Origin of the sequence: Phycicoccus endophyticus (assembly GCF_011326735.1) — a bacterium.
GTDB lineage: Bacteria > Actinomycetota > Actinomycetes > Actinomycetales > Dermatophilaceae > Phycicoccus > Phycicoccus endophyticus.
In genome coordinates this window covers 55,096-95,490 of the sequence record NZ_JAANCN010000012.1, presented here as the reverse complement: position 1 = coordinate 95,490, position 40,395 = coordinate 55,096, and the positions used below count along the sequence as shown (strand labels likewise).

Below are 40,395 nucleotides of genomic sequence, written 5' to 3'. Positions count from 1 at the left end.
CCACGCCACCGTCGGCCGCCCCGGCGAGGGCACCTGCCCCCGATACAACCGGACCTGCTGCTGACGCTCCCGAACTCCCATCGACACCTCCACGATCGAGGTGTTGCGACGACCGCTTGAATCCGCCCTGGGCCCCTCGGTCGCTGTGCGCCACAACGGCTCCCAGGTCGGCGCCGGTGCGTTGCCGGGTCCAGATGGCCTGCTCGAGCGCGTCAAGCACCAGGTCGGTACCCATACTGGTCCCGCACCGCCAGCCCAGGATGCGGCGGGCGTAGGCGTCGACGACGAACGCGACGTACACCCACCCCGACCACGTGCTGACGTAGGTGATGTCGGCGACCCACAACCGGTCCGGCGCGGTCGGGGCGAAGTTGCGACCGACCAGGTCCCGGGCCCGCTCGGCCGCCGGGTCGGCGATGGTGGTGCGCTTGACCTTGCCGCGGACCGCGCCGTGCAGCCCGTCGGCGCGCATCAGCCGCTCCACGATGCAACGAGCCACCGGGATGCCCTCCCGGTTCAGGGCCAGCCACACCTTCCGGGCGCCGTACACCGCGTAGTTCGCGGCGTGGACCCGCCGGATCTCACCCAGCAGGTGGGCGTCGCGCCGCTCCCGCGCGGTCGGGGTACGGCCGGCGTGCTCGTAGTACGTCGACGGGGCGACCTGCAGGCCGTGCTCGGACAGCACCCGGCAGATCGGCTCGACACCCCAGCGCAGCCCACCGTCTTCGCGGTGGCCTGCGTGCTCGCGGATGAAGTCCACGATCACCGGGAGGGCCGGTCGAGCTCGGCGATGCTCCTATGTCAAGGGCTGCGGGTCAGGCCGCGGTGGGAAGGTCGGTGACGTTGTGGCGTTGGTCGGCGCGCAGTGCCTGGAAGACGGTGTCGGACAGGCGACGCCGGAGGAGGCGGAAGGCTGCGGTGCGGTCCTTGCCGCGGCGGCTCTGACGTTCCAGATACTCCCGGCCGGGACCGATGCCGCGGGCTTGGGTGACGGCGATCATGTGCAGGGCGTAGTTGGACTGTCGGTTGCCGCCGCGGTTGAGTCGGACCTTCCCGGCGCTGGACCCGGACCACACTGGGACCGGTGCGGTGCCGGTGAACCGGGCGTAGGCAGCGGCGTCGCGGAAGCGATGCACGCCGGCGGTTTCGCCGATGAGCACGGCCGCCGAGAGCACCCCGACGCCGGGGATGGCGAGCAGGCTGGGGGCCTGGGCGGCCACTAGGGCGGCTAGCTCCTTCTCGAGGGCCTTCACCAAGGTGTTGAGCTCGACGATCCGCGCGAGCAAATCCCGCGCCAGGCGCGCGACGATCCCGTCCACGCCCTCGAGCGCGTCCGCGACCCGGCGGGTGGTGTTGTCGTTGCGCAGGCTGCGGGAGCGGACCTCCAGGTCGGGGTCGAGCTCGTGCAGGTGCCAGCGCAGCTGACAGCAGGCACGGGTGCGCTGCATGACCAGGTCACGGCGGTAGTCCGACAGGAGCTTGATCTCCCGGGCTGGGCCGTCCAGCTCGGCCACCGGCAAGTCCGCGTGGCGCAGCGCCGCCAGGGCGACGGCTTCGGCGTCGATCGGGTCGGACTTGCCAGGCGCGCGGGCTCCACGACGGGCATCAGCCATCAACCGCGTGGGTACCCGCATCACTCGTTGGCCGGCCCGCAGCAGGTCACCCTCAAGCCGGCGGGTCAGGTGCCGGCAGTCCTCCAACGCGAAGGTGACCTCGCCGAACCCGGCGGCCCAACGCAGCAGGTTCACGTGGCCGTCGGTGTTGGCGCGCACCGTCAGCTCACCGAGCTTCCGGCCGACCCGGTCGAGCGCGACCACGGTGTGCGTCTTCTTGTGTGAATCGGTTCCGATCATGACCATGACGGCCTCGCTTCTCCTGCTCGACAATGAGGACGTCCTGGTCGCCGGGTGACCCCGGGCACGCCTCAATCCAGCCAGATGCAGGCTCCTATCAAGCCACGAGGAACCCGACGGTCAGGGCGCCCGGCGAGGCCGCACATCGGACGAGAAGCCACCGACGAACCCGGGGCAGCGAAGAAACGAGCGAACCCCGCCGGACCCGATCAGCGTGGCATTGACGCGAAGAAACTCGACGCCGCCTTCAGGATCGCGTTCGCGCGGCGCAGCTCGGCGTTCTCCCGCCGCAGCCGCTTGACCTCCGCGGCCTCCTCGGTGCTGACCCCGGCCCGGTCGCCGGCGTCGACCTGCCCCTGACGCACCCACTTACGGACCGTCTCCGCGGTGGCGACCCCGAGCAGCTCAGCGACCCGGCCCATCGCCTCCCAGTCGCTCTCATGATCGGGGCGGATCTCGGCGTACATCCGCACCGCCCGAGCCTTCAGCTCCGCCGGGTACCGCCGGCTTGTCTCTCCTGGCATGACTCCAACCTTCCCAAGGATCGGAGTCTCCGGACATGCCGGGGCGGTTCACGGAGCAGACAGTTCGAATCCTGTCGGGGCCACCGGCCTCCCGTCGCATGTCCGCAGGCGCCGCTCGGCACCTACCCGTCAGCTGGATCGCCGGACCAGCCGATCGTCTCCGCGGTAGCACGTACATCCGCGCAGTCTGGTCCCGTCGTGGCATGGGTCGCGCACGGTTGGGCACGACCCTCGAGGTCAAGCTGCGTTCGGATCCTGGCCCAGGAGTCGAACCAGACCGATACCTTCGTCCGGGACGCAGACGTAGAGGACGAACGTGCGCCCGTCGGCAACCCGCGCCGCCCAGTCGAGCACCTCGTCGACCTGCGCACCGCGGACCTCGTACTCCGAGGAGGTCCCGCGCTGGTCGTGGAAGTAGACCCGAAAGACGGGGTCCTCGATCTCCCAGGTCTGATCGCGTGGGTCGACGAGCGCGGTCTCCATGCCCCCGATTCTCACAAACCCCGGTGGGTGCGGCATCGCACGGCGATGCGAGGCGCTGCACCTCCGCGGACGTGGTACAGCACCGCAGCATGTGTCACTCCGGCCAGCGGGCGGCATCACGGACGGTCCCGCGGGACGCGAGACCATCGTGCGGCGACAGGGCGGGGAGAGTCCCCCGGTCGTTGCCGCGACGACGGGCGCGAACAGGAGTAGGTTGCGAGCCACGTGCGAGGGGGAACTCGCACCTGACCCTAGGGGGGACCTCACATGACCCATGTCCAGAACGCCCGGCCCGACCGCCGGTCGATCCTCGGGCTCGGCCTCGGTGCGGCGGCGACCGCCGTCACCCTGCCGATGCTCACGGCGGAGCCGGCTCTGGCCGTCAGCGCCGCCGACCCGGTCAACGACTACCCGTACAAGAACAGCGCCGTCGACCAGGTCGACCGCTGGAACTTCTACACCCGGGAGTGCACGTCGTTCGTCGCCTGGCGGCTCAACCGCCGCAACGGCATCTCGTTCAACAACTACTGGCGCGGGGTCCACTGGGGCAATGCCTCGAACTGGATCAACGCCGCCCAGCAGGCCGGCCTGCGCGTCAACCGCACTCCGCGGGTCGGGGCGGTCGGTGTCCCGGACGGCCACGGCCACGTCGCCTGGGTCAACCGGGTGCGCGCCGACGGCCGGATCTCCTTCGAGGAGTACAACTGGAGCCCGGCATACGCCTACAACCACCGGCGCACCGCGCCGTCGGGCTGGCGCTACATCCACTTCCCCGGCTGACCGGCCGGCAGCAGTGCCCACAGGCCGCCGCGGCCGACTCTCGTCAGCCGCGGCGGTCTCGTGTGGGAGCAGGTGGAGCTGCGGTCAGGTGCGCCCCATGGCGGCGTTCCGCTGACGAAGCTCGGCCAGGCGGTGCACCACCGGCCGGGTGCTCTCGTACAGGGCCTGGTAGTCAGCGTGCATTCCCGCATAGAGCTCCGACAACGCCGTCCGTGGTTCGACGACCCTGTCCTCGGTCGCCCAGGACGTCGTCGCGGGCACCAGCCCGGCGCCGACCGCCGCAATGAGCGCGTCTCCGTAGCTCGCGCCGATCGTTTCCGTGGGCACCAGCTGTTCCCGGCCCGACACATCGCTCACGATCTGTGGCCACAACCCGCCCTGTGTGCCACCCCCCACGGCCACGATCCGGCGTACCGGTGTCGCGACGTCGTCGAGGAGGTCGACGATCTGCCGAACCGCATGTCCGGTTGCCTCGTACGTCGCCCGCAAGAGATGTCCCCGGGTGTGACGCAAGGTCAACCCCGCCAGCACGCCGCTGGCCTGGGGGTCGAAGATGGGAGTCCGCTCCCCTGCGAAGTACGGCAACAAGAGCAGGCCATCCGAGCCCGGTGGCACCGCTGCGGCCTCCGCCTGCAAGGTCTCGAAGCCCGCCCCTCCGACGAGGTCCTGCAGCCAGGTCGTGATCGAACCGGACGTGGCCATGCCGGCGGCCCGCGTTCGAGAGCCCGGCATCACCCCCGTCGTGTTCCACAGCAGCGGATGTGCCGCGGGGCGGTCGACGACCTGGACGAAGAACATCGTCGACCCGTACATCACCATCAGGTCGCCGGGATCCGAGACACCGGCGCTCAACGCCTCGGCCCATGCGTCGACAGTGCCCGCGCAGACAGGGGTCCCGGCCGGCAGCCCCGTCTCGGCCGCCGCGGCCTCCGACACCGAACCGACGACCTCGCTCCCCCACGCCAGGCGTGGTGCCGGAACGTCGCCCATGACCTCGCCGTACCAGGAAGAGTGCCAGCTCTCCCGGGCCAGGTCGTACAACGGGACACTCTGGCTGGCGGTGTGATGGTCCATGACGTACTCGCCGGTGAGGCGCCGGACGACGTACGAGGTCGAGGTGTGCCACTCCCGGGTCCTCGACCAGACCTCCGGTTCGTTGTGCCGGAGCCACAGGGCCTTCGGCCCGACCGCCTGGGTCGTGAGCGGGGTACCTGCCACCTGCAGCACGGTGTCGTCTCCGTACCGACGTGTGAGCTCGTCGATCTCGGCGGTGGCCCGCATGTCGATGCCGTACAGGATGGCCGGACGGAGGGGGACGGCCCGCGCGTCGGTGGGCAGCAGACACGGACCGACCCCACTGACGCACAGCGCAGCGACCGTGCACGCCCGGTGCGCGGCCTGGGCCGCCAGCTGACGGCCGATGCTGCACACGTCTGTCCACCAGACCGCCTCGGCGTCGACCTCGGCCCAGCCGGGACGCGGCAGCGACATCGAGCTGGGTCGCGGCACTGTCGCGGTCGCGACGACCTTCCCCTCGAGGGTGGCCAACACCCCTTTGCTGCTGCCGGTCCCGAGGTCGATGCCGAGGACCAGTGGTCCAGCCTCGCTCATGAGGGTCTCTCCGCTCTCAGACCCGGACGTCGCCGCACAGGTGCACCGTGAGCCCGAGCGAGGCGAACATCGCCGCCTTGGCGAGCAGGCCACGGTCCGCGGTCTGGGGATCCGGGGCGTAGACGACGTTGAGGTGGTTGGCCTTGTGGCGGGCCATGAGCTGGTCTCGTCCGACGCCGTGAAGCACGGCATGCATGATCGGCCACTGCGGGGTGGTGGCCTCGAGCCGGCGCCGGGTCTCCTCGGAGGGCAGCGCGACGGCCGAACCCCGGCCGAGGTCCACGTGCAGCGATCCGTCCTCGATGAAGACCCGTGACCAGACGATCTCGCCGGGCCGCGACACGCCACTGAGGGTCCCGCCGCCCAACGGGAAGTACATGGGCGGCTGGCGCATCGACCAGCTGTGCGCATACCCGCCGTTGTGCGAGGCAGGCACCGCTCCGCTGATCTCCATGACCCAGACGAAGTCGCCGTCGTACTCCTCGCCCCACCGGATGTCGTGCAAGGTCGTGGCCGGGTCCATGCCCATGGCTGTCCACACCCGGTTGGTCACCAGGCTGTCGACGGCCACGCCCTCGTCGACCTCGTTGAAGTGGGGCAGGGCCACCCCCGCGTACAGCTCGCGCGAACCGTCCCGCGAGCGGACGGGCGGCCGGGCCACGTTGTTCAGCAGCCCCTCGGCGAGGTCACTCGCGGGCACGGTGTCCTTCAGGCCCTGCTGGTACTGGATTCCCACCGCGTCCAGGCCGAAGTCGTCGGCGATGCGCAGGGCGGCGATGTACATCCGGAACTGGCTGAGCAGCTGGGCGTCCGTGAGCTCGGTCTCCTCGCGCGTCCCCGTGTGGAACGTCATCCCCGCGTCGTCCAGCCACCGCCGGACCGACTGGGCCTCCTCCTCGTCGACGCGCGCCATCTCGGCCACGAGAGCGCTCTGGGACAGGCGCTCCTTGTAGATGCCCAGCGGGTTGAGCAGCTCGTCGTCGATGATGGCGTTGTACATGCCCATGCATCCTTCGTCGAACACCCCGATCACCGCCTTCTCGCGCAGGAGCTGATCGGCGAGGGCTCGGCCCAGTGCAGACTCCTCGCAGTCGGGAAGCGGCGGCAGGTCCCGTACGTGGGAGAGGTCGTGCACGATCCGACCGGTGTCGACCCACTCCTGCAGCTTGTCGAGTGCCCAGTCGTCGGTGAAGTCCTTGCTCCACAAGATCGAGTGCTCGACCCCGGCCTTCGTCAGGCTCGCGGTGAGACCCAGCATGCCGACCAGCCCGGGGAACTCGCCGCTCCAGTTGGCGACCAGCAGGATGGGGCCGCGGTGGGTGCGCAGGCCGGCGAGGACATGGTGGCTGTACTGCCAGACCGCCTCGGCCACGACGAGCGGCGCCTCGGGAGGAACCGTACGGAACACCTCGATGCCCATCCGCTGGCTCGAGATGAAGCCGTGCCCCTCCTCCTCGTCGACCGGATGTGCCCGTCGGAGCCGACGGCCCACAGAGTGCACCGCGCGCTCGAGGTCCCCCTCGAGCACCCGCTGGACGGGCCAGCAGGTCTGGTTTGCCGCCAGACGCAGGTCTCCGCTGGCCACGAGGTACACCTCGTCATCGGCGTGGGTGAGCGGATCTGGGGCAACGGGCACGACGTAGTGGCTCATCGGGCTCCCCCGGCCGTTGCAGGGGCCGGCGAGGCGTTTCGCAGGTCGTCCGCCCGGCCTGCCTGACCGAACAGGCGCATCCGGACAGCGACCAGGTCCTGCATCGCCTGCCGGCCCTGACCGAGGTACTGCGCGGGGTCGACCGAGAGGCCGTCGCGCGCCAGCGCTTCCCGGACGGCACCGGTGAAGGCCAGGTGGGAGTCCATCCCCTGGTTGATCTTGCGTACACCCATCGAGACCGAGCGCTCCTTCTCCTCGTCGGGGACCCCCCATGACTGCGGCAGCGAGGCTCCGAAACGGTTGTTCTGCTCCCGCAGGTCGGCCGGGAGGGAGGACGACCCGTGCATGACGAGGTGCGTCCCGGGTACCCGCTCGGCGATGCGCCGGATGAGATCCATGTGCAGGACCGACCCGTCCGGCGGGGTGTCGAACTTGTAGGCCCCGTGCGAGGTCCCGATGGCCACGGCCAGCGCGTCTACCCCGGTGCGGTCGACGAACTCGCGAGCCTGCTCCGGGTCCGCCAACACGATCTCGGCACGGCTGCCGTCGACCTTGCTGCCGCCGATGGTTCCCAGCTCGCCCTCGACCGACACCCCGGCGGCGTGGGCGTACTCGACCACCTCGGCCGTGACCTCCACGTTCGCCTCGAACGAGCTCGGCCGGCCGTCCGAGCCGAGACTGCCGTCGATCATGACGCTGGAGAAGCCGTGGTCAACGGCCCTCCGGCATGTCGTGGCGTCCGGACCGTGGTCCAGGTGGAGGACGACGGGCAGGTCCGGATAGGTACCGATGAGGTGCAGGAGACCGGACCAGTACCGCGCGTCCTCGCCGTGTGAGGACACGCCCGCAAGCGTCTCCACGATCACGGGTGAGTCGGTGAGCTCCGCGGCGTCGAGCACGGCCTCGGCTTGGATGAGGTCGCTCACGTTGAAGGCCCCGATGGCGTACCCGCCGTCCCGGGCCGCGTCCAAGGCATGGCGCAGGGTGATCAGTGGCACGACGTCCTCCTCAGAGAGCGCTGGTGATGCCCAGCGACGCGTAGTCGAGGACGATGGGCGAGCTGGTGACCGACCGCGCGTGCAGGAGCACCTTGGCGGCGCTCTCGACCGCGACGCTGGTCTTGAACGCCGTTCGCAGGTCGGGGCCGACGGTCAGCAGGCCGTGGTTGGCCCACACGACGGCGTTGAGGGTGCCCATCACGTCGCACATGGCGTCGCCGAACTCGGTGCGGTTGCTCAGCGCGAAGGGCATGATCGGCACGTCACCCTTGGTGTAGATCACCATGTTGACCAGGGCGCCCAGGATGGGCTCGCCGAGGACGCCGAAGACATTGGCGAAGACGGGCTCGGTGTGCACGATGGCGTTGACGTCGGGACGCCTGCGGTAGGCGGCCAGGTGCACCGTGACCTCCGACGACGGCTCGTGGCGGCCGTCGACAACGGCGCCGTCGCCGTCCACGACGACCATGTCGTCGGCGTCCATCCGGTCGTACTCGAGGTCGGTCGGCGTGATGAGGAAGCGGTCCGGCTGCGGAAGACGCACGCTGATGTTGCCCTGGGTGTTGAAGTTCAGGCCGTACTCCATCGAGCGCAGGCAGTAGTCGAGGACGTCCTGCTTGGTCTGCTGGAGGTCGAACTCGGTCATCGGTTCTCCTTCGATGTCATGGTGTCGAGGTTCTTCAGGGCGGGGTACAGGGCGTCGTAGCGCCCTGCCTGGCCGCTGTACCACTCGTCCAGGCGGGGGTCCGGCTCCACCGAGCAGGAGATCTGGGGTTGGGGCAGGGCGTCCAGGGAGGGGTGGAGTCCGGCGCCGACCGCTCCCTGCAGGGCGGCACCGCGTAGGGAGCCCCCGTCCTGACCCGCAGCGAGCCGGTGCCCGGCGGCAGCGGCCCGGATGGCGAGCGAGCCTGCGTGCGCGGCCCCGCCACCGACGGCCCACAGGTCACCGACCTCCACCGCACGCGCTCGCAGCTCCCGGGCGATCCGCCGCAGCTCGAAGCCGGCGGCCTCGAGGAACGCCCGTGCCAGGGCGGGACGCGTGGTCTCGAGGGTCAGCCCGATGACCGCACCCGTCGCGGCCGGGTCGTTGTCCAGGGTTCCCGAGCCCGCGAGGTACGGAAGCACGAGGACCGGGCTCGGGTCCTGTGCCGCGGAGGCGAGCAGCAGGTCCCGCTCGTCCGGCGAGGCACAGCCGGCCATCTCGGCAAACCAGTCCAGGGCCCATCCGCCGGAGGCCGTTCCGGCCAGGGTCAGCCAGCCGCCGGCAACGGGGTAGGTGGCCAGACCGGTGCCCGTGAGGCCCTGAGGACGGCTGCTCGTGCCGACCGTCAGGCAGTCACTGGTACCGAAGGCGATCACGGAGGCCCGACCGGGTCGGCCACCCCCACCCCAGAACGACGAGGCCTGGTCGTGTGACCCGACCACGATGGGCAGCCCCTCGGGCAGTCCTGTGGCCGCCGCGCCCTGCGCGTGCAGCCTGCCGACCACGGTCCCGGGGTCCACCACCTCCGGGAGGAACCCGAGGGGGACGCCAGCTGCCTCCCACAGGTCCTCTGCCCAGGTCCCCCGTGTGACGTCCAGGCCCCCCGTACGGGCGGCCATCGTCGAGTCGATGGCCGCCCTACTGCCGAGTCGCCCGGCGACGAAGTCACCCAGACACCGCAGCCCGGCGACCTCCCGCGAACGCCACGCCTCGCCCTCCGCCGCCGCCTTGTACACCGAGAACATGGGGTGCACCGGCTGGCCCGTGAGCTCCTGGACCCGCCGCTCGTCGCCGCCGGTGACCTGCTGCACCACCGCCCGACCGCGCCGATCCATGCTCACCGGCGCGAGCGCCAGCGCACGTCCGTCGGCGTCTACGGGAAGGATTGCCTCGCCCTGCACGCTGAACGACAGCGACACCGGCCTGTCGTCCTCGAGGACGCCGCGCGCAACGACCCGACCGAGGGTTGCCACGGCGTCGGCGAGGCACTGCTCGGCGTCGGTCTCCACCCTCCCGGGAGAGGGCGTCGACAGGGCAGCCTGCGTCGACTCCTGGGCCATCAGGAGCCCGTCGTCGGTGAACGCCGCGGCGCGGACACCGCTGGTGCCGATGTCGACGGCGAGGAGGCTCACTTCACCGCCCCCGCCAGGCCGTTGACCAGGTACCGCTGCACTGCGAGGAAGACCGCCACGATCGGGACGGAGATCAGGACCAGGATCGCGAACAACGCGCCCGGCTGGCTCAGGAAGGTTCCTCGGTAGGCCAGCGGCACCAGGGTCAGCGGCTTGAGGGCGTTGTCACTGAGCGTCACCAGGGGCAGCAGGAAGTCGTTCCACGTCATCATCAGCTGCCAGATCACGACCACCGAGAGCGCCGGGCGGGCCAACGGCAGGTAGAGCTTCCAGTAGATGGTCCACCGGTTCGCGCCGTCGATGAGGGCGGCCTCGTACGTCTCGTTGGGAATTGCCAGGAAGGCTGTGCGGATGATGATCACCGCGAAGGGCAGCCCCAGCGCCGTGTAGACGAGCACCAGTCCCAGCAGGTTGTTGTACAACCCGAGCGACTGCAGGATCTTGAACGTCGACACGATGATGCTCGACATCGGCAGGATCAGCGCCAGGGTCAGCGCACCGAAGATCACGGCCTTGAGCGGCACCCGCAGGCGCGCCAGCGCGAAGGCGCTCATGGATCCGAACAGGATGGTCAGGGCGATGGAGGGCACGGAGATGATCACGCTGTTGAGCAGGTGGCCCAGGATCGGGTTGCCCTGCCAGATCTCGACGTAGTTGCTCAGGCTGGGCGACTCCGGCAGCAGCCCGAGGGCCGTCGTCTTCGGGTTGCTGCGAGGCAGCAGCGACAGACCGAGCGTCATCACGATGGGCACCAGCCAGAGCGCGGCAAGCGGCACGAGCACCAGGTGGAGGCGGCCGCTCGCGTCGGGGCGGTAGCGACGTCGTGTCATGTCTCGTCTCCCGTCAGGAAGCCGGACCCGAACGCCCTCACCATCGACAAGGAACTCACGACCGCCACCACCAGCAGGACCACGCTGATGGTGGACGCGTAGCCCACGCTCTGCAGCTGGAAGGCCTGCTTGAAGGTGTAGGTCGGCAGCATCTCCGAGGCGTGGTTGGGTCCCCCCTCGGTGAGTACGTACACCAGCTCGAAGGTCTTCAGCGAGCCGATGACCCCCAGGAGCAGGAGAGAGAGGTGCGTGTTGCGCAGGAGCGGCCAGAGGATCCTCGCCATGAGCTGCAGGCCCGTGGCTCCGTCGATCCGGGCGGCCTCGATGACGCTGGTGTCGATCAGCTGCAGCCCGGCGAGGTAGAACAGCATCGAGAAGCCGGTCCACATCCAGACGTTGACGAAGATCGCCGCGAAGATCGCCGTCGAGGGGTCGGAGAGCCACGGCTGGGTCAACACGTCGATGCCGGTGAGGCGCCCTACCGAGGCGACCACGCCGTTGAACGGGTCGAGGATGCGTTGCCAGACGATCCCGACGACGACCGGGGAGAGGATGGCCGGGATGAAGAAGATCGCACGGTAGACGGCCCGCCCCCGCAGCCTGCGGTTGAGCGCGACCGCGAGGAGGAACCCGATGATCGCCTGGGGCGCGATCGTCAGCAGGATCCACCACGCCGAGTTGCGCAGGGTCGTCACGAACACGGGGTCCTCGAGCAGCTCCTTGTAGTTGCCCAGCCCCACGAACTGCCCGACGTTCACCCCGTCCCAGCGAAGGGTGCTCGCCTGGACGTTGTAGACGATCGGGTAGACGACGAAGGCGGCGAACAGCACGAGCGCCGGTGCAAGGAACAGCAGCGCGGTGCCAGCTTCCTGGCGGCGATAGCGCATGGGGGCTCTCTCTCGGTCGTGTGGCACCGGGCGGCGACCGCCCGGTGCCACACGTCGTTCGGACGCGGGGGTCAGCTCGCAGCGTCCTGAGCGGACTGCACCTTCTCGGCGGCCTGCTGCGGGGTGAGGTCTCCCGTCGCCACACCAGCGAGAGCGTCTCCGAGCGCGGTGTCGACCTTCGGGGACTCGAGGTACCGGGACCACTGCACCTTGGGCATCCAGTCCTCCGTGAACATCGCCCACATCTCCTGCTGCTTGTCGCTCGTGAAGGTCTCGGGGTTCATACCGGTCACGGCGGGAAGGTCGTTGAACGTGTTGACGAGCTTCTGGGCACCGGCCCCCGCGATCCAGTCGGTGAGAACCTTGCACGCGAGGTCCGGGTTCGCGGAGTCCTTCGAGATCCCCAGGGCGACGTCGATACCGCCGACGTACTGGGCCTCGGAGGCACCGCCCGGGATCGTCGGGAACAGGAACGGCTCATAGCCGGCCATCCCCTCCGAGAGCGGAGGGAGGTCCTCACGGCTGGGGTCGGACTGCTGAATCCACCAGGCACCGAGCGGGATCATCGCGGCATTGCCGGCCTCGAACTGGTTCGCCCCGCTGGGGTAGGCGTCCAGCCCGATGGCGCCCTTCTGCGCGATCCCGTCGGTGAAGAGCTTGCTCCAGTACTCGAACGCCTCGACGATGCGGGGGTTGGTCCACGAGTCGGTGCCGTCCTCGGCCTGGTAGACCAGGCCGGGCTCGATGTTGTTCGCGATCTGCAGGAAGACGACGTTGCGCAACCAGCTGTCCTTGGCCGGGAGCATGAACGGCGCGTACGACTCACCCGAGAGCTTCTTCACGACGCTCTCGAGCTCTTCCCAGGTCGTCGGCGCGGTGACGCCCTTGTCCTCGAAGATCTCGGAGTTGCCCCAGAGGTTCACCGTCTGCACGAGGAGCGGGAGGGCGTAGAAGTTCTCGTCACCGTCGGGGTTGCCCATCCGGGCCTGCTCGATGCCGATGGGGTAGAACTTGCTCTGCCAGTCGCTCCCCCAGGTGTCACTCGCGCACTGCTGGAGCGGCATGAGCTTGTCGCGGTACTGCTGCGTCAGCGCACCCGGCTGCAGACCGACGATGTCGGGCATGGTGTTCGACGAGGCGCGGGTCTGCAGGTCGACGAGGTACTCGGGGTAGTTGAACACCGTGGCATCGATGCTGGTCCCGGCGTTCTCGTCGGTGAAGGCCTTCACCATCTGGGCGGTGGTCTGCTCGATCGGGCTCCAGGACCGGAACGTGACGGTGGATGCACCGCCGGTGCCACTCGCCGAGCCCTCCGACTCGTCCGTGGAGCCACCGGCACAGGCGGACAGCCCGACCGCGAGCGCCGCACCAGCCGCGATGCCCACGTAACGCTTGGATGACCTCACCATTGGGGTCCCTTCCTCCGTGCAGCGTCGTCGCTGCATGTATTCGATTACATTCCTAGACCACCACGGAGCCGATGGCCCTGTCAAGAGTTTTCGCGGGAAAGTCAGCCCTCGGTCCCATCCGGGGAAGCCCGGTCCGCCGGGCATATCGATGAGAAGGGAGCTGCCCCGGCCCGGCCTACGCCACGTCGACGCCCCCGCTCCGGCACGCGCCATCATCCCCTGCCCGTGTAGCCTCACATGTAATCCGTTACATCAGGGAGGGTCAATGGCAACCATGAAGGACGTGGCAGCGCGTGCGGGGGTGTCCACAGCCACGGTCTCGCGAGCCATCTCCGGGCACCCGTCCGTCCAGGCGGACACGGCCCAGCGCGTCCTCGCGGCCGCCGAGGAGCTCGGGTACGTCCCCAACCCCCTGGCGAGCAGCCTGCGCAAGCAGCGCACCCAGGTGTGGGCACTCATCATCGCCGACATCAACAACCCGTTCCTGACTCAGGTGGCGCGGGGGCTGGAGGACGTCGCGAGTGCCGCGGGCTACTCGGTGCTGCTGTGCAACACCGACGAGGACCCTCGACGCGAGGACGCCTACATCGGCATCGCCGAGCAGTACCGTGCCGCGGGGGTGGTCATCACTCCGACGTCGCCGGGTACCGATGTCGCCGTGCTGCAGGAGCGAGGCATCCCCGTCGTCGCGGTCGACCGGCCGCTGACGGCCGGGCTCGATGTCGACGCCGTCCTCATCGACTCACGCCGTGCCGCCCGGGCCGCCGTCGCCGGACTGGTGGCCGTCGGCCGTCGACGGATCGGCTGTATCACGGGGCCCCGGCGCGTCTACACGGCGGAAGAGCGGGTCCTGGGGTACCGCGAGGCCCTGCGCGAAGCACACCTCCCCCCCGAGGAGTCCCTGGTCCAGTACGGGGACTACAAGGAGGAGGGCGGGCGGGCGGCAATGGCCACGATTCTCGAGAACGACGGAGTGGACGCGGTCCTCGTCGCGAACAGCCTGATGGCCGTCGGGGCACTCGACCTCCTGCGCACGCGGGGGCTCGATCCGGGCTCGGACGTCGAGATCATCGCTTTCGACGACGCGCCGTGGACGGCGTTGCTCGCTCCGGCGGTCCGGGTCATCCACCAGCCTGCGTACGACGTAGGGCAGGCCGCCGGACAGCTGCTGCTCAGGCGCATCGCCGAACCCGGCCGGCAGTCCCGGACTGTCATGCTCGCCGCGAACCTCGGGCCCGAGACTCGCCGGTGAGGTCGAGCCGCAGGTAGCCACCCCCGGCGGCCCGCGCTCGGGCCACGGTCACGATCCGTCATCGGTTCGGTTCCACGCACGAGCGCGCAGGTATGCTCACTTTCGCGCTGGAACGGTCAGGGCGAACCCGGCGCCCCTCGGCCCAGACGAACGGAGCCCACGATGACCCTCCCCACCTCGCGGCTGAGCCGCCGCCACCTGCTGGCCCTCGGGGGCTCCTCGCTCGCGCTCACCGCGTGCGGGTCGAACACCGGCCGCGGCGACTCCTCCCCCTCCGGCGGTGGCGACGGCGACAAGCCGGCGCTGTCGCAGTGGTACCACCAGTACGGCGAGGAGGGCACGCAGGACGCCGTCAAGCGCTACGCGGCGGCCTACCCCGACGCCTCGGTCACCGTGAAGTGGGACCCGGGCGACTACGACCAGACCACGGCCGCCTCCCTGCTCACCGACGCCGGCCCCGACGTCTTCGAGTACGGCAACGGCCCGTCGATCGACATGATCAAGGGCGGCCAGGTCGTCGACATGACCGACCTGTTCGGCGACACGGTCGAGGACTTCAACGCCTCGACGGTGGCGCGGATGACCTACGACGGCAAGATCTGGGCCATCCCGCAGGTCATCGACATGCAGATCCTCGTCTACCGCAAGTCGATGCTCGAGGACGCCGGCATCGAGCCGCCGGAGACGATGGACGACCTCGTCGCCGCCGCCTCGGCCCTGACCACCGACAAGGTCAAGGGCCTCTTCCTCGGCAACGACGGCGGGGCCGGGCTCATGGGCGGCGCCATGCTGTGGTCGGCCGGGTTCGACTTCCTCACCGACGACAACGAGTTCGGCTTCGACGACCCCCGTGCCGGTGAGGCCCTCGCCGTCCTGCGCGAGCTGTGGACCTCCAAGGTGCTCCTCCTCGGCCAGCCCACCGACTGGTACGACGCCGCCGCCCTCACCTCCGGCCAGTGCGCCATGCAGTTCACCGGGCTGTGGACCTTCCCCGACATCGACAAGGCCCTCGGCGACGACTTCGGCGTCGTGCCGTGGCCGGCCATGGACGGCGGCGAGAAGTCGGTGCCCGTCGGCGCGTACGGATCCTGCGTCAGCGCCAAGAGCAGCGACGTCGACGCCGCCAAGGCCTTCGCCAAGTGGCTGTGGATCGACCAGACCGACGACCAGCTGGACTTCGCGACCTCCTACGGCTTCCACATCCCCTCGCGCACCTCGCTCATCCCGAAGGCCGACACCCTCACCTCCGGCCCGGCGGCCGACGCCGCCTCGGCGGCCACAGACTACGGCCACGCCCAGACACCGATCCTGTGGACCCCGAAGTGCCAGACGGCCTTCGGCGACGCGATGGTCAAGATCGTCAAGAACGGCGCAGACCCGATGGAGCAGATCGCGGCGGTCAAGAAGGTCGCCGAGCCCGAGGTGAAGCGGGTGCTCGCCTGAGCACCACGACGGCCGCCCCGACGCGCCCGGCCGCCCGCCGCGGGCTGGGTGCCCGCCTGCGTGGCCGCCAGAACCGCAACGTGTGGTTCTGGGTGTTCGTCGGGCCGTTCGCCCTCGGGCTCGTCGTGTTCATCTACGTCCCGATCCTCTGGAGCGTCTACCTCTCGTTCTTCAGCGCCTACAACACGGTGACGCCCTCGCGCTTCGTGGGCCTCGGCAACTACGCCGACATGCTCGCCGACCCCGCGTTCCGCAGCTCGCTGGGGACCTTCCTCGTCTTCGCCGCGTTCATCGTCCCGACGACCTTCGTCCTCTCCCTCGGGGCCGCCCTGCTCGTGGCGCGCACCCGGGTCATGCAGACCTTCTTCCGGTCCGTCTTCTTCCTCCCGGTGGCCTGCTCCTACGTCGTCGCCTCGCTCGTGTGGAAGATGTCGCTCTTCTCCGGCGTCGCCTCGGGCGTGGCGAACGCGGCGATCGGCCTCGCCGGCCACGAGCCGATCCCCTGGCTCTCGCTCACCGACCCGCCCTGGTACTGGCTGGTCATCGTCTCGGCCCGGCTGTGGCTCCAGCTCGGGTTCTTCATGATCCTCTTCCTCGCCGGCATCCAGCGGATCAACCCGGTGCTCTACGAGGCCGCCGCCATCGACGGCGCGCGCGGGTGGCAGACGCTGCGCTACATCACCCTCCCCCAGCTGACCGCCACCTCGACCGCCGTCCTGCTGCTGCTCATCGTCAACGCCTTCCAGGCCTTCGACGAGTTCTTCAACATCCTCTCGACCTTCGGCACCTACCCGCCCTACGCGCGGCCACCGCTGGTCTACCTCTACTACGTGGCGCTGGGCCGCGGGCAGGACTTCGGGCACGGCAGCGCCGGCGCGGTCATCCTCACCGCCGTCATCGCCGTCGTCGCCCTGGTCCAGGGGCGGGCGATGCGCCTCGGGCGGGAGGACTGACGTGGCCGTCGTCGCCAAGCGCCCCCAGGACCGCGCAGCGGCCGCCGTGCGCTACACCGTGCTCGTCCTCGCCGCGCTGCTCTTCCTCCTGCCGTTCGCCCTGCTCGCCCGCAACGCACTCACCCTCGACCAGGACCTCAACAACCCCGAGTGGCACTGGTTTCCCCCGACGTGGGCGTGGTCGAACCTCACCGACCTGTTCACCAACCCCGAGCTGCCGATGGCCCGCTCGCTGGTCAACTCGCTGCTCATCGCCGTCACCCAGACCGCGGGCGTGCTCGTGCTCTCGGGGATGGCCGGGTACGGGCTGGCGCGCATCCCCTACCGCTGGTCGAACGCGGTCTTCTACACGATCACCGCCACCTTGCTCATCCCGGCCGCGGTCACCTTCGTGCCGAGCTTCGTCCTCGTCTCCACCCTCGGGTGGATCTCCACGCTGCGCGGGCTGATCATCCCCGGGCTCTTCCAGGCCCTCGCGACCTTCCTCTTCCGCCAGTTCTTCCTCTCCTTCCCCAAGGAGGTCGAGGAGGCCGCCTTCCTCGACGGGCTCTCGTACTGGGGCACGTTCTGGCGGGTCGTCGTGCCGAACTCGCTCGGGTTCACCGCCGCGATCGGGACGATCACCTTCATCCAGTCCTGGAACGCCTTCCTCTGGCCGCTCGTCATCGGCCGCAGCCAGGAGGCGTGGACGGTCCAGGTGGCCCTCTCGACCTTCCTCACCGCGCAGTCGGTCGACTTCGGGCAGCTGTTCATGGGTGCCCTCGTGGCCATCGCGCCGCTGCTGCTCATGTTCGTCTTCCTCCAGCGGTGGATCGTCGAGGGCGTCGAGCGCTCCGGCATCGGCGGGGACTGACCGCGGCCGCGACGACCGCTCGTGCGCGCTGGTGAGCGCCCCCGATTGCTACGATCGCTCGGGTGCAGTACACCCGCCACCGGCTCATCGTCGAGCGGCTGCGGGCGTCGCAGACGCTGACCGTCGCGCAGCTGCGGGGGCTGACCGGGGCCAGCGCGGCGACGGTCCGGCGGGACCTCGACGCCCTCGAGGGGCTGGGCCTGCTGCGCCGGGTCCGCGGGGGCGCCGTGGCCACCGACGAGCCCGTCGCCGATGCCGACGCGGCCCGCCCGTTCGACGCCGTGGCCGCCGGCGACCCCGCCCGCAAGCGGCGGATCGCCCGGGCCGCCGCCGCCCGGGTCGAGGACGGCCAGACGGTGATCCTCGACATCGGGACCACGACGATGCACCTCGCCCGCGCCCTGCGTGGCCGCCGGGTCACGGTGGTCACCGCCAACCTCGCCGTCGTCGACGCCCTGCGCGAGGACCGCGACGTCGAGCTCGTCCTGCTCGGTGGCACCCTGCGGCGCTCCTACCACTCCTTCGTCGGCGCGCTCACCGACCACGCGATCCGTCAGGTCCGCGCCGACTGGGTCTTCCTCGGCGCCAGCGGCGTCACCCGCGAGGGCACGGTCCTCGACACCACCCAGGTCGAGGTGCCCGTCAAGCGCGCCCTCGTCACCGCCGGGGAACGGGTCGTCCTCCTCGCCGACGGCGACAAGCTCCCGGGGCGGGGCACGTTCCAGGTGTGCGGGCCGGAGGCGCTCGACCTCGTCGTCACCGACGCCGGTGCCGACCCGAGGATGGTCGAGGCGCTGCGCGCGGCCGGCTGCGCGGTCGAGACCGTCTGAGCGAGCCGACCCCGACGCCGCGCCCGGCCCCGCTCAGCGCTGCGAGGCGTCCGAGACCTCGCCGACGAGCTCCTCGATGACGTCCTCGAGGAAGACCACCCCGGTCACCGTGCCGTCCTCGGCGACGACCCGGGCCACGTGCGACCCGCTGGCCTGCATCGTCTGGAGCACGGCCTCGACCTCGTCGCCGGGCTGGACGGTCGCCAGCCGGCGCACCCGCTTGCCGGGCACCGGCTCGTGGCGCTCCTCGTCGTCGGCGTAGAGCACGTCCTTCAGGTGCAGGTAGCCCGAGAGCTCGCCGCCCCCGTCGCGCACCGGGTAGCGGGAGAAGCCGTGCTTGGCCACGAGCCGCTCGATCTCCAGCGGCGTGGCCGCCGGGGTGACGGTGACGAGCGCGTCGAGGGAGACCGCGACGTCGGCGGCGTCCTTGTCGCTGAACTCCAGCGCCGCTCCGAGCCGCTCGTAGTCCTGGTCGCCGACGAGGCCCTCGTCGCGGGACTCGTCGAGGATGTGTGCGACCTCCTCGGCGGTGAACGCGGCCGAAACCTCGTCCTTCGGCTCGACGCCGAGCAGCCTCACGGCCGCCTTGGAGACCCAGTCCATGCCGTGGATGACCGGGGCGACGACCCTGGAGACGTAGACCAGCGGCGGCACGAGCAGCACCGCGGCCCGCTCGGGCTGGGCGATGGAGATGTTCTTCGGGATCATCTCGCCGTAGACGACGTGGAGGAACACGACGATGGTCAGCGCCGCGGCGAGCGCGACGACGTCGGCGACGACGCTGGAGAGCCCCAGGTGCTCGGCGACGGGCTCGAGGGCGTGGTGGAGGGCGGCCTCGGAGACCGCACCGAGCAGCACCGAGCACACCGTGATGCCGAGCTGGGCCGTCGCGAGCAGGAGCCCGGTGCGGCGCAGCGCGTGCAGCGCGACCTGCGCACCGGAGCTGCCGGCCTCGGCGAGCGGCTCGAGCTGGCTGCGCCGCGCGGACATCGCGGCGAACTCGGCGCCGACGAAGAAGGCGTTGGCCAGCAGCAGCACGACGGTGACGACGACGGTGGTCACGAGCTCTCACCACCGCTGCGACCGTCGGCGGGCGGCGCGAGGACGGGGCGGGTCGGGAGCAGCCGCACCCGGTCGACCCGGTGGCCCTCCATGTCGACGACCCGCGCGGTCCAGCCGTCGACGACGACCTCGTCACCGACCCGGGGCACGCGCCCGAGCGCGGCCATGACGTAGCCGCCCACGGTCTCGTAGGCCGGCCCCTCGGGCACCTCGACGCCGACCCGCGAGCGCACCTCGTCCGGACGCCACAGCCCCGGGACGGTCCACGAGCCGTCCGGCAGCCGGCGCCCGGTCGTCTGCCCCCGGTCGTGCTCGTCGCTCACCTCGCCGACGATCTCCTCGACGAGGTCCTCGAGGGTCACCACGCCGGAGGTGCCGCCGTACTCGTCGACGACGACGGCCAGCTGCATCCCCCCGACGCGCAGCCGCACGAGGAGGGGGTCCAGGCGCAGGGTCTCCGGGACGAAGACCGCCTCGGTCATCAGCGCGGACACCGGCACGTCGGCCCGGCGCTCGAACGGGACCGCGATGGCCTTCTTGACGTGGACGATGCCGTCGACGTCGTCCCAGTCCGAGCCGAGCACCGGGAAGCGGGAGTGCCCCGTCCGGCGGGCCAGGGTGACCAGGTCCGCCGCGGAGGCCGTGCGGTCGATCGAGGTCGCCCGCGAGCGCGGGGTCATGACGTCGGCCGCGGTCTGGTCGGCGAAGCCGAGCGACGCGGTGACCAGCCGCGCCGTGCCGTGGTCGAGGGTGCCGGCCTCGGCCGAGGTCCGCACGAGCGAGGCGAGCTCGGCGGGGCTGCGCGCGGCCGAGAGCTCCTCCTGCGGCTCGATGCCGAGGGCGTGCAGGGTCCGGTTGGCGACCCCGTTGAGCACCGCGATGAGCGGCGTGGCGACGACACCGAACCAGCGCACCGGCCCCGCGGAGATCTTCGCGGTGGCCATCGGCAGGGAGACGGCGAGGGTCTTCGGGACCATCTCGCCGACGATCATCGAGAAGACGGTGGCCACGAGCATCGCCAGGACCGACGCGGCCGAGGAGGCCGCGCCCTCACCGAGGCCCAGCGACCCCAGCGGGCCGACGAGCAGCTCGCCGACCGAGGGGCTGGCGATGAACCCGAGCACGAGCGTCGTCAGCGTGATGCCGACCTGGCAGGCCGACAGCTGGGTCGAGAGCTGCCGGTGGGAGACGAGGACCGAGCGGGCCCCGGCCTCCCCCGCGTCGGCAGCGCGCTGCACCGCCGGACGGTCGAGGGCGACGAGGGAGAACTCGGCCGCGACGAACAGGGCGGTGCCCAGAGTGAGGACGACCCCAAGGAGCAGCAGGAGCCAGGGAGTCATCGCCGTGGAGGTGGAGGAGGGTGCATGTCCGCTCCAGCGTACGGGCGAGCGGCCCGGTTCCGCGCCCTCCACCCGAGGGGGGACGCGCGCGTCCACCCGCCGGGTGACGCGCCCCGGGCCCCGGACTGACAGGATCGAGCCCATGACGCGAGGGACGAGACCATGACCACCGCCACGACCACGCGCGCGGGCCTGATCGAGGTCACCGGGCTGACCAAGCGCTTCGGCACCTTCACCGCCGTCGACGACCTCAGCTTCACCGTCGAGCCCGGCCGGATCACCGGCTTCCTCGGGCCGAACGGCGCCGGGAAGACCACCACGCTGCGCATGCTCCTCGGGCTGATCCGCCCGACGAGCGGCACGGCCACCATCGGCGGGCACCCGTACGTCGACCTGCCCCACCCGCTCTCGAGCGTCGGCGCCGCGCTCGAGGCGACCAACTTCCACCCGGGGCGCAGCGGGCGCGACCACCTGCTGGTGCTCGCCGACACCGCGGACGTCCCGGCCAGCCGGGTCGACGAGCTGCTCGAGCTCACCGGCATCCCCGCGGCCGCCCGCAAGCGCGCCGGCGGCTACAGCATGGGGATGCGCCAGCGGCTCGGCCTGGCGGCGGCCCTGCTCGCCGACCCCGAGGTGCTCGTGCTCGACGAGCCGGCCAACGGGCTGGACCCCGAGGGCATCCGCTGGCTGCGCGGCTTCCTGCGCCACCTCAGCGGCCAGGGCAAGACGATCCTCGTCTCCAGCCACCTGCTGCGCGAGGTAGAACAGACCGTCGACGACGTAGTCATCATCGCCAACGGGCGGCTCGTGCGCTCCGGGCCGATGGCCGGGCTCCGGGGCACCCCCGGGGCGCTCGTGCAGACGTCCGACCCGGCCGCGCTCGCGGGGGCACTGCGCGTCGCCGACGTGACGAGCACCGTCGCCGAGGACGGCTCGCTCGTCGCGGACACCACCGACCTGCGCCTCGTCGGCGACGTCGCACTGCGTGCCGGGCTGCCCGTGTACGGGCTCGCCCCGCGCACGGCCGACCTCGAGGCGCTGTTCTTCGAGCTGACCGAGGGCACCAACCGCAACCTCGGCGCGGGCGCCGCCGGCAGCCCGGCCGTCCCACTCGAGCGAGACGCCATGACCGGCGAGGAAGGAGCGAACGAGTGATGGTCGGCGCGATCCGCTCCGAGCTGCGCAAGTTCTTCACGACCCGGATGTGGTGGGGCATGGCGATCGGCATCTTCGTGGGAGGTGCCCTCTTCGCCGCGTTCTTCGCCTACGCCTTCACCTCCGACCTCGCAGGCCAGAGCGGTGGCCCCGGCGGCATGCCCACGGGCGACGCCGAGCAGATCGCCAACAGCGTCTACACCGCCGGGCTGTCCATCGGGTACCTGCTCCTGCTCACGATCGGCGTGCTCCAGATCGGCTCCGAGTACCGCCACAAGACGATCACCGGGACGTTCCTGGCCACCCCGCGCCGGGTGCGCGCGATGCTCGCCAAGGTCGTGGCTCTGCTCGTCATCGGGGCGGTCTACGGGCTGGTCAGCCTCGCGGGCTCGGTGTCGGTCGGTGCCGTCGTTCTCGGCCTTCGGGACGTCGACGCGTTCCCCTCCACCCAGATCGTGCGCACGCTCGCGCTCAGCCTGCTCGTGCTCGGGCTGTGGGCGCTCATCGGGCTGGGCATCGGCATCCTCATCCCCAACCAGGTCGCGGCCCTGCTCATCGGCATCGGCGTCGCCTGGATCGTCGAGCCCCTCGCCAGCGTCCTGCTGGGCTTCTGGGACTGGGGCGCCCAGCATGTCGTCCAGTTCATGCCCACCCAGGCGACGAACGCCATCGTCAACGCCGTCCAGGACGGCAGCGGCACGGCGCGGCTCGACTGGTGGGGCGGCGCACTCACCCTCACCGCCTACGCCGTCGTCCTCGCCGGCATCGGCATCTGGCGCACCTCGCGGGCCGACATCGCCTGACCCCGCACGGCGAAGTCTCGCGGCGGCCGGTGGGAGCCTTCCCACCGGTCGCCGCGCGTTCGGGACCGCTCGCCGTGCGGCCGTCCCGGCGTCACGCGCGCGTAATAGGCTGGTACGAGGCATCCACGACCGCCCCGAGACCAGCCGACGAAAGAGGCGCATAGCCCGTGGCCGAGCAGTCCCCGTCCAGCGACCCCCTGACCGCCTTCGGACCCAACGAGTGGCTGGTCGACGAGCTGTACGAGCAGTACACGCGGGACAAGAACAGCGTCGACAAGGCGTGGTGGAGCTTCTTCGCCGACTACGAGCCCGGCGACGCGGCCTGGGGCGGGCGGACCTCCGGTCGGGGCACCAACGGCAAGCCTGCGGGGACATCGGCGGCCCCCGAGAAGGGCAAGGCGGCCCCCGCGAAGACGGCGCCGGTCAAGGCCGAGGGCACCAAGGGCACCACGAGCGCCCCCGCGAGCACCGCGAAGGCCGGCGCGGCCCCCGAGCGGAAGGCGGCCCAGGCCCCGCAGGCGCGCAGCGCGCAGCCGGAGGCCAAGAAGGCCGACGCCCCGGCCGAGCAGAAGGCGCCCTCCCCCACCCCGCGCGAGCCGCAGGCCCCCAAGGAGTCCGGCCCGCTCGAGGAGTCCCAGCGCCAGCCGATCCGGGGTGCCAGCGCGCGCGTCGTGACGAACATGGAGGCCTCGCTCGAGGTCCCGACGGCGACCTCGGTGCGCGCCGTGCCGGCCAAGCTGCTCGTCGACAACCGGATCGTCATCAACAACCACCTCGCCCGCAGCCGCGGCGGCAAGGTGAGCTTCACCCACATCATCGGCTACGCCCTCGTCAAGGCCCTCGCCGAGATGCCCGAGATGAACAACGGCTTCACGCACGACGAGAAGGGCAAGCCGGTCCTCATCGCCCCGGCGCACGTCAACCTCGGCCTGGCCATCGACCTCGCCCGCCCCGACGGCAGCCGCCAGCTCGTCGTGCCGTCGATCAAGGCCGCCGAGACGATGGACTTCGCCCACTTCTGGACCGCCTACGAGGAGGTCGTCAAGAAGGCCCGGGCCGGCAAGCTCACCGTCGAGGACTTCCAGGGCACGACGATCTCGCTGACCAACCCCGGCACCATCGGCACCGTGCACTCCGTCCCCCGGCTCATGCAGGGCCAGGGCGCGATCATCGGCGTCGGCGCGATGGACTACCCCGCCGAGTGGCAGGGCGCGAGCGAGGAGACGCTCAACCGCAACGCCGTGAGCAAGATCCTCACCCTGACGAGCACCTACGACCACCGGATCATCCAGGGCGCCCAGTCCGGCGACTTCCTGCGTCTCGTCCACAACCTCCTCCTCGGCGAGCACGGCCTCTACGACGAGATCTTCGAGAGCCTGCGCATCCCCTACGAGCCGATCCGCTGGGTGCGCGACGTCTCGGCCACCCACGACGACGACATCAACAAGGTCGCCCGGGTCCAGGAGCTCATCCACGCCTACCGGGTGCGCGGGCACCTCATGGCCGACACCGACCCGCTGGAGTACAAGCAGCGCCGCCACCCCGACCTCGACATCACCAACCACGGCCTGACCCTGTGGGACCTCGACCGCGACTTCGCCACCGGCGGCTTCGGCGGCCGGCCGTTCCTGCGCCTGCGCAAGATCCTCGGCATCCTGCGCGACTCCTACTGCCGCACCGTCGGCGTCGAGTACATGCACATCCAGGACCCCGAGCAGCGGCGCTGGATCCAGGACAAGGTCGAGGTCGGCTACGCCAAGGCCACCCGTGAGGAGCAGCTGCGCATCGTGCGCCGGCTCAACGCGGCGGAGGCGTTCGAGACCTTCCTGCAGACCAAGTTCGTCGGCCAGAAGCGCTTCTCGCTCGAGGGCGGCGAGTCGGTCATCGCCCTCCTGGACCGGGTGCTCTCCCGGGCCGCCGAGGACCGGCTCGACGAGGTCTGCATCGGGATGCCGCACCGCGGCCGGCTCAACGTGCTCGCGAACATCGCCGGCAAGTCCTACGGCCAGATCTTCCGCGAGTTCGAGGGCCGCCAGGACCCCAAGTCCGTCCAGGGCTCCGGCGACGTCAAGTACCACCTCGGCACCGAGGGCGAGTTCACCGCCGAGTCCGGAGAGACCACGAAGGTCTACCTGGCCGCCAACCCCAGCCACCTCGAGGCGGTCAACCCGGTCCTCGAGGGCATCGTGCGGGCCAAGCAGGACCGGCTCAACCTCGCCGGCGAGGACTTCACCGTCCTGCCGGTCCTCCTCCACGGGGACGCGGCGTTCGCCGGCCAGGGCGTCGTCGCCGAGACCCTCAACCTCAGCCAGCTGCGCGGCTACCGCACCGGCGGCACGGTGCACGTCGTCATCAACAACCAGGTCGGCTTCACGACCTCGCCGAGCAGCTCGCGCTCCTCGACGTACTCCACCGACGTCGCCCGGATGATCCAGGCGCCGATCTTCCACGTCAACGGCGACGACCCCGAGGCCTGCGTGCGGGTCGCCGAGCTCGCCTACGAGTTCCGCAAGGAGTTCCACAAGGACGTCGTCATCGACCTCGTGTGCTACCGCCGCCGGGGCCACAACGAGGGCGACGACCCGTCCATGACCCAGCCGCTGATGTACAACCTCATCGAGGCCAAGCGCAGCGTCCGCAAGCTCTACACCGAGGCCCTCATCGGCCGCGGCGACATCACCGTCGAGGACGCCGAGGCCGCGCTGCGCGACTACCAGCAGCAGCTGGAGCGGGTCTTCGTCGAGACCAAGGAGGCCCTGAAGTCGGCCGAGCGCGACGCCGAGTCCGGCCGTCCGGCCGACGCCGGCTCCGGGCTCGAGCCGCCGGCTGCCCAGGCGCCCTACGCCGACCGGACGAGCCACTCGGCCACCGACACGGCGATCAGCCTCGAGACGATGCACCACATCGGCGACGCCTTCAGCTCGCCGCCTCCCGGCTTCACCGTCCACCCCAAGCTGCGCCAGATGCTCGACAAGCGCACCAAGAGCACCCGCGAGGGCGGCATCGACTGGGGCACCGGGGAGCTGCTCGCGTTCGGCTCGCTGCTCATGGAGAACACGCCCGTGCGCCTGTGTGGCCAGGACACCCGACGCGGCACGTTCGTCTCGCGGCACGCGGTGCTCATCGACAAGGAGAACGCCTCGGAGTGGACCCCGCTGCTCTACCTGGGCAACCAGGCGCGGTTCTGGGTCTACGACTCGCTGCTGTCGGAGTTCGCGGCGATGGGCTTCGAGTACGGGTACTCCGTCGAGCGCCCCGACGCCCTCGTGCTCTGGGAGGCGCAGTTCGGCGACTTCTTCAACGGCGCCCAGACCGTCATCGACGAGTTCATCTCCAGCGGCGAGCAGAAGTGGGGCCAGCGCTCCTCGGTCGTCCTCCTCCTCCCCCACGGCTACGAGGGGCAGGGGCCGGACCACTCCAGCGGCCGGATCGAGCGCTTCCTCACGATGTGCGCCGAGGGCAACATGACCGTCTCCTACCCCTCGACCCCCGCGTCGTACTTCCACCTGCTGCGCCGGCAGGCCTACGCCCGCCCGCGCAAGCCGCTCATCGTCTTCACCCCGAAGTCGATGCTGCGGATGAAGGCGGCCGCGAGCAGCGTCGAGGACTTCACGAGCGGCACCTTCCGCCCGGTCCTGCCCGACCGGGAGGGCGCCACCGAGGGCCGGGTGACGCGCGTGCTGCTCGCCGCCGGCAAGGCGGTCTACGACCTCGAGGCCGAGCGCGAGCGCCGCGGTGACACCGCGACGGCCGTGCTGCGGCTCGAGCAGTACTACCCGGTGCCCGGCGCCGAGCTCGCCGCGGCGCTCGCGGACTACCCCGAGGCCGAGGTCGTCGTCGTCCAGGACGAGCCGGAGAACATGGGTGCCTGGCCCTTCCTCGCGCTCAACCTGCCCGAGGCCCTCGCGGCCCACGGCGAGGAGCGTCCGATCCGGGTGGTCTCCCGCCCGCGCTCGGCCTCCCCCGCGGCCGGCTCGACCAAGCAGCACCAGGCCGAGCAGGCCGACCTCGTCGCCCGCGCCTTCGACAGGTGAGGTTCACCCGCCGGTAGGCTTCCCGCCGTGTACTTCACCGACCGCGGCATCGAGGAGCTCCAGGCGCGGCGGGGCGAGGAGGAGGTCAGCCTCGACTGGCTCGCCGAGCAGCTGAGGACGTTCGTCGACCTCCACCCGGAGTTCGAGGTGCCCGTGGAGCGGCTGGCCACCTGGCTGGCCCGACTGGACGACGAGGACGAGTGAGCGAGGTCATGTCCGACGCGCACGACGGGGCCGAGGGGTCGGCCCCCATCGAGTTCCGCCCGAGCGCGCAGGCCGCCGTCGTGCCCGAGGGGCCGCGCGACCTCGCCCTGGTCTTCCTCGGGGCCTCGCTCGTCGCCGGGGTCGGTGACCCCAAGGGCCAGGGCTGGGTCACCCGGGTCGTCGGGCGCACCCAGCACCCCGACGTCACCCTCAACCCCTACAACCTCGGGGTCCGCGGCGACACCTCCGCCGACCTGCTCGAACGCTGGGTCACCGAGGTGCCGCGCCGCTGGGTCGGGCGCACCGAGCGGCGGCTCGTGGTCTCCGTCGGCACGAGCGACATCCTGCGCGGCATCACTCTCGCGCGCCACCGGCTCAACCTGGCCAACCTGCTCGACGACGCCGCGAGCACCGGCGTCGGGACGTTCGTCGTCAGCCCTCCCCCCTCGGACGACGCGGAGCTCAACGAGCGCCTCGAGGTGCTCGTCGAGGCCCAGGCCGACGTCTGCTCGCGGCGGGGCGTGCCGTTCGTCGACTGCTACGGGCCGCTGCTCGGCCACGACCAGTGGCGCACCGACCTGGCGGCCTCGAGCATCCCGCACCACCCCGGCCAGGCCGGGTACGGCCTGATCGCCTGGCTCGTCCTGCACAACGGCTGGAGCGAGTGGCTCCAGCTCGGCTGAGCGGGCCGGGGGCCGCGCTCACCCGACGGTGAAGACGACCTTGCCGGCCACCGCGCCCTCGACCATCCGGGCGAACCCGTCGCGGGCCTCGGCGAGCGGCCGGACCGAGTCCACGAGCGGCTCGATGCCCGCCCCGACGACGAACCGGGCGAGCCGCTCCAGCTCCTCCCGGGTCCCCATCGTCGACCCGGCCACCCGCAGCTGCTTGAAGAAGATCTTCGTCAGCTCGGCCTTGGGTGGGGCGTCGCCGGAGGTGGCACCGGAGATGACGACCGTGCCGCCCGGGCGCAGGCTGTTGATGCTGTGCGACCACGTCGCGGCACCGACGGTCTCCATGACGGCGTCGACCCGCTCGGGGAGGCGCGCGCCGGACTCGAACGCCCGGTCGGCACCGAGCGCGCGGGCCTGCTCGCCCTTGGCCGCGTCCCGGCTGGTCACCCACATCCGGATGCCCGCGGCCGAGCCGAGCTGGACGAGCGCGGTGGCCACTCCTCCTGCGGCGCCCTGGACGAGCACGGTCGAGCCGGGGTGCACGCCGGCGTTGGTGAAGAGCATCCGGTAGGCGGTCAGCCACGCGGTGGGCAGGCAGGCGGCGTGCTCCCAGGACAGCTGCTCGGGCTTGGGCACGAGGTTGTGCCGCGGCACGACGACCGTCTCGGCCAGGGTGCCGTCGTAGCGCTCGGAGAGCAGGGTCCGCCGGGGGTCGAGGGTCTCGTCGCCGACCCAGCCCGGCGAGGGCACGACCGCGTGGACGATGACCTCCTCACCGTCCTCGGTGGTGCCCGCGCCGTCGCAGCCGAGGACCATCGGCAACCGGTCGGCCGGCAGGCCCACGCCCCTCAGCGACCACACGTCGTGGTGGTTGAGCGCCGCGGTGCGCAGCCGGACGGCGGCCCAGCCCTCCGGCACCTCGGGCTCGGGCCGCTCCCCGACCTCGAGGCCGCTCAGCGGGTCGTCGGCGGACTGGGAGGTGGCGGTGACGGCGAGCATGTCCCGACCCTAGCGACCTCGGCGCCGTCCACCGCGCCCCCGACACCGACCTACCGGGCGAGTTCGGGGAAGAGCGTGGGCGCGGCGCGGTGCAGGGCGTCCCGCCAGTGCGGCAGCGGCTCGAGCCCGTGTGCCGCCCACATGTCGTGCGCCAGGACGCTGTACGCGGGCCGCGGCGCCGGCAGCCGGTAGGCGTCGGTCGAGACGGGCGTCACGCGTGACGGGTCGAGCCCGAGCTCTTCGAGCACCGCCCGGGCGAGCCCGTGCCACGAGGTCTCGCCGCCGTTCGTCCCATGCCAGGTGCCGAACGGCGCCCCCGCTTCGACGACGCGCGCGATGCCCTCGGCGAGGTCGACGGTCCACGTCGGCTGCCCCACCTGGTCGGCGACGAAGCTGAACGTGTCCCTCTCGCGGGCCAGCCGGGCCACGGTCGAGGGGATGTTCTTCCCGTGCGCGCCGTAGAGCCACGCGGTGCGCACGACCCAGGTGCGCGGGCACTCCGCGCGCACCGCCCACTCCCCCGCCGCCTTGGTGCGCCCGTACGCCGAGGAGGGAGCCACAGGCGAGTCGGCCGGCCACGGGGACGACCCGTCGCCGGCGACGACGTAGTCCGTGGAGAGCTGCACCAACGCCCCGCCCGCGGCGGCGACCGCACGCGCGAGGTTAGCCGCCCCGACGGCGTTGACGGCGAAGGCCCGTGGCTCGTCGGCCTCGGCGGCGTCGACCGCGGTGTACGCCGCGCAGTTGACGACGACGTCCCCCTCGACCCACCGCGCGCAGGAGGCGGGGTCGAGGATGTCGATGTCGGGCAGGTCAGCGCCGACCACGTCGTGGCCGCGGGCCCGCAGGACCTCGACGAGGTCGGTTCCGAGCATGCCGTCGGCACCGACGACCAGCCACTGCGCCATCAGCGGCTCAGCACCTGCTGCGAGCGGGCGTACCTCGCCTCGGTGGCCTCCTTGACCGGGCGCCACCAGGCCTCGTTCTCGCGGTACCACTCGATCGTCGCGGCGAGCCCGTCGCGGAACGTCTCATACCGGGGCCGCCAGCCGAGCTCGGAGCGCAGCTTGCCGGCCTCGATGGCGTAGCGGCGGTCGTGCCCTGCCCGGTCGGTGACGCGGTCGTAGTCGTCGGGGTCGCGACCCATCAGCTCGAGCACCATGCGCACGACGTCGCGGTTGTTCACCTCGCCGTCGGCACCGACGAGGTACGTCTCGCCGACCCGGCCGCGCTCGACGATGGTCCACACGGCGTCGTTGTGGTCGTCGACGTGGATCCAGTCGCGCACGTTGAGCCCGTCGCCGTAGAGCTTCGGGCGGAGCCCGTCGATGACGTTCGTGATCTGCCGCGGGATGAACTTCTCGACGTGCTGGCGCGGACCGTAGCTATTCGAACAGTTCGAGATCGTCGCCCGCAGCCCGAACGAGCGCACCCATGCGCGCACGAGGTGGTCCGAGCCCGCCTTGCTCGCCGAGTACGGCGACGACGGGGCGTACGGTGTGGCTTCGGTGAACCTCGTCGGGTCATCGAGCTCGAGGTCGCCGTAGACCTCGTCGGTCGACACGTGGTGGTAGCGGACGTCGTGCCGCCGCGCCGCCTCGAGGAGGGTGAACGTGCCGACGAGGTTGGTGCGGACGAACGGGCTCGGGTCCTCGAGCGAGTTGTCGTTGTGGGACTCGGCGGCGAAGTGGACCACGAGGTCGGACCCGGCGACGAGCGGCGCGACGACCGAGGCATCGGCGACGTCGCCCTCGACGAACCGCACCCGGTCGGCCACCTCCGCGAGGTTGGCCCTCGACCCGGCGTACGTCAGCGCGTCGAGCACGGTGACCTCGGTATCCGGGCGGGTCGCGAGCGTGCAGCGCACGAAGTTGCTGCCGATGAAGCCGGCGCCGCCAGTGACGAGGACTCGCATACCTCCCAGGCTACCGGGCAGCCACGGTCGTACCCGGCGCCCGCGCTCGGTAGGGTCGCGTGCCATGAAGGGGATCGTCCTCGCCGGAGGCTCGGGAACCCGGCTGCATCCGATCACCCTCGGCATCTCCAAGCAGCTCATGCCGGTCTACGACAAGCCGATGGTCTACTACCCGCTCTCGACGCTCATGATGGCCGGAATTCGCGAGATCCTCGTCATCACCACCCCGGAGGATGCCGACCAGTTCCACCGGCTCCTCGGCGACGGGTCGCGGTGGGGCATCGAGCTGACCTACGCCGTGCAGCCGCGGCCGGAGGGCCTCGCCCAGGCGTTCCTCATCGGCGCCGACTTCATCGGCGGCGACTCCGTCGCGCTCGTCCTCGGCGACAACATCTTCCACGGCCCGGGCCTCGGCACCGCGCTGCGCACCCTCACCGACGTCCGCGGCGGCCACATCTTCGCCTACCACGTGAGCAACCCAACCGCCTACGGCGTCGTCGAGTTCGCCGACGACGGACGGGTGCTCTCGATCGAGGAGAAGCCCTCGCGACCCAGGAGCAACTTCGCCGTCCCGGGCCTGTACTTCTACGACAACGACGTCGTCGGCATCGCCCGCGGCCTTACGCCGAGCACCCGCGGCGAACTGGAGATCACCGCCGTCAACGATGCCTACCTGCAGCGCGGTGACCTCACGGTCACGGTCCTGCCCCGGGGCACCGCGTGGCTCGACACCGGCACCTTCGACGGGTTGATGGACGCCAGCCAGTACGTGCACGTCGTCGAGGCCCGGCAGGGCTACAAGGTCGGCTGTGTCGAGGAGGTCGCGTGGCGGGCCGGATGGGTCGGTGACGACGAGTTCCGTTCCCTCGGGGACGCCCTGGCCAAGTCCGGCTACGGTGACTACCTGCACACCTGCCTCGCCCGCGGACGAGGTGATCGCTGATGGAGGTCACGCCGCTCGCCATCGAGGGCGCCTACGTCGTCACCCCGCGCCAGCACCGCGACGACCGCGGCGTCTTCCTGGAGTCCTTCCGGGGCGACCTGCTGGCCAAGCACCTCGGCTACCGGCCCGACGTCGTGCAGACGAACGTCTCGGTGTCCTCGCGCGGCACCGTCCGCGGGATCCATCTCACCGACGTCCCCCCGGGCCAGGCGAAGTATGTCACCTGCCTCGCCGGCTCGCTGCTCGACGTCGTCGTCGACCTGCGCACCGGCTCACCGACCTTCGGGCAGTGGGACTCCGTGCTGCTCGACACCACCGAGCGCCAGGCCGTGTACCTCGCCGAGGGCCTCGGGCACGCCTTCTGCGCCCTCGAGGACAACACGACCGCCCTGTACCTGTGCACCGCGGCCTACTCCCCCTCGGCCGAGCGCGGCATCACGCCGCTGGACCCAGACGTGGGCATCGACTGGCCGCTCGGGGCCACCCCGCTGCTGTCGCCCAAGGACGCCGACGCGCCGACGCTCGCCGAGGCCCTCAAGGCCGGCCGGCTGCCCACGTGGGACGCCTGCCGCGCGTACGGCGCGCAGCTCGCTCAGCGCGGGAACTGAGCCCCCCCCCCCCCAGCGGACGGTGGTCCGCGCCGCCGCGTCGACCTGGCGCGCCATTCGGGCGAACGCGTCGTCGTCCCGACCCGCCGGGTCCTCGACCTCGGTGACACACGCCGGCGCCGCGCCGTCCGCTATCAGCACCTCCGTCAGCGCCCGGCCGGGCGCCGGCGACACCGTCGGCGAGCAGGGCCGGAGCGTACGGGGACCGGGAGATGTTGCCCGTACACACCGTGAGCAGGCGGACGGGCTCGCGGCCCTCGTCATGGCGACCGTCTGCCTAGCTCACCGGACGGGGTCGGTTCGGTGCAAGGCGACGGGCGCGAGGGTCCGCACGGCCTCGGCGACCGCGTCGGCCACACCCTCCTGGAAGACCGAGGGCACGATCCGCTCCGGGCTCGGCGCGTCGACCGCCTCGGCGATCGCCCGCGCCGCCGCCAGCTTCATCGCCTCGGTGATCCGGGTGGCGCCCGCGTCGAGCGCGCCCCGGAAGATGCCGGGGAAGGCCAGGACGTTGTTGATCTGGTTGGGGAAGTCCGAGCGCCCGGTCGCGACGACCGCGGCGTGCCGCCGGGCGACCTCGGGGTGCACCTCGGGCGTCGGGTTGGCCAGGGCGAAGACGATGCCCTCGGGCGCCATCGTCGCGACCTGCTCCTCGGGCACCGTGCCACCGGAGACCCCGACGTAGCAGTCCGCGCCGAGCAGTGCGGTGGCGAGCGGCCCGGTGAGCCCCCGCGGGTTGGTCGAGACCGCGAGCCGGCGCTTGTGCTCCCCGAGGTCCTGGCGCGAGGGGTGGATGATGCCGCGGGAGTCGCAGACGACGACGTCGCGGACCCCGGCGCGCTGGAGCAGGCGGGTCACCGCGACGCCGGCCGCACCGGCACCGGCGACGACGACCCGCAGGTCCTCGAGCCGCCGGCCGAGGACCTGGACGGCGTTGAGCAGGCCCGCGAGGACGACGATGGCCGTGCCGTGCTGGTCGTCGTGGAAGACGGGGATGTCGAGCCGCTCGACGAGCCGCTCCTCGATCTCGAAGCAGCGCGGTGCGGAGATGTCCTCGAGGTTGATCCCGCCGTAGGAGGGCGCCACCCGCGCGACCGCCTCGACGAGCTCGTCGACCGACCCGGTCTCCATGACGAGCGGGACGGCGTCCACCCCGGCGAAGTGCTTGAAGAGGACGGCCTTGCCCTCCATGACCGGCAGCGCCCCGAGCGGGCCGATGTCCCCGAGCCCGAGCACGGCGCTGCCGTCGCTGACCACGGCCACGGTGTTGCCGCGGGCGGTGTAGCGCATCGCCAGCGTCGGGTCCGCGGCGACCGCCAGCGAGACCTCGGCCACCCCCGGCGTGTAGAGCAGCGCCAGGTCCTCGCGGCCGCGCAGCGGCTGGGTCGCGTGCACGCCCAGCTTGCCGCCCTCGTGCGCGCGGAAGACGGCACTGTCCGGCTCGAACGGTGGGGGGACGGGGAACGCTGACACGTCGGCTCCTCGGGGACGGACGACAGACCCGCCACGGGCGGGCACGGGTGCGGGGGGGGTGCGGCGCCAAGGAACGGGTGCGTCCGGGTCGGCGCGGGCGGGGGTGTCCGCCGAGGGGCCCTCATCATGGCACAGCCACCGGCGCCTGCCGACGGCTGCGGATGTGACGCCCGTCGCGCCTGGCAGGATCCAACCGTGCGCCTCCGCCCCGTCCTGCCCGCCCTCGTGCGGGTCCGCGGCCGCTCGATGCTCCCGACCTACCGGGAGGGCGACGTGCTCCTCGTCCTGCGCGGCGCCCGTCCCCGGCCGGGACGGGCACACGTCGTCCACCTCCCCCCGGACCGGTGGGGCCGGCCGCGGCCGCTGTCGGTGAAGCGGCTCACCGGTACTGACCCGGACGACCCGCACCGGTGGTGGGTGGACAGCGACAACCCGGCCGAGGGGGTCACCTCCTTCGACGTCGGCACCCTCGCCGAGGAGGACATCGCGGGGGTGGTCGCCGGGTTGGTCTGGCGGTCGCTGGGGTAGGTTGATCGAGACCGCACGTCCCCGGGAAGAAGGAGCGACACATGCTGTCCCTGTTCCGTATCACCGACGTCTCGGCCCACTGCGACCTCCCCTGCGGCGTCTACGACCCCGCCCAGGCACGCATCGAGGCCGAGTCGGTGAAGATGATCTGCCAGAAGGTCGCCGACAACGACGACCCCGACTTCCGTGTCCGCGCGACGATCATCAAGGAGCAGCGCTCCGAGCTCGTCAAGCACCACCTGTGGGTGCTGTGGACCGACTACTTCAAGCCGCCGCACTTCGAGAAGTACCCGCAGCTGCACACCCTCTTCAACGAGGCGACCAAGCTCGCGGGTGCCTCCGGCACCAAGGGCGAGTTCGACGAGGCCACGGCCGACGAGCTGCTGGCCAAGATCGAGGAGATCTCGACGATCTTCTGGGAGACCAAGCAGGGCTGAGCCCCGCTCCCTCTCCGCGGCGTCCGGTGGCCGCTCCCCGCTCGGGGGGCGGCCACCGCGCTGTCGCCGCCCCGCCGCGCGTCCGGTGACCGACGCGGGCCCGGCCGGGCGCTCTACAGGCCCGGCACCGTCACGAGGTAGACCTCGCCGGCCCCTTCGAGCACGACGTCGCCCTCCCCGGCGGGCAGGAAGACCGACTCGACGTCGCCCAGGGTCACCTGCCCGGTGGCCGAGGTGAGGCCGACGCGGCCGCGCAGGCAGAACACCAGGCGGGGGCCCGTGGTGCCGGGCAGCTGCCGCCCCGGGGCGACCCGGTGCAGCAGGAAGCAGTCGGTCGCGCTGGGGAAGACCTCGACACCGGGCTCGAGCTCGACCCCGCGGCCGACGACGGCGCCCGCGGTGGGGTCGACGATCCGCAGCAGCTCCTCGACGTTGACCTCCTTGGAGGTCAACCCGGCGCGCACGACGTTGTCGGAGTTGGCGAGCACCTCGAGCCCGAGGCCGTGGACGTAGGAGTGCAGGACCCCGGCGGCGACGTCGACGTACTCACCCGGCCGGAGCACCCGGTGGTGCATGAGCAGCAGGACGACCAGGCCGATGTCGTCGGGATGGGTCTCGGCGACCTCGACGACGGCGGCCGCGGCCTCCCCCACCTCGTCGGCGTCCTCGGCGAGCCGGACGCAGGCCGCGACGACCTGGCGTACCAGGCCCGGCACCTGCGCCGGGGGCGTCTCGAGGACCGCCCGCAGCAGCGCGTGCTCGGGGTCCTCGGCCCCACGCGCCGCGTCGAGCGCGCGGTCGACGCCCGCGACCCCGAGACGGGCGGCGATGCCGGCGACCTCCTGCACGGTGCGCATCCCGACGAACACCTCGAAGCGGGTGATCGCGAGGAGCAGCTCGGGCTTGGCGGAGTCGTCGACGTAGACCGCATCGCCGGTCAGGGCCCGCAGCCGGGCTGCCTGCTCGGCCGTCGGGTGCGCCTGGATCGAGATCGCCCGCCCCGGCGCGAGCACCTTGAGCAGGAAGGGCAGGCGGGAGCCGTGCCGGGCGACGCAGGCCGCACCGAGCTCGCGCTCGGGGTCCTCGGCGACGACCCGGGCCAGGTCCGGGTGCCCCGGGCGGCTGGTCCCGGCCGGGCCGCTCTCGTGCGCCCCCATCCACAGCTCCGACTCCGGCAGCGCCGTGGGGATGGCGCGCCCCTGCAGGCTCGCGATGGCGACGTAGGAGCCCCACGCGTCGTTGAAGACGACGGGTCGCAGGCGGTCCACGCAGGTCCTCGGGGTCGGGGGTCGGGCGATGTGACTCTAGCCCGGCACCGGCTGCTCCTCCACGCGTCCCACGCGAACGTCCTCGAGGACCTTCGCCAGCGCGTCGACGACCTCGGGGTCGTACTCGTAGCCGAGCCCGAGATGGATGCGCTCCATCGCGGCCTCCACCCGAACGGGATCCATCGAGCCACCGGTGATGTCGTCGAACGCGTTCGTGCACTTGATGATCCGGCTGGCCATCGGCACGTCCTCACCGAGCTCGCGCACCATCCGGTACGGCGTGGTCTGGCCCTCGACGTACCGCGCGACGTCGTCGAGAATCTCCGCACGCCGGATGATCCGGCCCCCCTCGGCGGCGATGTCCCGCTGGTCGGCGGGCGCCGCGAGCACCGTGGCGCCGTCCGGGATGGGGTCCAGCAGGGAGATCTGGCCGAGGTCGTGCAGGAGCGCCGCGTACTCGAGGTCGCGCAGCTGGCGTTCGCCGAGACCCATGACGCGGCCGATGCGCACCGAGAGCTGGGCGACCCGCTCGGCGTGGTGCTCGGGGGTGTAGCCCCCGTGCTCGGTGAGGTGGGCCAGGGTCGCGATGAGCTCCCGGTTGGTCGCCCGGTTGCGGGCGTACTGGTGCACGGCCGCGTACGCCGTGGCCAGCGGCACGAGCGCCACCGGCAGCGAGAGCAGGCCGAGGACCGGGGCCATGAGGGCGACCATCGGACCCGTGACGACGACGGCGGCCGTCAGCGGCGCGGCCTCGCCGACCTCGTCGCGCACGGCGGCCGACCACGGGCTTCTCTGGCGCTCGGCGCGCACTGCGGCGACGAGCACGAGCTCGACGAGCAGCCCGGTGACGGCCACGAGCATCATCTCGACCGCCACCGCCCCCCGGGAGAAGCCCGGGTCGGCCAGGGCCGCCCACAGGCTCGGCGACCCCCACCCGCGGGTCAGCTCCACCGCGACACCGACGCCGGTCAGGCGCGCCGCCAACGGTGACAGGCCGGCGGGCTGGTGGCGCGCGCGGCGCACGACGGCGGCGATGAGCAGCCCGGCGGCCACGACGACGACGACGAGGCCGGCGGGAGGGTCGAAGGTCGGCTCGCCGGCGACCGGGCCGAGGAAGACGGCGGCCATCGCCGAGGCCGAGGACAGCGGCGAGATCTCCCGGCCGCTGGGCATGCGCACCCGGACGAGCTCGCCGAGGACGACGAGGCCGACGACGACGGCGAGGGTCCGGCCGTGCCGGCCGACCAGGTCGGCGAGGTCCCCGATCTGGAGGAGACCGGGCACCAGCGCGGCGACCCCGAGGGCGAGCACCAGCGCGGCGACGAGCCGTGCCGGCCGTCGGAAGAGAGGGGTCATGTCGCGCGGCCCACCTCGGCGCCGCGGGCGAGCGCGTGGTCGAGGGCACGGACCAGGGCGGGGTCGTCGACCACGCGGGCCGCGAGGAGGTCACGCGCCTGGCTGGGGGCGTGGAGCGGGCCGTCGGGGGAGCCGACCTGCGTCAGCAGGTCGTAGGCGTCGGCGAGGCCGACGATCCGGGCGGGCAGGGAGGCCGCACCCTCACCGTCGACGTCCCCGTCGTCCCGGTGGCGGCGGATCGGCTCGAGCGCGCCGCGCAGGATGGTGAGGTCGCCGAGGAGCGTGGCGCCGCTGCGGGCGTACTCCCGGCAGCCCTCCGGGTCGAGCAGGTCGAGCCCCCGCACGAGGCGGGTGGGCAGGCTGGTCTGCCCGATGTCGTGGAGCATGCCCGCCATGCGGGTGTCCGCCACCTGCTGGGGGCCGAGCCCGAGGTGCTCGGCCATCCGCTCGCTCAGCTCGGCGACCCGGGCGCTGTGGCCCGCCAGGCGGGGGGCCTTGGCCTCGAGCGCCGAGACGAGCACCTCGAGCGCACGCTCCTGCCCGCGCAGCTCCTCGGCGTGCTGGCGGTAGGCCCACTGGGCGACGACGAGGGGTGCCAGGACGATGACCGCGGCCATCGGGCCGAGCCCCGCCGGGCTCCACAGGATGACCATGATGAACGCGATGACCCCGTAGCCGACGTACGCCAGGCCGGTGCCACGCAGGATGAGGAGGATCTGGTGGCGCATCGGGACGCCCTGCGCCACCCGGAGCACCCCCGCGAGGGTGACGAGGTTCACCGCCGCCTGGGTGATGTCGGCGACGAGCAGCGGCACGGCGAGACCGAGGAGGATGCCGCCCGCGTCGGTGAGCCGCGAGGCCTCGGCCGTTCCCCCGGCCCAGAGGAAGGCCAGGCCACCCACGGTCGCGTGCAGTGAGAACTGGGCGGAGTTGAAGGCGCGGTAGCGCGCCGGGAGCCGCCGGCCCTGGGAGAGCCCCAGGAGGGCGCCGACGACGCTCGCGCCCGCCGGCCCGAGCAGAGCCAGACCGGCGAGCAGCAGCACGCTGGAGAGCGAGACCCGGACCCGACCCTCCACGGCCGCCTCGGGCAGCACGACATGGAGGACGGACAGGACGAGGAAGACCGCGAGGGCCGCGAGATCGGGAACCCCGTCCCGGACGAAGGCGACGACGGCGAGCACGACCGCCAGGGTCGCGACGACCGCGATGTACGCGGCCGTCGCGACCCAGCGCGGGTCGTGCGTCGAGGTCCTCGACGTCACGGGTGACGCACGGAGGCCAGGGTCAGTTGCCCCAGCCCCAGCTGAACGAGGCCATGGTGCCGGCCTTGACGTCGACCGGCGCCGCCGATGCGGAGCTGGACACCCCGACGGTGGCCAGGGCGGCGAGCAGAGCGGCAGCGGCGAGAGTACGGATCGTGCGCATGATGTGTGTCCTTCCACGGTGGGTTTCACCCCGGCCCATGGCTCTCCGGGGCGGCCGGGGACGGGCAAATTCTCCCACGAGCGGGCATGTGCGACAATCACAGCGACCCCACGTGCCGCAGCGGCGGCGAAGGACCGTGGGCTGAGTCCCGACCGAGGAGCCACGATGAGCAAGCGCGCCCGCAAGCGTCGCTCGCGCAAGGGCAACAAGGCCAACCACGGCCGTCGCCCCAACGCCTGAGCGCACCCCCAGACGCCGACGGGCCCGGAGTGCACCTGCACTCCGGGCCCGTTCGCGTCCTACCGGTGGCGCCTCAGCGCTCGCGCTCCACCCGTACCGTCGTCAGCCGCTGGACGACCTGCATCCGCAGCGCCGCCGGGGCCCGCTCCTCGGTGCACGAGCGGCGGACGACCTCCTTGACGGCGGCGTCGAGGTCGTGCTCGGCCAGGCACGGCCGGCAGTCGGCGAGGTGGCTGGCCACCCGAGCGACGTCCTCGGGGCTCATCTCGCCGTCGAGGTACTCGTAGATGTGGGTGAGGACCTCGGAACAGTCGCTGTGACCTTCGTGCTCGCTGTGCCCCATCACGCCTCCTCCGCCCCGACGAGGCCGCGCTCGCGGGCGTAGCCGGTGAGCAGCGCGCGCAGCTGCCGCCGCCCACGGTGCAGCCGGGACATCACCGTGCCGATCGGGGTACCCATGATCTCGGCGATCTCCTTGTAGGCGAAGCCCTCGACGTCAGCGAGGTAGACCGCCATCCGGAAGTCCTCCGGCAGCTCGCGCAGGGCCCGGGTCACCTCCGTGTCGGGCAGGTGCTCCAGGGCCTGCGCCTCGGCCGACTTCAGGCCCGCCGAGGTGTGCGACTCGGCCCGCGCCAGCTGGTAGTCCTCGACGTCCGAGGCGTCCGACTGCTGGGGCTCGCGCTGCTTCTTGCGGTAGCTGTTGATGTAGGTGTTCGTGAGGATGCGGTACATCCAGGCCTTGAGGTTGGTCCCCGGCTTGTACTGGTGGAAGGCGGCGTACGCCTTGGCGTAGGTCTCCTGCAGGAGGTCCTCGGCATCGGCCGGGTTGCGCGTCGTGCGCATCGCCGCGGCGTACAGCTGGTCGAGCAGGGGCAGGGCCTCGCGCTCGAAGCGCGCCTGGCGCTGCGCGGTGGTCTCGGTGGCGAGGTCGACCTCGGTGGGGGTCTCCTCGAGCGGCGTCTGGGGGGTGCTCATCACCTCCCAGCCTATCCGGGCCCGTGGAGGGGTCGAGGTGTCGAGGACGAACACGGCACGCGCCTTCGGTCGGGGACGGATGACGGTCGAGGGAACGCTGCGCCGGGCGCGGGCATTCCGCGCCCGGCGCCTCAGGGCACCGACGCCAGCGCCGCGAGCGCCGCCGCGGTGACCGCCGGAGCCGACCGCTCGAGGGCGTGCGGCCCGTCCACGGGCGTGAGACGGCACCCCGCCGGGAGGACCGCCGCGACCTCCTCCGGGGTCCCGAACGGGTCGCTGCGGCCCTGGACGACGTGGACCGGGACCCCGGCCGCGGAGGGTGCGGCCAGCTCGGCCGCACGGGTGCGCTCGGGGCGGCCGGGTGGATGCAGCGGGAAGGAGAGCGCGAGCACGGCCGCGGCACCGAGCCCGGCGGCCGTGCGGCAGGCCACCCGGGCCCCCGCGCTCCGGCCCCCGACGACGAGCGGGCCGTCCCGCGGGACGG

Annotated in this window: 39 protein-coding genes and 2 pseudogenes (1 of these 41 only partly in view); 16 read left to right on the top strand and 25 right to left on the bottom strand. The window is 71.8% G+C overall.

Features of this window, described 5'->3' with window-relative positions; all coding sequences use genetic code 11:
- Positions 1–64: 64 nt before the first annotated feature.
- The 4 genes and pseudogenes from G8D98_RS12890 to G8D98_RS12875 all read right to left on the bottom strand — a co-directional run.
- Positions 65–787, bottom strand: a pseudogene (locus G8D98_RS12890) (IS3 family transposase); the annotation flags it as partial.
- A gap of 28 nt (positions 788–815) precedes the next feature.
- A complete protein-coding gene (locus G8D98_RS12885) occupies positions 816–1,859 on the bottom strand; it encodes an IS110 family RNA-guided transposase (protein WP_166104033.1) in 1,044 nt (347 codons plus the stop codon).
- Between the two features lie 206 nt (positions 1,860–2,065).
- Positions 2,066–2,377 (bottom strand): annotated as a pseudogene (locus G8D98_RS12880) (transposase); the annotation flags it as partial.
- A 237-nt stretch (positions 2,378–2,614) separates the two neighbouring features.
- On the bottom strand, positions 2,615–2,860 hold the full coding sequence (locus G8D98_RS12875; RefSeq protein ID WP_166104030.1) for a hypothetical protein: 246 nt from the start codon (positions 2,858–2,860) through the stop codon (positions 2,615–2,617).
- Between the two features lie 267 nt (positions 2,861–3,127).
- Here G8D98_RS12875 and G8D98_RS12870 point away from each other — a divergent pair, with 267 nt between their 5' ends.
- The gene (locus G8D98_RS12870) at positions 3,128–3,640 is read left to right on the top strand and encodes a CHAP domain-containing protein (protein ID WP_166104028.1); all 513 of its coding nucleotides are present in this window, start codon (positions 3,128–3,130) and stop codon (positions 3,638–3,640) included.
- A gap of 84 nt (positions 3,641–3,724) precedes the next feature.
- Here the strand turns inward: G8D98_RS12870 and G8D98_RS12865 are convergent, their stop codons facing one another.
- From G8D98_RS12865 to G8D98_RS12830, 8 genes are all read right to left on the bottom strand, one after another.
- Positions 3,725–5,251, bottom strand: coding sequence for an FGGY-family carbohydrate kinase (locus G8D98_RS12865; protein ID WP_166104025.1), 1,527 nt, complete (start codon positions 5,249–5,251; stop codon positions 3,725–3,727).
- A gap of 16 nt (positions 5,252–5,267) precedes the next feature.
- On the bottom strand, positions 5,268–6,902 hold the full coding sequence (locus G8D98_RS12860) for a fucose isomerase (RefSeq protein ID WP_166104022.1): 1,635 nt from the start codon (positions 6,900–6,902) through the stop codon (positions 5,268–5,270).
- A complete protein-coding gene (locus tag G8D98_RS12855; protein WP_166104019.1) occupies positions 6,899–7,900 on the bottom strand; it encodes a ketose-bisphosphate aldolase in 1,002 nt (333 codons plus the stop codon). Before G8D98_RS12855 ends, G8D98_RS12860 begins: the two co-directional genes overlap by 4 nt.
- Positions 7,901–7,910: 10 nt before the next feature.
- Complete coding sequence (locus G8D98_RS12850; RefSeq protein WP_166104016.1) at positions 7,911–8,546, bottom strand: class II aldolase/adducin family protein; 636 nt, start codon at positions 8,544–8,546, stop codon at positions 7,911–7,913.
- On the bottom strand, positions 8,543–10,015 hold the full coding sequence (locus G8D98_RS12845; protein WP_166104013.1) for an FGGY-family carbohydrate kinase: 1,473 nt from the start codon (positions 10,013–10,015) through the stop codon (positions 8,543–8,545). Before G8D98_RS12845 ends, G8D98_RS12850 begins: the two co-directional genes overlap by 4 nt.
- Positions 10,012–10,845: a carbohydrate ABC transporter permease gene (locus tag G8D98_RS12840; RefSeq protein WP_166104010.1), complete on the bottom strand. Its 834-nt coding sequence runs from the start codon at positions 10,843–10,845 to the stop codon at positions 10,012–10,014. The genes G8D98_RS12845 and G8D98_RS12840 overlap by 4 nt, the downstream gene beginning before the upstream one ends.
- Positions 10,842–11,732, bottom strand: a complete 891-nt coding sequence (locus tag G8D98_RS12835; protein ID WP_166104007.1) for a carbohydrate ABC transporter permease — start codon at positions 11,730–11,732, stop codon at positions 10,842–10,844. The genes G8D98_RS12840 and G8D98_RS12835 overlap by 4 nt, the downstream gene beginning before the upstream one ends.
- A 71-nt stretch (positions 11,733–11,803) precedes the next feature.
- Positions 11,804–13,117: an ABC transporter substrate-binding protein gene (locus tag G8D98_RS12830; RefSeq protein ID WP_166104004.1), complete on the bottom strand. Its 1,314-nt coding sequence runs from the start codon at positions 13,115–13,117 to the stop codon at positions 11,804–11,806.
- Positions 13,118–13,424: 307 nt separating this feature from the next.
- Between G8D98_RS12830 and G8D98_RS12825 the strand changes: the two genes are divergently transcribed.
- The 5 genes from G8D98_RS12825 to G8D98_RS12805 all read left to right on the top strand — a co-directional run bounded on the left by G8D98_RS12825 (position 13,425) and on the right by G8D98_RS12805 (position 18,472).
- The gene (locus tag G8D98_RS12825; protein WP_223179055.1) at positions 13,425–14,393 is read left to right on the top strand and encodes a LacI family DNA-binding transcriptional regulator; all 969 of its coding nucleotides are present in this window, start codon (positions 13,425–13,427) and stop codon (positions 14,391–14,393) included.
- A 162-nt stretch (positions 14,394–14,555) separates the two neighbouring features.
- Positions 14,556–15,836, top strand: coding sequence for an ABC transporter substrate-binding protein (locus tag G8D98_RS12820; protein WP_166103999.1), 1,281 nt, complete (start codon positions 14,556–14,558; stop codon positions 15,834–15,836).
- Positions 15,837–15,916: 80 nt separating this feature from the next.
- Entirely contained in the window at positions 15,917–16,789 is an 873-nt protein-coding gene (locus G8D98_RS12815; protein WP_229661784.1) for a carbohydrate ABC transporter permease, read from the top strand.
- Position 16,790: 1 nt separating this feature from the next.
- Complete coding sequence (locus G8D98_RS12810; RefSeq protein WP_166103997.1) at positions 16,791–17,642, top strand: carbohydrate ABC transporter permease; 852 nt, start codon at positions 16,791–16,793, stop codon at positions 17,640–17,642.
- Between the two features lie 62 nt (positions 17,643–17,704).
- A complete protein-coding gene (locus G8D98_RS12805) occupies positions 17,705–18,472 on the top strand; it encodes a DeoR/GlpR family DNA-binding transcription regulator (RefSeq protein ID WP_166103994.1) in 768 nt (255 codons plus the stop codon).
- Between the two features lie 33 nt (positions 18,473–18,505).
- On the opposite strand, the gene G8D98_RS12800 is transcribed toward G8D98_RS12805, so the two are convergent.
- Both G8D98_RS12800 and G8D98_RS12795 read right to left on the bottom strand, forming a co-directional pair.
- Positions 18,506–19,534, bottom strand: a complete 1,029-nt coding sequence (locus tag G8D98_RS12800) for a hemolysin family protein (protein WP_166103991.1) — start codon at positions 19,532–19,534, stop codon at positions 18,506–18,508.
- A complete protein-coding gene (locus G8D98_RS12795; protein WP_166103988.1) occupies positions 19,531–20,874 on the bottom strand; it encodes a hemolysin family protein in 1,344 nt (447 codons plus the stop codon). The genes G8D98_RS12800 and G8D98_RS12795 overlap by 4 nt, the downstream gene beginning before the upstream one ends.
- 162 nt (positions 20,875–21,036) lie before the next feature.
- Here G8D98_RS12795 and G8D98_RS12790 point away from each other — a divergent pair, with 162 nt between their 5' ends.
- The 5 genes from G8D98_RS12790 (at position 21,037) to G8D98_RS12770 (ending at position 27,753) form a co-directional block, all read left to right on the top strand.
- Positions 21,037–22,029, top strand: a complete 993-nt coding sequence (locus G8D98_RS12790; RefSeq protein ID WP_166103986.1) for an ABC transporter ATP-binding protein — start codon at positions 21,037–21,039, stop codon at positions 22,027–22,029.
- Entirely contained in the window at positions 22,029–22,832 is an 804-nt protein-coding gene (locus tag G8D98_RS12785) for an ABC transporter permease subunit (protein WP_166104058.1), read from the top strand. Before G8D98_RS12790 ends, G8D98_RS12785 begins: the two co-directional genes overlap by 1 nt.
- Positions 22,833–22,999: 167 nt before the next feature.
- A complete protein-coding gene (locus tag G8D98_RS12780; RefSeq protein WP_166103983.1) occupies positions 23,000–26,866 on the top strand; it encodes a multifunctional oxoglutarate decarboxylase/oxoglutarate dehydrogenase thiamine pyrophosphate-binding subunit/dihydrolipoyllysine-residue succinyltransferase subunit in 3,867 nt (1,288 codons plus the stop codon).
- A 27-nt stretch (positions 26,867–26,893) separates the two neighbouring features.
- The gene (locus G8D98_RS12775; protein WP_166103980.1) at positions 26,894–27,070 is read left to right on the top strand and encodes a DUF6104 family protein; all 177 of its coding nucleotides are present in this window, start codon (positions 26,894–26,896) and stop codon (positions 27,068–27,070) included.
- 8 nt (positions 27,071–27,078) lie between these two features.
- Positions 27,079–27,753 (top strand): GDSL-type esterase/lipase family protein, encoded by a 675-nt coding sequence (locus G8D98_RS12770; protein ID WP_166104055.1) that lies wholly within the window; start codon positions 27,079–27,081, stop codon positions 27,751–27,753.
- Positions 27,754–27,771: 18 nt separating this feature from the next.
- On the opposite strand, the gene G8D98_RS12765 is transcribed toward G8D98_RS12770, so the two are convergent.
- The 3 genes from G8D98_RS12765 to rfbB are packed head-to-tail and all read right to left on the bottom strand — an operon-like array spanning position 27,772 to position 30,658.
- Positions 27,772–28,743, bottom strand: coding sequence for a zinc-binding dehydrogenase (locus G8D98_RS12765; RefSeq protein WP_166103977.1), 972 nt, complete (start codon positions 28,741–28,743; stop codon positions 27,772–27,774).
- Positions 28,744–28,793: 50 nt separating this feature from the next.
- Complete coding sequence (rfbD, locus tag G8D98_RS12760; RefSeq protein WP_166103974.1) at positions 28,794–29,651, bottom strand: dTDP-4-dehydrorhamnose reductase; 858 nt, start codon at positions 29,649–29,651, stop codon at positions 28,794–28,796.
- Positions 29,651–30,658: a dTDP-glucose 4,6-dehydratase gene (gene rfbB / locus G8D98_RS12755; protein ID WP_166103971.1), complete on the bottom strand. Its 1,008-nt coding sequence runs from the start codon at positions 30,656–30,658 to the stop codon at positions 29,651–29,653. Before rfbB ends, rfbD begins: the two co-directional genes overlap by 1 nt.
- 64 nt (positions 30,659–30,722) lie before the next feature.
- Between rfbB and rfbA the strand changes: the two genes are divergently transcribed.
- Positions 30,723–31,601 carry a glucose-1-phosphate thymidylyltransferase RfbA gene (rfbA, locus tag G8D98_RS12750; protein WP_166103968.1) on the top strand — a complete coding sequence of 293 codons (879 nt, stop codon included), beginning with the start codon at positions 30,723–30,725 and terminating at the stop codon, positions 31,599–31,601.
- The gene (rfbC, locus tag G8D98_RS12745) at positions 31,601–32,209 is read left to right on the top strand and encodes a dTDP-4-dehydrorhamnose 3,5-epimerase (RefSeq protein WP_166103965.1); all 609 of its coding nucleotides are present in this window, start codon (positions 31,601–31,603) and stop codon (positions 32,207–32,209) included. The genes rfbA and rfbC overlap by 1 nt, the downstream gene beginning before the upstream one ends.
- 282 nt (positions 32,210–32,491) lie before the next feature.
- Here the strand turns inward: rfbC and G8D98_RS12740 are convergent, their stop codons facing one another.
- Complete coding sequence (locus tag G8D98_RS12740) at positions 32,492–33,682, bottom strand: NAD(P)-dependent malic enzyme (protein ID WP_166103961.1); 1,191 nt, start codon at positions 33,680–33,682, stop codon at positions 32,492–32,494.
- 195 nt (positions 33,683–33,877) lie between these two features.
- Between G8D98_RS12740 and G8D98_RS12735 the strand changes: the two genes are divergently transcribed.
- Together G8D98_RS12735 and sodN are read left to right on the top strand one after the other, a co-directional pair.
- Positions 33,878–34,210 (top strand): S24 family peptidase, encoded by a 333-nt coding sequence (locus G8D98_RS12735; protein ID WP_205859780.1) that lies wholly within the window; start codon positions 33,878–33,880, stop codon positions 34,208–34,210.
- A gap of 41 nt (positions 34,211–34,251) precedes the next feature.
- Complete coding sequence (gene sodN / locus G8D98_RS12730) at positions 34,252–34,647, top strand: superoxide dismutase, Ni (protein WP_166103957.1); 396 nt, start codon at positions 34,252–34,254, stop codon at positions 34,645–34,647.
- A 113-nt stretch (positions 34,648–34,760) separates the two neighbouring features.
- Here sodN and manA read toward each other — a convergent pair whose 3' ends face one another.
- Genes manA through G8D98_RS12710 form a run of 4 tightly spaced genes read right to left on the bottom strand, consistent with a single transcriptional unit; the run spans position 34,761 to position 38,696 of the window.
- A complete protein-coding gene (gene manA, locus G8D98_RS12725) occupies positions 34,761–35,915 on the bottom strand; it encodes a mannose-6-phosphate isomerase, class I (RefSeq protein ID WP_166103954.1) in 1,155 nt (384 codons plus the stop codon).
- 36 nt (positions 35,916–35,951) lie between these two features.
- On the bottom strand, positions 35,952–37,271 hold the full coding sequence (locus G8D98_RS12720; RefSeq protein ID WP_166103951.1) for an HD-GYP domain-containing protein: 1,320 nt from the start codon (positions 37,269–37,271) through the stop codon (positions 35,952–35,954).
- Positions 37,268–38,533, bottom strand: coding sequence for an HD-GYP domain-containing protein (locus G8D98_RS12715; RefSeq protein ID WP_166103948.1), 1,266 nt, complete (start codon positions 38,531–38,533; stop codon positions 37,268–37,270). The genes G8D98_RS12720 and G8D98_RS12715 overlap by 4 nt, the downstream gene beginning before the upstream one ends.
- A 22-nt stretch (positions 38,534–38,555) precedes the next feature.
- Entirely contained in the window at positions 38,556–38,696 is a 141-nt protein-coding gene (locus G8D98_RS12710; RefSeq protein WP_166103945.1) for a hypothetical protein, read from the bottom strand.
- A gap of 165 nt (positions 38,697–38,861) precedes the next feature.
- Between G8D98_RS12710 and G8D98_RS15700 the strand changes: the two genes are divergently transcribed.
- Entirely contained in the window at positions 38,862–38,936 is a 75-nt protein-coding gene (locus G8D98_RS15700) for a 50S ribosomal protein bL37 (protein ID WP_373868496.1), read from the top strand.
- Between the two features lie 73 nt (positions 38,937–39,009).
- Here the strand turns inward: G8D98_RS15700 and rsrA are convergent, their stop codons facing one another.
- The 3 genes from rsrA to G8D98_RS12695 all read right to left on the bottom strand — a co-directional run.
- A complete protein-coding gene (gene rsrA, locus G8D98_RS12705; RefSeq protein ID WP_166103942.1) occupies positions 39,010–39,279 on the bottom strand; it encodes a mycothiol system anti-sigma-R factor in 270 nt (89 codons plus the stop codon).
- Positions 39,279–39,911 carry a sigma-70 family RNA polymerase sigma factor gene (locus G8D98_RS12700; RefSeq protein WP_166103940.1) on the bottom strand — a complete coding sequence of 211 codons (633 nt, stop codon included), beginning with the start codon at positions 39,909–39,911 and terminating at the stop codon, positions 39,279–39,281. The genes rsrA and G8D98_RS12700 overlap by 1 nt, the downstream gene beginning before the upstream one ends.
- A 131-nt stretch (positions 39,912–40,042) precedes the next feature.
- Positions 40,043–40,395 carry the 3' portion of an alpha/beta hydrolase family protein gene (locus tag G8D98_RS12695; protein WP_166103937.1) on the bottom strand. It continues 262 nt past the right edge of the window, so only the last 353 of its 615 coding nucleotides appear in the window; its start codon lies off the right edge, out of view; its stop codon occupies positions 40,043–40,045.

Excerpts from the sequence above, each read along its gene's own strand:
- G8D98_RS12885 (WP_166104033.1), bottom strand. The coding sequence starts at position 1,859 with ATGGTCATGATCGGAACCGATTCACACAAGAAGACGCACACCGTGGTC.
- G8D98_RS12875 (WP_166104030.1), bottom strand. The coding sequence starts at position 2,860 with ATGGAGACCGCGCTCGTCGACCCACGCGATCAGACCTGGGAGATCGAG.
- G8D98_RS12870 (WP_166104028.1), top strand. The coding sequence starts at position 3,128 with ATGACCCATGTCCAGAACGCCCGGCCCGACCGCCGGTCGATCCTCGGG.
- G8D98_RS12865 (WP_166104025.1), bottom strand. The coding sequence starts at position 5,251 with ATGAGCGAGGCTGGACCACTGGTCCTCGGCATCGACCTCGGGACCGGC.
- G8D98_RS12860 (WP_166104022.1), bottom strand. The coding sequence starts at position 6,902 with ATGAGCCACTACGTCGTGCCCGTTGCCCCAGATCCGCTCACCCACGCC.
- G8D98_RS12850 (WP_166104016.1), bottom strand. The coding sequence starts at position 8,546 with ATGACCGAGTTCGACCTCCAGCAGACCAAGCAGGACGTCCTCGACTAC.
- G8D98_RS12840 (WP_166104010.1), bottom strand. The coding sequence starts at position 10,845 with ATGACACGACGTCGCTACCGCCCCGACGCGAGCGGCCGCCTCCACCTG.
- G8D98_RS12835 (WP_166104007.1), bottom strand. The coding sequence starts at position 11,732 with ATGCGCTATCGCCGCCAGGAAGCTGGCACCGCGCTGCTGTTCCTTGCA.
- G8D98_RS12820 (WP_166103999.1), top strand. The coding sequence starts at position 14,556 with ATGACCCTCCCCACCTCGCGGCTGAGCCGCCGCCACCTGCTGGCCCTC.
- G8D98_RS12795 (WP_166103988.1), bottom strand. The coding sequence starts at position 20,874 with ATGACTCCCTGGCTCCTGCTGCTCCTTGGGGTCGTCCTCACTCTGGGC.
- G8D98_RS12790 (WP_166103986.1), top strand. The coding sequence starts at position 21,037 with ATGACCACCGCCACGACCACGCGCGCGGGCCTGATCGAGGTCACCGGG.
- G8D98_RS12785 (WP_166104058.1), top strand. The coding sequence starts at position 22,029 with ATGGTCGGCGCGATCCGCTCCGAGCTGCGCAAGTTCTTCACGACCCGG.
- G8D98_RS12770 (WP_166104055.1), top strand. The coding sequence starts at position 27,079 with ATGTCCGACGCGCACGACGGGGCCGAGGGGTCGGCCCCCATCGAGTTC.
- G8D98_RS12765 (WP_166103977.1), bottom strand. The coding sequence starts at position 28,743 with ATGCTCGCCGTCACCGCCACCTCCCAGTCCGCCGACGACCCGCTGAGC.
- rfbD (WP_166103974.1), bottom strand. The coding sequence starts at position 29,651 with ATGGCGCAGTGGCTGGTCGTCGGTGCCGACGGCATGCTCGGAACCGAC.
- rfbB (WP_166103971.1), bottom strand. The coding sequence starts at position 30,658 with ATGCGAGTCCTCGTCACTGGCGGCGCCGGCTTCATCGGCAGCAACTTC.
- rfbA (WP_166103968.1), top strand. The coding sequence starts at position 30,723 with ATGAAGGGGATCGTCCTCGCCGGAGGCTCGGGAACCCGGCTGCATCCG.
- rfbC (WP_166103965.1), top strand. The coding sequence starts at position 31,601 with ATGGAGGTCACGCCGCTCGCCATCGAGGGCGCCTACGTCGTCACCCCG.
- sodN (WP_166103957.1), top strand. The coding sequence starts at position 34,252 with ATGCTGTCCCTGTTCCGTATCACCGACGTCTCGGCCCACTGCGACCTC.
- G8D98_RS12720 (WP_166103951.1), bottom strand. The coding sequence starts at position 37,271 with ATGACCCCTCTCTTCCGACGGCCGGCACGGCTCGTCGCCGCGCTGGTG.
- G8D98_RS12710 (WP_166103945.1), bottom strand. The coding sequence starts at position 38,696 with ATGCGCACGATCCGTACTCTCGCCGCTGCCGCTCTGCTCGCCGCCCTG.
- rsrA (WP_166103942.1), bottom strand. The coding sequence starts at position 39,279 with ATGGGGCACAGCGAGCACGAAGGTCACAGCGACTGTTCCGAGGTCCTC.
- G8D98_RS12700 (WP_166103940.1), bottom strand. The coding sequence starts at position 39,911 with ATGAGCACCCCCCAGACGCCGCTCGAGGAGACCCCCACCGAGGTCGAC.